Here is a 57671-nt window from a genome sequence, read left to right as displayed (position 1 = left end):
GGCGCCGGATCCGAGCGCGGCGGAGAGCCGCTCCCGGATCTCGAGACCGATTCGTGCCCGCAGATGCTCGACGTCCGGATCCTGGCCGAGCAGCGCACTGGTCACCGCGGCCGCCAGTTCCGGTTCGCCGGCCATCAGCAGCGCGATCCCCCGGAGCACTGCCGATACGCGATCGGCTCGGTTCCCGTCGGCCTGCCCCGGCGTCGGCTCGAGTGCCGCCTCCGTGGCGAGCCGCCGCCAGAACACCTCTGCGACGAGATGCTCTTTCGACGAGAAGTACGTGTAGGCGGTCGCCGGTGCGACACCCGCACGGGAGGCAACCATCCGGACCGTCAATCCTGCGAATCCCTCTTCGCGCAATACCTCGACCGCGGCCTGTGTGAGGCGCTGCACCGTATCGGCCTGCCTCTCGGTCAGACGGCGGCGAGTCGATTCGAGATTCACATTTCTGGACACGTGTCTGGACATTACTACGGCAGGTCGGGTCCGGCAATGCCGATACTCGGCCGTACGCACCGAATTCGTCACCCGCGCGGGTGGATCCGCACGGGCATGGTTTTGACCCCGTTGATGAAGTTGGATCTCAGCCGACGCACCGGCCCAGCGGATTCGACGCGGTCGAGGCGCGCCGCCAGCGTCTCGAACATCACCCGCAGTTCCAGACGCGCGAGATGCGCTCCGACGCAGAAATGGACCCCGCTGCCACCGAAGGCGACGTGCGGGTTGTGTTCCCGGCCGATATCGAAGACCTGCGCGTTCTCGAACACGTCCTCGTCGCGGTTCGCGCTGGGGTAGTACACAACCACCTTGTCGCCGCGCTCGACCGCCTGGCCACCGATCGACGCCGGACAGGTGGGGGTGCGACGGAACGCCACCACGGGACTCACCCAGCGCAGGATCTCCTCCACCGCGCTGTCGATCAACTCGGGCCGATCCTGGAGTCTGCGCCATTGCTCGGGATGGTCGATGAAGGCTTGCATACCGCCGGTGATCGCGTTGCGGGTCGTCTCGTTGCCCGCGATCACGAGCAGCACGAAGAACATGTCGAACTCCACCTCGGACAGCGTGTCCCCGTTCTCGTCGGGACGAACGAGTGCGGAGACGATGTCGTCGCGTGGCGCGGCTCGGCGTTGGGCGGCAATCTCGTTGGCGTACAGGAAGACCTCTGCCGCGGCGAGCTCACCGTCCTGCTGCGTGCTCCCGTATTCGGGGTCGTCCCAGCCGATCATCCGGTTCGACCACTCGTAGAGTTTGCCGACATCCTCGGTGGGTGCACCGAGCAACTCGGCGATCACCTCGAGCGGCAGCGGTGCCGCCACCGTCGGCACGAAGTCGACGACGGCGTCGTCCCGTCCGGCTTCGATGACCTCGTCGACGATCCGGTCGCACACCTCTCGGATATGGGCCTCGAGCGTCTTGACCATCCGCGGCGTGAAACCACGACTGACCAGTTGCCGCAGGCGGGTGTGATCCGGAGGATCGAGATTGAGGAGCATCGCGGCCTGCTTGAGGCGCGTTTCCTCGTCGAAGTCGTCGACCTGGGTGGTTCCCAGCGCCGACGAGAACGTGCTGCTGTCGCGGGAGACGGCGACGACGTCGGCGTGCCGGGTGACGGCCCAGAAACCGGCACCCCCCTCTTCCGGCTGCCGCGGCACCGGGCAGACGCGGCGGAGTTCGGAGAAGTACGCGTGGGGAATCCCGTCGAGGTAGAGATCGGGGTTCTTGAGATCGAAGCGGGAGGTGGTCATGCCCTTACCCTCGTCCGGATATACGAATATGTGTGGCTCTCAAACTACACATCTTCGTTTGATGCGGAAGACCCCTAGAATAACTTCATGGCACGTGACAATTCCCGGCCCGTCCGGCGACGCACCCTCACGCGCGAGAAAGTTGTCGCTACCGCACTCGACATCGTCGAGGAACTCGGCTGGGAGCAACTCACGATGAGCACCCTGTCGGCTCGGCTCGGCATCGTCGCAGCCTCGTTGTACAACCACGTCCGCAATCTCGACGACGTGCGTTCCGCTGTCCAGGTCCGCGCCATGACCGATCTGGGTCTCCACCTGCGCGAGGTGGCGATGGGCCGGAGCGGAATCGACGGCCTGCGTGCTCTGATCGACGCTCACCGGACATGGGCAGTCGAGCACGCCCGCCTGTACCGCGCCTTGACCGCGGCGCCGGTCGATCGCGACGCGCTCGTCGGTGCAGCACTCGACGCGAACGTCGCGCTGCGGACCATGCTGTCCTCGTGCGGTGTCCCGGCGACCGAGTCGCTCGAGGTCGCCATCAGCATGTTCGCAGCGCTGCACGGCTTCGCCACCCTCGAGGGAAGCGGATTCCTCGGCGACGAACTGGACCTCGACCAGATCTACGACACCGTGGTGCGGGGCGTACTGGCAGGAGTTCCCGTCGCGGGCCCGCACACGGGCTGAACGAACCGTAGGCTGAATACGGCCGTCGTCGGATGGAGGGTCCCATGGCAACCATCCGCTCCCTCGGAGATCTGGTGTCGCCGCTCGGCGGCACGATCAACGTGGCGAACGTGATCATGCAGTTGTCCCTGCCGGGTGTGGGGCAAGGTGTCCTCGACAGCACGGTGGACTCCGGTCGAGCCGACCTGCATCCGGTGAAACGCGCCCGGACCACCGGCGCCTATCTGGCGGTCGCGGCCTTCGGCAACGACGACGATCGTGCGTATGTCCGGGAAGCCGTGCGACGCATCCACTCCCAGGTCACGTCCACTCCGGGAGCCCACGTTGCGTACAGCGCCAACTCTCCCGTGCTGCAGTTGTGGGTCGCGGTGTGCCTGCTCGCGTATTTCGTCGACCAACACGAATTGCTGCACGGACCGCTGAGCGAGGACGAATTCCGGCACGTGCTGCGCGACGGCGCGAGTCTCGGCACCACCCTCAACGTTCGCCCGGAGTCCTGGCCCACCACACGGGAGGAGTACGACGAACTCTGGCGCGCAGGCGTGGACAGCATCTCGATGAACGACGACGTCCGCACCTACCTCACCCACCTGGCGGAACTCAGCTTCCTCGAAGTACGGCTCGGACGCGTCGGCGGGTTGATCCACCGCGTGTTCGGTCGTTCCTTCGAATTCGTCACTCGCGGAGCACTCCCTCCTGAGTTCCGGGACGTCATGCACTACGAGTGGACCCTTGCGGACCAGCGCAGATTCGATCGCTATCTGGCGAACCTCCGCACGATGCATCGGTGGACACCGTGGGTGTGGCGACTGCCGTGGCAGGCCTACCTGCTGGATATGCGACTGCGGCGCCGCCTCGGCCTCCGCGTGTTCTGATCACCGCCCCGCGGCGCGGGCAGTACCGGACGAACCCGGACTAGACGAACCCGGCGATCTCCTCCGGCGTCCACGGCGGAGACGTCTCATGGTCGCGCCAGGCGAGCAGGTCCGGCGTTTGCTTGCCGAACCGCCCGACGAAACATCCGGACCCGGCGAAGATCCCGCCCGTGGACGAGGACAGCGCACTCGCGAGAAACACATAGAGGGGTGCCACGTACTCGGGCGGAGCCGGATTGCGAGACGCCTCGTACGCCACGTCGTCGAGCAGACCCCGCTCGTGCAGCCGCGTGAGCTGCCGCGCGTAGTCCTCTCCCGTGGACAAGCGTGTGCGAGCTCCCGGGCACACGACGTTGGCGCGCACGTCGTGCTCGCGTAGTTCGGCTGCGATCGCCATGGTCAAGCTGTTCACCGCGCCTTTTCCCGCGGGGTATCCCGTCCCGCCGTAGTCGCCGAGAAATGCGAACGAACCCGTGTTGACGATCGCACCGCCGCCATGTTCGACGAAGTACGGAGCGAGGACCCGGCAGGTACGGAAGGTGCCCGTGAGATGCGCGTCGATCAGGTCGTGCCACTGCCGGTCGTCGATGTCGAGGATGGACGAGCCGGCGGGTTCCGCGGTACCGGCGCAGTTGACGAGCGCGGCCACCGACCCGAATTCGGCCAGTGCGGTGTCGAGCAGGCGTTCCGCGACCCCCGGTTCGGCGGCAGATCCCGCGACGCCGACCGCCCGTGCCCCGGCTGCCACCATCTCGTCCACGGTCGTCTCCACCGCACCGGGGTCTCGGCCGTTGACCACGACACCCGCACCTTCCGTCGCGAACCGCTGCGCGACGGCACGGCCGATCCCCCGGCTCGACCCGGTCACGATCACGCCCTTGCCGGCCAGGCCGATCGAATTCGGCTCTCCCATAAGTTCTCCCGTTCGGCCATTGCGTCGTACAACTGCCCGAACTATAGTCCAGACACCTGTCCAGAACCGAGGGAACGTCCGATGACACTTCGCCCCACCGACAGCTCCACACTTCTGATCGACGGAAAGCTCGTACCCGGCAGCGGCGGCACCTTCGAGGTGTTCGACCCGAGCACCGAAGAACTGCTCGGAAAGGCCGCCGACGCCACCTCCGCCGACATGGACGCCGCCATCGAGGCCGCACGACGGGCGTTCGACGACACCGACTGGTCGCGCGACCACGCGTTCCGTGCCCGGTGCCTTCGGCAGTTGCGCGACGCGCTGCGTGGACACATCGAGGAACTGCGCGAGATCACCATCGCCGAGGTCGGGGCTCCACGCTTCCTCACCTCGGCCGCGCATCTCGAAGGTCCCGTCGACGATCTGCTCTTTTTCGCCGACCTCGCCGAGAACTATTCGTGGAAACAGGATCTCGGCAACGCAGCGCCCATGGGTATCCCCACGCATCGCTATCTGCTCAAAGAACCCACCGGTGTGGTCGGTGCGATCACACCGTGGAACTTCCCGCACCAGATCAACTTCGCCAAGATCGGGCCGGCGCTCGCCGCGGGAAATACCGTCGTTCTCAAACCCGCCCCCGACACCCCGTGGTGCGCGGCCCTGGTCGGAAAGATCCTCGCCGAGGAAACCGACTTTCCGCCCGGAACGCTCAACATCGTGACCTCGAGCGATCATCGCCTGGGCGCACAACTCACCGAGGACCCGCGCGTGGACCTGATCTCGTTCACAGGTTCCACCGCGACCGGCCGATCCGTGATGCGGGCCGCCGCCGACACCCTCAAGAAGGTGTTCCTCGAACTCGGCGGCAAATCGGCGTTCCTCGTGCTCGACGACGCGGACCTGCGCAGCGCCTGCTCGATGGCCGCATTCACCGTGTCCACGCACGCGGGTCAGGGGTGCGCCATCACCACCCGCCTCGTCGTCCCCCGCGACAAGTACGACGAAGCCGTGGCCGCCACGGCGAAGACGATGCGCAGTCTGCGTCCGGGCGACCCACGCGACCCCGGTACCGTCTGCGGACCGTTGATCTCCGAGCGCCAGCGTGCCCGCGTCGAAAGCTATATCCGGCTCGCTGTCGAAGAAGGCGGCACGATCGTGGTCGGAGGCGGCCGGCCGGCCGAACACGCGCGCGGGTTCTTCGTCGAACCCACTCTGATCTCCGGTCTCGACAACCGATCCCGGACGGCGCAGGAAGAGATCTTCGGTCCCGTGCTCGTCGTGATTCCCCACGACGGGGACGACGACGCGGTGCGCATCGCCAACGACTCCCCCTACGGCCTGTCGGGCGCGGTGTACGGCACGGACCCCGCGCGCATCGCCCGTGTCGTCGCCGGCGTGCGCACCGGAACCCTCGGCGTCAACGGCGGCATCTGGTACGCGGCCGATGCCCCGTTCGGCGGCTACAAGCAGTCCGGAATCGGCCGGGAGATGGGCGTCGCCGGCTTCGAGGAATACCTGGAAACCAAGCTGGTCGCGGAGCCCGCGAGCTGATCGCCGCACCCTCACAGAATCGAAAGGACCGACAGTATGGCCAGATTCACGGACCGCACGGCGATCGTCACCGGCGCAGCACAGGGCATCGGTGAGGCCTACGCCCGCGCGCTCGCGGCCGAAGGCGCGAACGTCGTGGTCGCCGATCTCGAAGCCGAACTCGGCGAACAGGTCGCCAAGCAGATCGTCACCGACGGCGGGAACGCGACGTTCGTGCCGGTCGACGTATCCGACCCGGTATCCACCGAGGCACTCGCGGCCTCGACCGTCGAGAAGTACGGCCGCATCGACCATGTGGTCAACAACGCCGCGATCTACGGCGGCATGAAACTCGACCTACTGCTCACCGTTCCCTGGGACTACTACAAGAAGTTCATGAGCGTGAACCTCGACGGCGCCCTCAACGTCACCCGCGCGGTATGGCCGCACATGACGGCCCACGGCGGGTCGATCGTCAACCAATCCTCCACCGCCGCATGGTTGTACTCCGGCTTCTATGGGCTCGCCAAAGTCGGAATCAACGGACTGACCCAGCAACTCGCGGTGGAACTGGGCGGGTCGAACATCCGTATCAACGCGATCGCACCGGGCCCCATCGATACCGAGGCGACCCGCAGCACCACACCCGCGAAGATGGTCGCGGACATGATCAAGCACCTGCCGCTCAAGAGAATGGGCACCCCCGAGGACCTGGTCGGCATGTGCCTGTTCCTGCTGTCCGACGAGGCGAGCTGGGTGACCGGCCAGATCTTCAACGTGGACGGCGGACAGGTGATCCGTTCGTGAACACACCCGAGAACATCCGGATCGGGTACATCGGCCTCGGCAACATGGGCGCACCGATGGCGCAACGTCTTCTCGGCCGTCCCGGTGGGCTCACCGTGCTCGACACACGTGCCGAGGCCGTCGCACCGTTCGTCGACGCGGGCGCGTCCGCCGCAGCGGACCCTGCTGAACTCGGTGCGTCGTGCGATCTGATCTCGGTGACCGTGCTCGACGACGCACAAGTACGCGAGGTCGTCGCCGGCCCGAACGGTCTTCTGTCCACCGCGCAACCGGGAACCGTGATCGCGGTGCATTCGACGATCTCCGACACCACCGCCACCGAACTCGCCGCCGAGTGCGCCGAGCGCGGGGTGGACCTCGTCGACGCGCCGGTCAGCGGCGGTGCACCCGGCGCCCGCAACGGCACGCTCGCCGTCATGGTTGGCGCGACCGACGAGGCGTTCGCGAAGGTCTCCGAACCGTTCGGGCATTTCGCCGAGGTCGTGATCCACGCCGGTCCGGTGGGAGCCGGCACGCGCATGAAACTGGCACGCAATCTTCTGCATTTCATCTCCTTCACCGCCGCGACCGAGGCTGCGCGGCTCGCGGAGGCAGCCGGGATCGATATCACCGAACTCGGCAAGGTCGTCCGCCACACCGATGCCATCACCGGCGGTGCCGGAGCCATCATGTGGCGCGACAGCACATCCCGGCTCGACACGGATGATTCGTGGTACCCGATCTTCTCGCACGTCCGCGACCTCGGCGAAAAAGACCTGTCGCTCGCTCTCGAACTCGGTGAGCGTCTCGGGGTCGAATTGCCGCTCGCGACACGAGCATTGACCGGGCTCGGGCCCGGACTCGGTGTCGGTACCGGCAGCGCCGCACATTCCTGCGCCAGCGAGGAGCACGCATGACCGACGACACCCGCCGCCGTGGGCTCGAGATGATGACGAAGGTCTACGGCTGGGAGATGCAGGACGGCCCGGGTGACCACTTCGCGGTGACAGCGGACCACCTCTTCGCCGACATCTGGTCCCGGCCCGGACTGAGCATCCGGGATCGCAGACTGTTGCTCCTGGGCGCCCTCACCGCGCAAGGACTCACCGATGTCGCCGAGATCCAGATCGGTGCGGCTCTGCACAACGAGGAACTGGACGAGGAGCAACTCAAGGAGATCGCGCTGTTCCTCTGCCATTACGTGGGGTGGCCCCTGGGCACCAAACTGGATTCGACGATCGGGAGCGTGCTGCACAAGCGGCGCGCATCGAACCGGTCGTGAGCGACACCGGCCGGGCCGCTGCGACCCCCGAGTTCCCGGAACTCGGGTTCTACGGCCTCGCCGGGCACTCCCCCGAACCACGCGACCTGCTCGACGAGGTTCGTCTCGGTGAACAACTCGGGTTCGGGGCGGTGTTTCTGTCCGAGCGGTTCGACACCAAGGACGCCGCGGCGCTCGCCGGTGCGGCCGCCGCGGTGAGCGAGACGATCGGAATCGGCACCGCCGCAACGAATCCTCACACCCGGCATCCCCTCGTCACGGCAACAATGGCGACGACACTGCACCGATTGAGCGGGGGCCGGTACGCCTTCGGCCTGGGACGCGGATTCGATGCGCTCTTCGATCTCATGGGTCTGCCACGCGTCACGTCCGCCGGACTGGAGGATGCAACCGGAATCCTGCGCGCGCTGTGGAACGGAGAAGCGGTCGCGGGGCACGACGGACCCGCCGGATCGTTTCCGTATCTACGGCGGATCTCCGAAGGGTCCGACCGCATTCCGATCCTCATGGTCGCCCTCGGCGACAGGACCCTCGACCTCGCCGGGCGAATCGCCGATGGCGTCGTCCTGCACACCTTCTTCACAGACGCCACCGTCGCTCGTGCCGTGAAGATCATCCGCGACGCCGCTGCGGCGGCCGGACGAGACCCCGCGTCCGTGCGGGTCTGGTCGGTCCTCGCGACGGTCGAGGACTCGATCCCCGAAGACCGGCAGGAACGGATGCTGGTCGGGCGTCTCGCCACCTACCTGCAGGGCTACGGCGACGTCCTGGTGCGAGCCAACGGGTGGGATCCCGACGTGCTCCGGCGGTTCCGCGACGATCCCGTGGTACGCGATCACCGTGGACCGTTCGACGCGGCCGGCAGCCCCGCGGTTCTGCGGCACCTCCGCGCCCTCCTGCCCGAGGAATGGATCGCGGCATCTGCCACCGGAACCGCCGGACACTGCGCCGCGCGCATCGCGGACCAGTTCGACGCGGGCGCCGACAGCGTGATTCTCCACGGTGCAACCCCGGCGGAACTCGCACCCGTGGTGGCAGCATGGCGCACAGTACGCATGCCCGAGAACCACTCGCGGTTGCCCGCCAATCCCGGATGGAGCGTCCGATGACCTCGCCTCCGGCCGAACCGGCCCTGATGCTCGACGTCGACGAGCTGACCCCGGAGCGGTTGGGGGCTGCCCTCGGGAGCGCGGTGCGCTCGGTACGGTCCGAGCCGATCGGTACCGGCCAGATCGGACGGTGCCTGCGGCTCACGCTGACCGGCGACGAGATTCCGGCCTCGATCGTGGCCAAACTTCCCGTGGCCGATCCGGGAACACGAGCCATGCTGGCCGGCGCCTACCGTGGCGAAGTCCGGTTCTACACCGACATCGCAGACTCGGTGTCGGTCCGCGTGCCGGTCTGCTATTACGCCGCACTCGGCGACTGCGGCGATTTCACGCTGCTGCTCGAAGACCTCGCGCCCGCACAGCAGGGCGACCAGGTCGCCGGTTGCACTCCGGCGCAGGCGCACGACGCGGTACGCAACCTCGCAGGTCTGCACGGGCCCCGCTGGTGCGACCCCACTCTCCTGGGATTGTCGTGGGTCGGCCGGACCACCCAGGACGAAGCGCGGGTGCTCGCCGAACTCTACGGCCCGGCGCTGGAGACCTTCGCGCATGATCTGGGTGAACACGTCTCGAGTGGCGATCGCGCCACGCTGCGCGACTGCGTCGAGGTCACGGAGCGGTGGATCTGTGCACGACCGGAGCGGTTCGCACTCGTGCACGGCGATTACAGGCTCGACAACCTCCTGTTTCCCGCGGTGCCGGACACGGGCGTGACCGCAGTGGATTGGCAGACACTCACGATCGGGCTTCCCGCCCGCGACCTCGCCTATTTCGTGAGCACCTCCCTGACCCCCGAATTGCGGCGGGAGCACGAGTGCGACCTCGTGGCGACCTACCACCGGGCACTGCTCGGTCACGGAGTCGAGAAATACAGCCTGACCGACTGCTGGGACGACTACCGTTTCGCGATGCTCCAGGGTCCTCTGGTTGCTGTATTCGGCTGCGCGTACGGCACTCGCACCGACCGTGGTGATCGAATGTTCGCAACGATGGTCGCCAGGGCGTGCACCGCGATCCGCGACCTCGACAGTCTCACCCTGGCGGCCCACACCTCCGGCTGAGGCAGCATCTCGGTAAGGTTGCGCACCGGACACCGCAGTTCGCGAACGGACGGAGAACCCCGATGACCCGCACCAGCTTGCCCCGTGAGGTAGTCGAACTTGCCGAAGCCACTCCGGGTTTCATGCCGGAGGACGAAGGAACTGCGCTGCACGACGTGGCTCTGCGTTACCTCGGCGACGGGGTCGGCGTCGAGATCGGCACCTATTGTGGCCGGTCGACGGTCTACCTCGGCGCGGCGGCGCGATCGACCGGGGGCACCATCGTCACGATCGATCACCACCGTGGTTCCGAGGAACACCAGCCCGGTTGGGAGTACCACGATCCCGCGCTGGTCGACGACCATACCGGCCGCATCGACACCGCCGGAAGATTGCGGCACACACTTGCCGACGCGGACCTCGAATCACACGTCGTGGCCGTGATCGGCAATTCACCTCGGGTGGCGGCATTCTGGCGCACGCCCGCACGCTTCGTCTTCATCGACGGCGGACACAGCAGCGCCGCCGCCCAGGCCGACTACGAGGGATGGTCACCGTGGGTGGAGGTCGGCGGCGCATTGATCATCCACGACGTCTTCCCCGACCCGAAGGACGGCGGCAGGCCGCCGTACGAAATCTACTGTCGCGCACTGGAGAGCGGGGAATTCACCGAGATACCGGCGACGGGAACGCTGCGCGTGCTCGAACGCACAGGAGGAACCGTCGGAATCCTCCCCGGTCACTAGAACACCGCCGCGAGACGGGCGTCAGACCAGGACCGGGCAGTTCTCCGTGCAGCGGTCGGCACCGGCGGCATGCGTGGGTGCCGCCGCGTCCCGGAAGACCCCGTTTCCCCGTGTCGTCCGCGACAGTGCGTCGGCAGCCAGGATCACCGCCGCACTGGTCCACGAACTGACCTCGACCGGCCAGCGTTTACCGTCGGTGTAGACCAGGCCGGTCCAGTACGAGCCGTCGGGGTCACGGAGATGCTGCATGGCAGCGAACAATTCGTGTGCACGCGCACTGTCGCCCAGGCAGTCCAGCGCGAGGACCAGTTCGCAGGTCTCGGCGCCTGTCACCCACGGGCGATGGTCGACGCAGCGAATTCCCAGTCCGTCGACGACGAAGTCCGACCAGCGTTCCCGGATCCGTTCGTGTGCGTCGGGTCCGCGGACGGCACCACCGAGAATCGGGTAGTACCAATCCATCGAGAACTCCGGCTTGGGAGTGAACACCTCGGGATGCCGTCGCACGGTGTGCCCCAACCGGAACGACGCCACTTCCCATTCCGGCTGCGGGTCGCCGACCAACTCGGCGAGACGCATTCCGCATTGCAGGCTCTGGTGGATACTCGAACACCCGGTGAGCAATGCTTCGTCGAACATGCCTCCCGCGCCGCGGGCCCAGGAGATCGAACCGTCCGGGAGTTGCATGTCGACGACGAGATCGAGTGCTCGCCGGACCGTCGGCCACATGTGTTCGACGAAGTTGCGGTCACCGGTGACCAGATGGTGGTGCCACACTCCCACCGCGATGTAGGCGGTGAAGTTGCTGTCGACGTCCTCGCTTTCGGCGACTCCCCGATCGAACCGGACCGGCAACGACCCGTCGGGCCGCTGCATGTCCCGGAGCCAGTGGAACGCGGCATCGGCTTCGTCGCGCAAGCCTGTCACGGTCAGCGCCATCGCCGACTCGACGTGGTCCCACGGATCGGTGTGGCCGCCCGGAAACCACGGAATCGCACCGGAAGGCTCCTGCATCCGGGCGATGGCACGCCCGGTCGCGAGGCACTGTTCCTGGGACAGCACCCCCGGCACGGAGGGAATCACCGGCACACGGGTATCACTGGGCGGCACCGGAAGTACCTGGTTTTTGGAGGTAGAACACGACGCTCTTGCCGATGACCGGGTCGAGCAACTTCTCCGCCGTCCTCGTGATCCACGGACCTTTCATCAGGTCCCACACCAGCATCCGGTGGTACGCCTTCGTCAGCGGGTTGTCGTTGTTGTCGACGCCCACAGCGCATTTGAGCCACCAGTACGGAGCGTGCAGGGCATGGGCGTGCCCGGTTCCCGACACCCTCAGACCGGCGGCAGTGAGCTTCGCCTCGAGTTCGTCTGCCTTGTAGATGCGCACGTGCCCGCCCTCGACTTCGTGGTACGCGTCGGACAGCGCCCAGCACACCTTCTCGGGGAACCAGCGCGGCACCGTCACCGCGGCGACTCCGCCCGGCTTGAGCACCCGCACGAGCTCGGCGATGGCGCGTTCGTCCTCGGGCACGTGCTCGAGGACCTCCGAGATCAGAACGATGTCGAACGACGCGTCCTCGTACGGGAGCGCGAGCGCGTCACCGACCTCCGCGCGGGCGAGAGTTCCCTCGGGGGCCTGGCCCTCGAGTTCCATGGCGACGAACATGTCGGCAACCGCCTTCATGTCGTCGGCACTGCGATCGAACGCCACCACATCCACGCCGCGTCGATACAACTCGAAGGAGTGCCGGCCGGCGCCTGCTCCGATATCGATGGCGCGCTGCCCGGGCTCGATCCCCAGCCGGTCGAAGTCGACGGTCAACATCAGTTGGTCCTTCCTTCACGTGCGGCGATCGCCTGCTCGTACACGCTCGCGGTCTGTGCAGCCACCGCGGCCCAGCTGTACCGGTCGAGCACCCTCGCGCGGGCCTTCGCTCCGAGACGATCCCGTGCGCCGGGATCGTCGAACAGGCCGGCCAGCGCTCCCGCCAGTTGTGCTGCGTCTCCCGGCGCCACGAGGACGCCCGCGTCACCCACCACCTCGGGGATCGCTCCGGCGCGACTCGCCACCAGCGGTGTACCACACGACATCGCTTCCACTGCCGGCAGCGAAAAGCCCTCGTAGAGCGAAGGAACCGCCGCGACCTCCGCAGATGCCAGCAGTGCCGCCAGCTCGGCGTCCTCGATTCCCGAGACCGTGCGCACCACGTCACCGATGGCAAGAGCGTCCATGAGCCGCTCGGTTGCCCCTCCCGGAGCCAGTTTCGAGACGAGGACGAGTTCGACCTCACGCTCGGTTCGCAGTTTCGCGACGGCCTCGAGCAGCGTCGGCACTCCCTTGAGCGGAGCGTCGGCGCTCGCGACACACACGATCCTGCCCGCGACCCGGGGCGTCGACGGCGGTGCGAACAGTTCCGTGTTCACCCCGAGCGGGATCGTGTGGATCCGATCCGCCTCGATCCCGAACGCCGCACGGATGTCGTCGGCCGAGTTCGCCGACACCGTCAGCAGGGAGCCGATCTTCCGGGCCACCCGCTCCTGCATGCGGAGAAAGCCGTACCAGCGGCGCAAGGTGAGCTTCCGGCGCCAACTGCCGGCCGACGCAAGATCGAGTTCGCGGTCACGGGTGATCGGATGGTGGATCGTCGCGACGAGCGGGAAGTCCTCGGCGATCTTCAACAGCCCCGATCCGAGCGACTGGTTGTCGTGTACGACGTCGAAGTCGCCGAGCCGGGTGCGCAGGAGCCGGGCAGCACGCAGGCCGAACGTTCGGGGTTCCGGGAAGCCCGCCGTCCACATCGTCGCGACCTCGAGGACATCGATGAGATCGCGGTACTCACCGGGACGGGGAGTCCGGAACGGATCGTCGTCGCGATAGAGGTCGAGACTGGGGACCTTGGTGAGAGTCACCCCGGGATCGAGTTCCGGATAAGGCTGACCGGAAAACACCTCCACCGTGTGACCCTGCGCGACGAGTTCGCGGCTGAGATGCCGCACGTAGACCCCTTGGCCCCCACAGTGCGGCTTGCTCCGGTACGACAACAGAGCTATGCGCACATTCCACCTCGGGTTGGTTCGAACGGACGTGGACCGGACGGACACCTGGCCGTCGGGCCGCGTAGAGCACCCTAGAACAAGTTCCGTCGTGTCACGATAGCGGCACGAACCGGATCGGACCGTCCGGCGGTATGCGAGTGGGACGGACGACGACAAGGCGAAGGCCCGGTATCCGTAGATACCGGGCCTTCGCCTGATGCGACCCTGACGGGACTCGAACCCGCGACCTCCGCCGTGACAGGGCGGCGCGCTAACCAACTGCGCTACAGGGCCATGCAGAACCCCAGAGGGTTCCCATAGCAGGACCCACCGCACGCGGTGGGTCCTCGATATGTAATTGAGCGGTTGTTTGCCGGACAACCTCTGTGGCCAGGGCCGGGATCGAACCGGCGACCTTCCGCTTTTCAGGCGGACGCTCGTACCAACTGAGCTACCTGGCCGGACGGCACCCGAACCGAATGCCAATCGCTTGCGTTGAGCGACCCTGACGGGACTCGAACCCGCGACCTCCGCCGTGACAGGGCGGCGCGCTAACCAACTGCGCCACAGGGCCATACATATTCAGTTCTTTCACCAAAGTACTGCACACTCCGACAGAATCGAAGCGTACCCCCTACGGGATTCGAACCCGCGCTACCGCCTTGAAAGGGCGGCGTCCTAGGCCGCTAGACGAAGGGGGCCCGATCGGATCTCTCCGAACCGCACCCTCAACGGGTTTGGCGTTTCCGTTGGGAGCTTGGACAGCTTATGCCACGGCATTCGAGAATCACAAATCGCCAGGTCAAGCAACTATTCAGTGTTCGGGCGGGCACTCGGCCAGCCACGCTCGCGCCACCGCGCGAGCCAGTCCTCGGACGCTGTCGCCTCCAGGGGAATCTCGAGGCAGCTCTCGAACCGGGAGCGCACATCCACACCCGGCGCGGTGAGGTCGGCGAGATAACGCTGGCCGGCGAGCGACGTACCGACGGCGCCGACGAACCGCCGCAGATCCACGCCCGGCCGGAACAACCCGAGATCCTCGGCCTCCTCCGCCAGCCGGTAGCCGGCATGTCCCCACACGGAGGTTCCGCGCAACTGCGCCTCGTCGACGAACTCCGGGTCGATGACGAGACGGAACTCAGCCGCGATGATGACATCGTTGTGGAGCGCCTCTCCCAAATCGCAGATCATCCCGTGGAGCCGCTCGAAGGGATCGAGCTCGGAGAAGCCGACCCACCTGTCGACGATGGCGCGGTAATGGTCGAGACCCTCCTCGAGTACCGCGCGCGCAAGGTCTTCCTTCGACTTGAAGTGGAAGTACATCGCGCCCTTGGTGGCGCCCGAGTGCTCGAGGATCAGATTGATCGACGCCGCGGCGAATCCCCTCTTGGCGAATTCGGCGGCTGCCGATTCGACGATCGCGGCCCGAGTACGCCGGGCACGCTCCTGCTGAAGTGGCATGGGGAATACAGCCTTCCGAGTACCGGTCATTCCCCCCTTCAATCAACTTTAGACTGCTCCGGCACGTCAGGGGCGCGGAAGTCGGAGCGAGAGCACCCGTTCGCGCGTGACGGCCGGGAACGGCTTTTCCGACACTGCACCGAGAACACACCGAGTGGTATTCTTTCTCCGGCTCGGGTGCGAAGCAGGGGGTGAGCACCCGAGCCGTTCTGCTTTCACCGGGTTTCGCGCACCACGGGAGGGTGTCGAAACCGGAGCCGACCGTCCGATACCATCGAGACGCTCGATGTGGTTACATTGTGCGCCCACGCCCCTATAGCTCAGTTGGTAGAGCTACGGACTTTTAATCCGCAGGTCGTAGGTTCGAGCCCTACTGGGGGCACCACGCACGACCCGGCGTTCGTTTCCGAACGCCGGGTCGTCTCGTTTTCGTCGCGACCCGGAACCGGAACAGCGCGCCCGTAACAAAAATCACGACGAAACGGATCAACGAGACATGAGACTCCGCGCTCTCGCGCTCGCACCTGCTCTGGTACTCCTTGCCGCATGCGGAGGAGGGGGCGACACAGCAGAGTCCGGGTCCCCCGCCGGGGCCGGATCCGAGGTCGACTGGAACTACATCCGCGCGCAACACAGCGACACGCTGGCCAATATCTCGTGCCTCAGCGATGCGACGTCGTCTGCTGTGGACTGCAACCGAGAGCGCTCCGAGGGCCTCGCCTCGCTACGCGCGGATGTCGAGCGACTCCCCGACGGTGCGTCCAAGAGCGACATGCTCGGCAGCATCGACCACTGGGACGAGAAGTACGCCGAGTACACCGGCAAGGAATGCGTCGGCACGGTCGACACGACCCGGCTCCCGTGCGCGCTCGACGAGAGCCTTCTCAACGTGAACATGCTGAGCATCGCGTCCGCCGCGAAGAATTCGGCAGGCTGATCGAAAGGGCCGATCACGTTCCGGATCGGTGAGCGCCCGGGGGTACGTCGTCCGGGCCGGTCCCCAGTTCCTGGGCAGCCCGGCGCCGCTCTTCCTCACGCTTGTCCTCGAGCCGCTGCCGCTCGAGGTTCTCACGCACGCGGTTGAGGTCGCGCCCCCGCTTGCGGTAGCGGTTGACGGCGACGAAAAAGATCACGCACGCCAGGGCCCCGACGATCGCGCCCACCAGTGATGCGCCCCGAAACCCCGGCGCATCGACATCGAGGATGCGCTCACCGGCGTGTGCGGCGTTGCTGCCACCGAGCACGATGCTCAAGGTCATGAGGTTGGGCAGCGCTATGGCCAGCGCCGCCACGGCGAGCAGGATCTGAAGAGCCCGGTGGTGCTTCCATCGTCGAACCTGCCAGATGCAGGCGAACAGGACGAGCGGGATCGCGGTGGACAGGAGACCGAACGCCAGTCCCCACAGAATGCCGCGGGCGAATCCACCCTCCGCGAGGCCGGCGATCCGTTGCGCCCACCATCTCGGGACGAATGCGGCGAGCACGAAATACGCGATGACGAGCACGGCCAGCGTGACGACGACGACGAGTGTCTTCTTCGCCCACGGAGGCAAACCCTGCCGTGTCTCCTCCGACCGAATACTTGCGTCCGACATCCTGTGGCCCTCCCTGGGTCCTCGATAGACGCGCATCAGCCTACGGACCGCCCGAGTCGTTGACCGTGAATTCGTCCGCCTGCGTTTCTATCCGGTGGCCCAGCACTTCTTTGGATACGGTGAGTCCGCAGAACGAATTGTCTCGGTTCTTTTCGTTTCGGGGGGGAACATGCGCAGTTTCGTGGACCTGGGCCTGTTTCTGGCCGCAGTCGCACTGGGTATCGGGGCGGTGCTGCCCGTCGTCGGAGGCGTACGCCCCACCCAGATCCCGTTGTCGGGATTGCGTGACGGGTTCGCGAGCGGGGATCTCGCCGGCATCGCCTCGCCCGGCTTGCCACTCCACGAATCCCTCGCGGTGCCACTGGCTGTCGCGGCCGTCCTGCTGCTACTCGCGGCCTTGTTCGACTCCGTGATCACCGGATGGGTCGGAACAATTCTGGGGATCGTCACGGCAGTCGCGTTCTGGGCACAGATCTTCTCTGCGCACGGTGACTACGTGCAGGAGAACCGCCGGACTGCGCTCACCAACCAGAACGGCACGGTCCTGTTGCTGAGCGGCATCCTCGTGGCGTTGCTGTGCTGCCTGGTCGCGCTTCGTCGACCCCCTGGCGACGCCGACTCGTTCGATTGACGGGACGCGTGCCGGACCGGCACCACCCGGCCTGCCAGGATCTCCCTTGCGGTGCGGTTCCGAACGGCGGCAGTCGCTAATCTCGGCCGCACGGGCGACCGCGACGGGACGCCCATGACCAGGCAGGTGCTCATGGCAAGTCTCGACGAACTCCTCTCCCAGATCCCCATCGACCGTGTGGCCGAGCGCCTCGGCGTCGACCGGCAGACCGCGGAGACCGCAGTCCGCGCAGCGCTCCCCACCCTTGTCGGTGGACTCGGTGCCAATGCACGCGATCCCGAGGGAGCGGCCTCGCTGATGTCGGCACTCGACGAACACTCCGGCTCGGGTGTTCTCGACGGCGGGGTGAACGTGGACGAGGTCGATGCCGCAGACGGCAGCAAGATCGTCTCCAACGTGTTCGGGGAGAAGAAGGAACAGGTGATCAGCACCCTGGGTTCGGTCAACGGATCCGGCGGGAAAGACCTGATTGCCAAGCTTCTCCCGATCCTCGCCCCCATCGTGCTCTCCTACCTCGCGAAGCAGATCACCGGCAACGGCGCCACCACGGCCGGCGAGGCTCGCCCGAGTGGTGGGATCGGCGACATCCTCGGAAGTCTGCTCGAGGGCGCGGCCGGTCGTTCCGGTGCCGGCGGCGGCATCGGAGATGTTCTCGGCAGCGTGCTGGGCGGCAACTCCGGTGGCGGTCTCGGCGGGATTCTCGGTGGCCTTCTCGGCGGCGGCAAGCGCTGAGCCAGGGAAACGACGACGACGCCGGCGCCCCGTCGGCGTCGTCGCCGGGTTTCGACCGCTGCTCCGCCGTGTCGGCAACAGCCTCCGGCTGTCGACCGGATCAGGCCTGTACGGTGACCTGCGAACGATTGTGATCGGGGACACGGATCAGACCTGATCACGACAGCATGTTGTACCGCATGACAGCGCAGTACGACATTTACCTACGGTTCCGTAGGCTGGCAGAGTTCATGCGACACCACACGGAGGGTACGAAGGTATGACGCGAGTCCTGACACAGATGGAGTTGCTGCGCGAGCTGGAGCCCGTTGCCGAAGCGAACGTCGACCGTCACCTGTCGATGGCGAAGGACTGGCATCCTCACGACTACGTCCCGTGGGACGAAGGACGCAACTTCGCTGCGATGGGCGGAGTCGACTGGGAGCCCGAGCAGTCACAGCTCGGCGAGGTCGCCAAGGCGGCGATGATCACCAACCTCCTCACCGAGGACAACCTGCCCTCTTACCACCGCGAGATCGCTGAGGCGTTCTCCCGGGACGGCGCGTGGGGTACCTGGGTCGGCCGCTGGACCGCCGAGGAGAACCGCCACGGCATCGTCATGCGCGACTACCTCGTCGTCACGCGCGGCGTCGACCCGGTGGCACTCGAGAATGCGCGCATGGAGCACATGACCAACGGCTTCGGTTCCCCGAACGAGACGGGAATGCTCCATTCGGTCGCGTACGTGACGTTCCAGGAACTCGCAACCCGCGTTTCGCACCGCAACACAGGTCTGGCCTGCAACGACTCCGTGGCCGACAAGATGCTGCAGCGGATTGCCGCCGACGAGAACCTGCACATGATCTTCTACCGCAACATCTGCGATGCCGCGCTCGACGTCGCGCCCGTGCAGGCGCTGGAGGCGATCGTTCACGTTCTCCGCACCTTCGAGATGCCCGGAGCGGGGATGCCCAATTTCCGCCGCAACGGAGTGCTCATGGCGAAGCACGGCATCTACGACCTGCGTCAGCACCTCGACGACGTGGTGATGCCGGTGCTGCGCAAGTGGCGGATCTTCGAGCGCGATTTCGGAACCGGTGGCGCTCAGCTCATCGACGAACTGGGGACCTACCTCGAAGACCTCGAGCGCCAGGCCGTGAAGTTCGAGGATATGCGCGACCGGTCGCTCGCACGCGAAGCAGCCAAACTGGAACGCGCGGGCGCCCTGTCCTGACCTCGGGCCGGGGTTCGTCCCGGCAGATTCGGGGCCTACGTCGGTAAACGGTTATCCTGTGCCCGGTGCCGCTCTCGGTACCGGGCACAGTCGTCTCCCCGTCGAGGTACCGCGGGAGTTCGCAGTCTTGTTGAAACACAACGCTTTCAGAGGTTCTTTATGTCACCCCTTCGCATCGGCTCGCTCGAACTGAACAGCCCGGTCGTGCTGGCGCCGATGGCGGGAGTGACGAACGTCGCATTTCGCACTCTGTGCCGCGAACTCGAACTCGAACGAGCCGGAAGCACCTCCGGGCTCTACGTGTGCGAGATGGTCACTGCCCGCGCTCTGGTCGAGCGACATCCCGTCACCATGCACATGACGACGTTCGGCCCCACCGAAACCCCGCGCTCGCTCCAGCTGTACACCGTCGATCCCGACACCACGTACGCGGCAGCGAAGATGATCGTCGACGAGAACATGGCCGATCACATCGACATGAACTTCGGCTGCCCGGTACCCAAGGTCACCCGGAAGGGCGGCGGGTCCGCCCTTCCCTACAAGCGCCGCCTGTTCGGGCAGATCGTGGCCGCCGCGGTGCGGGCCACCGAGGGCACCGATATCCCGGTGACGGTGAAGTTCCGGATCGGCATCGACGACGAGCACCACACACACCTCGATGCCGGGCGCATCGCCGCCGACGAGGGTGCGGCCGCTGTGGCACTCCACGCCCGGACCGCCGCGCAGCGGTACTCGGGCGCTGCTGACTGGAACGAGATCGCCCGGCTCAAAGAGCACGTCACCACCGTTCCGGTCCTCGGCAACGGCGACATCTTCGACGCTGGGGACGCGGAGAAGATGATGACCCAGACCGGGTGCGACGGCGTGGTCGTCGGTCGCGGCTGCCTGGGCCGGCCGTGGTTGTTCGCGGAACTCAGCGCCGCGCTCAACGGCCACGAGATCCCCACTCCCCCCACTTTGGGCGAAGTGACGCAGATCATGCGGCGCCACGCCGAGCTACTCGCGGACCATCACGGCGAAGACCGCGGCACCCGCGAACTCCGCAAGCACATCGCGTGGTACCTGCGCGGCTTCCCCGCCGGGTCCGAAGTCCGCAGCGGTCTCGCGCGGGTGTCCTCGCTCGCCGAACTCGACGATCTGCTCGGAAAACTCGACGCCGACGTGCCGTTTCCCGCCGATGCGGAGGGCCCCCGTGGGCGCCAGGGTTCCCCGAGCAGCGTCGCCTTGCCCGAGGGCTGGCTCGACGATCCGGAGGACACCTGCGTCCCGGTAGGTGCCGACATCATGCACTCGGGCGGGTAGGAGTCCTTCCCTGAACCGCCGTCGGCGCGTCCACATGGTGGAGCCGCCACCGGCCGCGTGTACCGCTTCGGTAACAGACGGTCAGTATCATGACGGGATCATTGCGCACCGCCCCCTGTGCGGGCGGTGCGCGCGAATGCGGTCGACCCGCGGAGAGGCAAGGCACCGGTGGACGAAGAGCACGACTCGGGCCTGCCCGACAATCGCGCTCCGTGGGAACGTCCGATAGCCGACCCCACCTACCGTGAGGCTCCATCCGGGCGTCGTCACCGCAGTCGTGCCCGCCGCTCCGACACCCCGGCCGACGGTGTGCGTCCCGGCGGCGCTCATTCTGAGGATGCTCGTTCCGGAGGCGCGCACTCCGCGGAAGCGCACTCCGAGGGTGACCACGCCGCAAGCCGCCGTGATTCGGGCCGGAACCGCCGCGCCGCGGACGCCGGCGACCCGGAGCGGCTCACCGTCGCGGACCTGGTCGACAAGGTGTCGCGCCGAGACGGGTCATCCCCGCCCACGCCACCGCCCACACCCCCGGTCACACCGCTGGTCACGGCGTCGTCCTTGTTGCCTCCTGCACATCCGCGCAGCGGGCTTCCCGCGAGTCCGCCCGGCCGGCCGGTTCCTCCGCCCCCCGTGGGCCGGCCCATTCCCGCATCGCCTCCCCCCGTACCACCCACCACAGCACCACCTGCCGCACCACCTGCTCCGCCGGCGCGAACACCGCAGCCCGGTCCCCCGCGACCACCCGTCGCCCCGCCACCGCCCGTCGCCCCGCCGCGACCGCCGGTCGCCTCGCCACCGCCCGTCGCCCCGCCGCGACCGCCCGCCGCGCCGCCGCGTGTGGCCGTCCCCCCGCCCGGCCCCCCTCCACCTCGGCGCGCACCCAGGCCCCCGGTCAGGGACAGTCCCACCGAGTTGATCGCGCCGGTCGACGACGACCTCGAGGCCGAGCCTCCAGCCGACGAAGACCTGCACGACGAGCCTGTCCACACCCGGACGGTCCGAGCGCACGCGGCACCGAAAGAAGTGGGAACCGACGGGCTGACCCGCCTCGAGTCGAGTAAGCGACGGAAGGATCGCAGGCTGCGCGTCGCCGCCCGGTCCGCGGTCGCGTTCTTCTCGGTCCTCGCACTTATCGGTACCGGATCGGTGTGGGCATACGTGAAGTCGACGGAAGCGGGTTTCTCACAGATCGCGGCGCTCGACACCGATTCCACCGACATCGTCGACGCGGCCGGGCAGACCGGCGACGAGACCTATCTCATCGTCGGTACCGACACCCGTGCCGGAGCTAGCGGCGCGGTCGGAGCCGGCACCACCGAGGACGCGGAGGGAGCCCGCGCCGACACCGTGATCCTCGTCAACATCCCGGCGGACCGCAGTCGTGTGGTCGCGGTGTCGTTTCCCCGCGACCTCGATGTGGAACGTCCGGTGTGCCGGGGCTGGGACAGCGCGACCGGCGACTACAGCTCGGATACCTTCCCCGCGGCGGACGGCGACAAGCTCAACGCCACGTATGCCCTCGGCGGACCGAAGTGCCTGGTCAAGGTGATCCAGAAGATGTCCGGATTGAAGATCGGTCACTTCGTCGGCATCGACTTCGCCGGGTTCGAAGCCATGGTCGACAAGGTCGGCGGCGTCGAGGTGTGTACCACCACGCCTCTCGAGGACGGGGAACTCGGCACCATTCTGGACTCGCCCGGCACGCACACCCTGAGCGGCCACAAAGCACTCGATTATGTCCGGGCGCGCTACGTCTTCACCGAAGGCAACGGCGACTACGGCCGGATCACCCGGCAGCAGAAGTTCCTGTCGTCGCTGCTGCGGTCGGCGCTCTCGAACAAGGTCCTCCTCGATCCGGGCAAGCTCAACGGGTTCATCAGCGCGTTCACCAGCGCGACGTTCGTGGAGAACGTCAACACCGAATCCTTGGTCAAGCTCGGTCGCTCGCTGCAGAACGTCGACGCCGGAGCAGTCACCTTCCTGACCGTGCCCACCGCGGGAACGAACGACTGGGGGAACGAAATCCCCCGGCTCGACGACATCGAGTCGATCTTCACCGCGATCATCGACGATCTCCCTCTCCCCGGTGAACGGCGCGAGGAGCCTCAGGACGACGCCGGTGCCCCACCACCGGAGGCGGCTCCGACTGCTCCCGCTCAGATCGCGGTCGACCCGGGCACAGTGAGCGTGCAGGTCTCCAACGCGTCCGGAGAGTCCGGTCTGGCAGCCCGGATCGCCGAAACCGTCGGGGCGTACGGCTTCCCCGTCTACGAGGTCGGCAATTACTCGGGTACGAGCGCCAAGACGGTGATCCGCTTCGCGCCGGGTCAAGAAGCCGAAGCGATGACCGTCGCCACGGCGTTCCCGGGCGCGGTGCTGCAGGAGGCTCCCGCCTCCGCGCAGCTCGGTTCGATCGTCGAGATCGTGCTCGGGACCGGATTCGACGGCACGGTCGTCGCCCCCGCTCCTGCGGGAAGCCAGCTCGAGCCGGTGAAGATCGAAGCGCCCTCCAGCAAGGATTCGATCGAACTCCCGCCCGATCTGTCGATCACCAACGCAGGGGACGATCTCTGCGGGTGACACCGCTCCGGCCCTGTCGTTCACCCGGGGTTCACCCGATGCTCGTGACCTGTACTTTTCCACACCGTAGGGTGTGCCATTATGCGCGTCGTCTACAACGTACAAATGAGCGAACTCGGTGACCTCCTCGGAGAGATGGCCGGACTCGCCGGACTTGCAATGGAGCGGTCCACCGAAGCCCTACTCACCGCCGATCTCGGCCTCGCCGAGCAGGTGATCGAAGAGCACGACAAGATCACCGACCTCGCCGTGGTGTGCGAGGAGAAGGCGTTCCAGCTCCTCGCCCTCCAGGGGCCGGTCGCGGGCGATCTCCGAGCGGTGGTCAGCGGTATCCAGATCGTCGCCGACATCGATCGCATGGGCGCGCTCGCCCTGCACATCGCGAAGGCGACCCGCCGACGTCATCCGAACCACGTGCTTCCCGACGAGGTCAAGGGATACTTCGCCGAGATGGGCCGGATTGCGGTGGCCCTCGGTGGGGCCACCCGCGAAATCCTCGAAACCCGCGACCCGGAGCGCGCGTTGCGTCTCCATCACGAAGACGAGGCGATGGACGATCTGCACCGCCATCTCTTCAAGGTCCTCATGGACCCGGAGTGGAAGCACGGCGTCGCCGCGGCCGTCGACGTCACCCTGCTCGGCCGCTTCTACGAGCGCTTCGCGGACCACGCGGTGGAGGTCGGCCGGCGCGTGATCTTCCTGGTCACCGGAAAGCTCCCCACCGAGGAAGACATCCGCGAGCTCGGCAACAAAGTCGACAAACTGACGGTGTACCCCACCGAATCCTGATTCATCCGATGACAAAGCCCCGGCCGGAAATTCCGGCCGGGGCTTTGTGCATTCACACGGTGGTTCGGCTCAGCCGAAACGACCCGAGATGTAGTCCTCGGTGGCCTTCTGGGTCGGGTTCGAGAAGATCTTCTCGGTGTCGTCGATCTCGACGAGCCGACCCGGACGACCGGTCGCCTCGAGGTTGAAGAAGGCGGTCTGATCGCTCACGCGCGCAGCCTGCTGCATGTTGTGGGTGACGATGACGATTGTGAACTCCTGCTTGAGTTCGGCGATCAGGTCCTCGATCGCGAGGGTCGAGATCGGATCGAGCGCGGAGCAGGGCTCGTCCATGAGCAGCACGTCGGGCTGGACCGCGATCGCACGCGCAATACACAGTCGCTGCTGCTGACCGCCGGAGAGACCGCCACCGGGCTTGTCGAGACGGTCCTTGACCTCGTTCCACAGGTTCGCGCCGCGCAGCGACTTCTCCGCGATCTCGTCGAGGACCTTCTTGTCGCGCATGCCCTGCAATTTCAGTCCCGCGACCACGTTGTCCCGGATGGACATGGTGGGGAACGGATTCGGACGCTGGAAGACCATGCCGATCGTCTTGCGCACACCCACCGGATCGACGTCGGCGCCGTAGATGTCCTCGCCGTCGAGGAGTACCGATCCCTCGACGCGGGCACCGGGCGTGACCTCGTGCATGCGGTTGAGCGAGCGCAGCACGGTGGACTTGCCGCAACCCGACGGACCGATGAACGCGGTGACGCTCCGCGGAGGTACGGAAAGCGTCACATCGGCTACGGCGTGGAACTTGCCGTAGTAGATGTTGACGTCCTTGAGATCCAGACGCTTGGCCATTACAGGCTCCCTACTGGTGTATCGATGTCGTGAGAGAAGTTCATGGGTCGCTACTTCCTGGAGCCGACCTGCGAATAATGGCTGATCACCTTGGCCGCGACGTTCAGCACCGCGATCACGAGAATCAGTGTGAGGGCGGCGCCCCAGATTCGCTGCGAACCCGCCGCGGTCGGGTTGTTCATCTCGGCGACCATGACGCCGGGGAGCGAGCCCTGTTCACCGCCGAACAAATCGAAATTGATGAACGGCGCGTACCCGACGAGGATCAGCAGCGGCGCAGTCTCTCCCATGACCCGGGCGAGCGCGAGCATGATGCCCGTGATGATTCCGGCCATCGAGGTGGGAAGAACGATGCGGACGATGGTCTTCCACTTCGGGACACCCAGCGCGTAGGAGGCTTCGCGCAGATCCTGCGGCACGATGCGGAGCATTTCCTCCGTGCTGCGCACGACCACCGGCACCATCAGCAGTACCAGGGCGAGGGACACCGCGAAGCCCGACTTGGGGAATCCGAACGTGGACACCCACAGGGCGTAGATGAACAGTGCCGCGACGATCGACGGCACGCCGCTGAGAATGTCGACCATGAAGGTCGTGATCTTGCCGAGCTTCGACCGCCCCGCGTATTCCACGAGGTAGATCGCGACGAACACGCCGAGCGGAATCGAGATGACCGCGCAGACGAGCCCTTGCAGCAGGGTGCCGACCAGCGCGTGGTAGATGCCACCGCCCGTCGACGAGGCCGTCAGTCCGCTCAGCGAATGGGTGAACCAGGTGGCGGACATCAGGGCCGGGAGACCCTTGGCGACGACCGTGGCCAGAACCCAGACGAGCGGCACCAGCGCGACGAGCACCGACAGGGTCACCAGCACGGTGGCGCCGACGTCGGTGATGCGCCGGCGGGTGCTCACCTTTTGGAAGGTGGGTGCCTTGACGGGCGAGTCGAGAGTTGTCGTCGACATCGGTCAGTCCCTCTTTCCTGCGACCACCATGCGGGCCGCGGCGTTGACCAGGAAGGTCAGCACGAAGAGCACCAGGCCGGCAGCGATGTAGGCGCCGGCCTGGATGTCGTTGTTGAACTCGGCGTAACCGAGAGCGATCTTGGACGCGATCGTGGCACCACCGTCGAACAGCGACCACGAGAACCCGGCCGAGGTTGTGCGGAGAATCAGGTAGAGAGCCATCGTCTCGCCGAGAGCGCGACCGAGACCGAGCATCGAGCCACTGACGTAACCCGACTTGCCGAACGGGATGATGGTCGTTCGGACGACCTCCCAGCGGGTCGCACCGAGCGCGAGGGCGGCTTCGATGTGCGCGACGGGCGTCTGGACGAACACCTCGCGGCTCACCGCCGCGATCGTCGGGAGGATCATCACCGCGAGGACGATCCCGGCGGTGAAGATCGTGCCGCCGCCCGCGATCGACCCACTGCCCGTCGCGAACAACGGGAACCAGCCGAACGTGGTGTTGAGCCACGAGGCGATCGGACGCAGGAAGGGCGCCAGGACGAGCACGCCCCACAGTCCGTACACGATGGACGGGACCGCGGCGAGCAGATCGATCACGTAGGCCAGCGGCTTCTTGATCCGGCCGGGGCAGTACGTCGTCAGGAAGATCGCGATACCGAGCGCGACGGGCATGGCGAGCGCGAGAGCGAAGAGCGACACGAGCACCGTGACCTGGAACAGGTCGAGGACGCCGAAGGCCATCGCCTGCACATCCTGCGTGACCCATTCGCTGCTCGTGAGGAAGTTGACGGTGTTGCGCTGCAGGGCGGGCACGGCACGCCAGACCAGGAACACCGCGATCGCGCCGATGATCACCGAGATCAGGATCGCGGACCCGGTGGCCAGCGAACCGAAGATGCGATCGCCCGGCCGCACGACAGTCTTCTGCGTGCGCTCCGAGGGGGGTGTGGTGCTAGTGCTAATCGTTGCCTCCGTAGTACCGGGGTGACCGCCCGTTCCTGACCGGGTCGGACCGTCCGACTCCGTACCAGCCGATGTGGTGGGCGCGTCACTCATGTGCGCTCATATTCTCTCCGGGCTTGTTCATCAGGAACGGGCGGTCCACCGATTTACTCGGATCCGATGGCGTCGATCGACTGGGTGATGCGCTCCTTGAAGGAGTCCGGCAACGGCACATAGCCCTGCGCTGCAAGTCCGTCCTGGCCCTCGGTCGCCGCCGAGGTGAGGAACGACTTGACCGCGGCAGCGGTGTCGGGACCGTATCCGGCGGAGCAAACGACCTCGTAGGTGGCGAGAACCAGCGGGTACGTGCCCGCTTCGGTGCTTCCGAAGATCGACGACAGGTCGAGCGTCAGATCGCCTTCGCCGGTGGGCGCGAACCCGGCGCCCTCGATCGCCTTGGCAGCGGACTCCTCGGTGAGTTCGACCGGGCCGGAACCGTTGTCGATCCGCGCCATGCTCAGCCCGTTCTGGTCCGCGAACGACTTCTCGACGTAGGTGATCGACCCCGGGGAACCGCTCACTGCCTGTGCGACGCCCGCGGAGCCCTTCGCGCCTTCGCCGGTGCCGCCGGTGAAGTCGGAGCCGGCGCCGGTGGTCCATGCGCCGCCGGACGCGGCCTCGAGGTACTGCTGGAAGTTGTCCGTCGTACCCGACGAGTCGGAGCGCACGATCGGCGTGATGGCGGTGTCGGGCAGGTCCAGGCCCTCGTTGAGCGAGACGATGGCCGGGTCGTTCCAGGTGGTGATCGAACCGTTGAAGATCTTGGCAGTGGTCTCGGCGTCGAGCACCAGGCCCTCGACGCCCTCGAGGTTGTATGCCAACGCAACCGGACCGAAGACCAGCGGGAGGTTCCATGCCGGGTTGCCGGCGCAGCGTGCGAGCGCCTGCTCGGCCTGCTCACCCTTGATCGCGGAGTCGGACCCTGCGAAGTCGACCTGCTTCGCGATGAACTGTGTACGACCGTCACCCGAGCCCGTCGGGTTGTACGCGACGTTCACCGTTGTGCCCTTCTGCGAGCACACGGCGATATAGGTGGCCACGAACTGGTCCATCGCATTCTTCTGTGCCGACGAGCCGGCAGCCGAAAGATTGGGCTTGCCCTCACACGTCGCGGGGGACGCGGACGCGTCGACATCCACGGAACCCGTGTTGTCGTCGGTCCCGCACGCGGTGAGCGTGAGGGCACCGACGGCCAAGGCACCCATCAGGGCACCGCTGCGCTTGAGGTTCACCTATACTCCTCCGGAGTTCACGACCGCTGGCCGAAGGCAGCGGAATCGAGGCGCGGGTGATCCCGGCGCCGGGCCACCAACACGACCCATCAGAAACCTAGGTGTGCCCGGTTGACTGACGGACGACCCTGGGTGAACGGGGGATGAACAGACCGGATACACCTGGCAGCACTGTTGCCGCGGTCACGCCGGCACTGTTGCCGCGGTCACGGCCGTGCGTAGGCGACGTCCACGTGGAAGCGCTCGAATCCCAGCTTGCCGTAGGTGTTGAGCGCGGCAGTGTTGTCGCCTTCGACGTAGAGCAACACGGTGTGAAGCCCTCGGTCGCGGAGGTGATGCAACCCGGCGAGCGTGAGCATGCGCCCCAGGCCGCGACCCTGCGCGGACGGGTCGATGCCGACGACGTACACCTCGCCGAGGGCTTCCTCCGCGTCCGTGGCCGGATGCACCTTCGTCCAGTGGAACCCCAGCAGGACATCGGGATCGGCGGCGTCGAACGCGAGGAACAGCCCTTCGGGGTCGAACCACGACTCCGCGCGGCGCTCCGCGACGTCGACGTCCGTCCAGCGTCCTTGCTCGGGATGCCACTCGAAAGCCGCCGCGTTGACCCGGAGGAGCTCGGAGTCGTCGCTCGGGCCCCGGTAGGTGCGCAGCACGATCGAGTCCGGTACCGCGACGGCGGGAAGTTCGGGAACGTCGAGTGGACGGCGGAGCTGGAGCAGTTCACGAACGCCGGTCAATCCCAGCCGGTGAGCCACAGCGCGCGCCGCCGGCAGGTCACCGTGTGCCCAGACCCGGGCGCCGTCGCCGCCGGCTGTCAGCGCGGCGTCGACGAGTTCACCGCCGAGTCCCTGCCCCCGATGGGCGGGGTCGACGACCACTTCGGCCATGGCGGGATGGTCCTCGTGCGCGGGTACGAGGTTCGCGTAACCGACGACGGTGTCGTCGACCGTCCTGATCAGGTGTCTGGCGTCGCTGTCGCGGGTGAGGGAGTGGATCACCTGCTCCGAGACCGGCGCGGTGCCGTCCGCTCCGCTCGCTCGGGCGATGAGGTCGCGCACCCCCTGCGCCTGTTCGGAGGACGGAAGACCGGTGAACTCGGACGCAATGCTCATTCGGCGAATTCTGCCTCGGACTCCTCGAGTTCCGGGGCGATACCCCCTGCTTTGTTCCGGGAGGACGGCCGGACCGCCTTGTAGCCGACGTTGCGGACGGTCCCGATCAGGGACTCGTATTCGGGGCCGAGCTTCGCTCGCAGGCGCCGGACGTGCACGTCGACCGTGCGGGTGCCGCCGAAGAAGTCGTAACCCCACACCTCTTGCAGAAGCTGTGCACGGGTGAACACCCGGCCGGCGTGCTGGGCGAGGTACTTGAGGAGTTCGAACTCCTTGTACGTCAGGTCGAGGGGACGACCACGCAACCGGGCGGTGTAGGTGCCTTCGTCGATCGACAGCTCACCGAGAGTGATCTTGCCCGAATTCTCCGCGCTGACGAGGCCGCCTGCACGTCCGACGAGAAGGCGCAACCGCGCGTCCAGTTCGGCCGGGCCGGTGGTCGTCAGCAGGATGTCGTCGAGGCCCCACTCGGGGTTCACGGCGACCAGCCCACCTTCGGTGAGCACCGCGATAACCGGAATAGCCGACCCTGTACTGCCGAGCAGACGACACAGTCCTCGCGCTGCCGCGAGGTCGCTGCGCGCATCGACGATCGCTATATCGGCAGAACTCGCCTCGAGCAGCGACGACACTTCCGTCGGAGCCGGCCGAACCGAGTGCGCCAGCAACGCCAGTGACGGCAGGACCGCGTCCGGGTTCGGGTCGGAGGTCAGAAGGAGAAGCTCCACTGGGCCTCCAGTTCCTCGCGCTACCAGCGCGGATCGGGTGCGTAAACGACGTGCTACAGATTAGCGCTCTGTTTGTTACCGGCATGTAAGCACGACGTCGCAGAAGATCGATTCCCACATTTCGGACACGCTGCTCGTATCCGCGGCGCGGTGCCCGCGGATGCGTCGGCCACAATGGGGGCGTGCGCAAACTGATCTTCGGTCTCGTGGTCCTGCTCGGAGTCGCCGTTCTCACCGACTTCGGCGCGGCGGCGTGGTCCGAGTACCGCGTGTCCCGTGCACTGCGCGAGGGCGGCGTACTCCAGTCCGACCCCGCCGTCACCATTCACGGCTTCCCGTTCCTTCTCCAGGCCCGCGACGGGCACTACGAGAACGTGGAAATCGTGGCCGACGGCGTGCACACCGAGATGCTCGGAGACATCACCGTCGAAGCGAACCTCGTCGGTGCCCATGCCGCCGCGGGCGAATTGCTCGACGGGTCGATCCGTACCGTTCCGGTGGACCTGCTGTTCGGCCGCGTCATGATCGACGCCACCGAACTCGGGCAGCTCTACAACATCCCTGACCTGCAGATTTCAGCCCCTCCGGAGAGCAAGTCCGACGGGACCGGTGGGTCGGGAGGATCCGGCCCGACGACTGCCGGCGGAGTCGTGCTCACCGGTACCGTGCCGGTCGGGCCCGAGCCGGCGACGGTGAGCGTGCAGGCCGACCTCGTGCTCGACGGCGACCGCGTGCACATCGTGGCGTCCGACCTGTACTTCGGCCGGGAGGGACGCGCGGACTTCGCGGTGCCCGACGCGCTGAAGCCCGTCGTGCTCGGGCTGTTCACCACGACGATCGAGCCTCAGGATCTTCCGTTCGGCGTGAAGCCGACGTTCGTGGAGGCGCGGGGGTCGCGCATCGTCATCGAGGGCGAGGCGCACAACACCACGATCGATCTCACCGAGGTGCAGGCAGCCCCGTGATCGCACTCGCTGTTCTCGCGATCGTGATCGTCGCCACACTCGGCGTCGGAGTGATCTTGCGCACACGCGCCGGAAAGATCCGCGCGAGCAGCCCGAAAGGCGCCGGACAGGAGCACCCTGTCGACCCTGCGCTCGCAGCAGTGGGGGTGGGCGGCGGCGTGCCCGTGATTCTGCACTTCTCCGCTCCGTGGTGCGGACCGTGCGCATCCGTCCGGCGCGTGATCGCCCGTGTCCTCGGCGACACGTCCGGAGAAGCACTCGATGTGGAACTCGATCTCGACGAGAATCCGCTTCCGGCCAGGCAACTCGGGGTGATGTCACTACCGACGACCTTCGTGTTCGACACCGCCGGACGCGAGCGCTATCGAGTGTCGGGCGTACCCGAGGCCGCAGACCTCCGCGCGGCCCTCGCATCTCTGTAATACGCAGTGGTCCTATTTCCCCGGATCTTCGGTTAAACTCCTCGCGTGCACACACGCCAGGAGCTGATGCTCACCCGACGCCGCGCAGTCGATCTGTGCCGCCTCGGCGCGTGTTGTTGTACCCGCTCCTGACGTACGGCTGCTGAGTAGTCACCGCGGGTTCCTATTCCCGCTTCGCAGTTGCTGACGTCTCCCCCGATGCGTTTCCCCGCGGTCGTTCGCCGTTCGGCGACCGAATTCCGCTCAGCCATCCCGGATCCAGCAGGAGCACTCTCATGTCCGTTCCCGGTCCCACCCGTACCGGTTCGCAGGTCGACGTCCGCGGACCGCGATTCGCAGCGTGGATCACCACCGCCGTCTTGGTCGTCGTGCTGCTCGCCTCGACATTCTCGAACACCGTTGCGGGCGTTGTGCTCGGGGTGCAGGCCCTCGTCTTCGCGATCGGCGCGGTGTTCGGTCCGCGACGCAGCCCCTACGGAGCGCTGTTCGCCGGCCTGATCGCACCGCGATTGGGCGCACCTTCCGAGACCGAACCTGTTGCGCCACTACGCTTTGCGCAGTTCGTCGGCTTCGCATTCGCGACAGTCGGCACCGTCGCCTTCGTGCTCGGCGCCGGAAACGTCGGAATCGTAGCCACCGGTTTCGCGCTGTTCGCCGCTCTCCTGAATGCCGCCTTCGGCTTCTGCCTCGGCTGCCAGATCTACCCGCTGATCGCTCGGTTGCGTCCCGTCGCCGCCTGATCACCGCCCGGCTTCAACACCTTCACGCACCACCACCGAAAGGAATATCCATGGCTCGCTCCGACGTCCTGGTCTCCGCCGATTGGGCAGAGCAGAATCTCGATGCACCCAAGACCGTGTTCATCGAGGTCGACGAGGACACCAGCGCCTACGACGGCGGCCATATCGAAGGCGCCATCCGGCTGGACTGGCGCAAGGACCTGCAGGACGGTGTCCGCCGCGACTTCCTGAATCAGGAGCAGTTCTCGGCGTTGCTCTCCGCCAAGGGAGTCGCCAACGACGACACCGTCGTGCTGTACGGCGGTAACAACAACTGGTTCGCCGCCTACGCCTACTGGTACTTCAAGCTGTACGGCCATCAGGACATCAAGCTCATCGACGGTGGTCGCAAGAAGTGGGAACTCGACGGCCGTCCGCTGTCGAAGGACGAAGTCACCCGGCCCGCAACCGAATACAAGGCGAAGGCACCGGACACGTCGATCCGTGCCTTCCGCGACGAGGTGATCGACGCGATCGGGTCCAAGAATCTCGTCGACGTGCGGTCCCCCGACGAGTTCGCCGGCAAGATCCTCGCCCCGGCCCACCTGCCGCAGGAACAGGCACAGCAGCGTGGCCACGTCCCCGGCGCCGTCAACATCCCCTGGAGCACCACCGCCAACGAAGACGGCACCTTCAAGTCCGACGACGAACTCACCGCGCTGTACGCAGCGAAGGGCTTCGACGACAGCAAGGAAACCATCGCCTACTGCCGTATCGGCGAGCGCTCGAGCCACACCTGGTTCGTGTTGCAGGAGATCCTCGGCAAGAAGAACGTCAAGAACTACGACGGCAGCTGGGTCGAGTACGGCTCGCTCGTCGGCGCACCGATCGAGTTGGGAGCATAAATATGTGCGGAGCACCTGTTCAGAGCCAGAGCCTGCCTGCGGGCGTGGATGTCGAGAAGGAAACGGTCATCACCGGCCGCGTCCTCAATGCCGCCGGTGAGCCGGTCGGTGGCGCGTTCGTGCGTCTGCTCGACGGCACCGGCGAGTTCACCGCCGAGGTCGTCGCCTCCGCCACCGGCGACTTCCGGTTCTTCGCCGCGCCCGGTGAGTGGACGGTGCGCGCACTGTCGAGTGCCGGAAACGGCACCTCGACGGTGAGCCCCAGCGCTCCGGGCATCCACAACGTCGACGTGACGGTCGCGAAGTAGCGCAGGGCAACAGTGGAGCCACCGGCTCCGGAACAAAGGGCCTCGCCCCCGATCATCGGGAGCGAGGCCCTTTGTCGTGAAGCGAAGCCGGTGCAGTCTAGAATGACCCCGTGGTCATCTTCTTCGAACTCTTGCTGATCCTTGCAGCGGTGCTCATCACCTGGTTCGCGCTGTACACCATCTACCGTCTGGTCTCCGACGGGTCATGACGGACCAGTCGGACGGCGGTACTCGGCGTAGCGGCGACGAGGCCATAGCGCAGGCCGCAGAGCGTGCGCGGGTCACCGCGGAGCTGAACATCCCCGTCCTGTCCGGTCTGCCCGGCGTCGACGACACCGCGAACCTGCGGCGAGGCGCCGATCTGAACCCTGCCCTGCTCGCACTCCTTCCACTGGTGGGCGTGTGGCGCGGCGAGGGTGAGGCACACGACCCCGAGACCGCCACCGACTACCCGTTCGGTCAGCAGATCGTCGTCGCGCACAACGGCGGTGACTATCTCGTATGGGAAGCCCGCTCGTGGCGTCTCGACGAGAACGGTGACTACGTCGCCGAGGACCGTCGCGAAAGCGGATTCTGGCGCGTCGCCGGTACGGGCGGCCCCGACAGCGACGACCCCGAAACCCTCGAACTGCTGCTCACCCACAGTTCCGGTGTCGTCGAGTTGTACTACGGCACCGCCCTGACCCAGTCGTCGTGGGAACTCGCCACCGACGTGGTGATCCGGACCCGGTCCGGCGAAGTCGTGGGCGGCGCCAAGCGCCTGTACGGCATCGTCGAGGGCGGCGACCTCGCCTACGTCGAGGAACGTGTCACCCCCGACGGCGACATGCGGCCGCGCATGTCTGCGCGGCTCGCACGCCACGTCGGCTAACGAGCCGACTCCGCTTCCGCGCCCGCGTGGCTTTCCGCCCCGGGCGCCGATCCGTTGCCCGCGTCGGCCGAGGAGCCTTCCCGCTCGTCTCGTCCGCCGTCGTCCCCGTCGATCTCGTCCGGAATCGCCCGCGTCACGACCACGACCTCCGGCGCCGGCCGCCCTTCCGCGGCTTCGAGGTCTTCGGCCGTGTGCACCTCGGTCCACTGGCGGGTGACGGGTTCGGGGAGTTCGCCGAGATCCTCGCGGATGCCGCGCACCAGGCTGTACATCATGATGAAGCCCATCACGAAGAACGGCAGACCGACGACCGTGATGACCTGTTGTAGCGCGACCAGGCCGTCCTTGCCCGTCGCGACGAGCATGGTCGCGGCGACGAGACCCATCAGAACGGCCCAGAACAGCCGCTGGTGAATCGGGGCCTTCCCGTCGTTCCCTCCGGCCATCATGTCCAGAACCATCGCGGTCGAATCCACCGAGGTGACGAAGAAGATCACCACCAGCAGGATCGCGACACCGGAGACCAGGCCCGTCAGCGGGAAGTTGCCGAGGAATTCGAACAGGGCACCGGGGATGTCGCCCGCATCGACGACGCGTTCGACGAGGCCGCCGTCTCCCTGCAGTTCGATGTGGAAGGCGCCCATCCCGAAGATGCTGAACCAGACGATGGAGAAGAGCACCGGAAGTGCCAGCACGCCGGCGACGAACTCCCGGACGGTGCGGCCGCGGGAGATTCGTGCGATGAAGATGCCCACGAACGGGGACCAGGTGATGGTCCAGGCCCAGTAGAAGACCGTCCACGTGTTCTGCCAGCCGGAGTCGGCGAAGGTGTCGTTCCAGAACGCCAGGCGCGGCAGCGCTTCGGCGTAGATGCCCACCGATTCGATCATGCCCTTGAGCAGGAACAGGCTCGGGCCGGTGACGAGCACGAAGGCCAGGAACATCATCGCCAGGCCGATGTTGAAGTTCGACAGCCGCTTGATGCCCTTGTCGAGGCCGAGTGCCACCGAGATCCCCGCCATGATGGTGACGACAGCGATGAGGACGATCTGGATGATGCCGGACTCCTCGACGCCGAAGAGTTGCGCCAGGCCGGCGTTGATCTGGAGTGTGCCGAGGCCGACGGACGTCGCGACGCCGAAAATGGTGCCGATGATCGCGACGACGTCGATCGTCTTGCCGATGGGGCCGTAGATCCGCCCGCCGAGCAAGGGCGCGAAGATCGAGCTGACACGCGGAGGGAGCTTGCGCTTGTAGATGAAGTACCCGAAGCACAGGCCGGGCAGCGCGAAGATCGCCCAGGTGTGCAATCCGAAGTGGTAGAGCGTGAAGCCCATCGCCTCGCGGGCCGCATCTTCGGACTCCGGAGCCACGTCTTGCAGTGGCGGATTCGCGAAATGGGAGATCGGTTCCGCAACGCTCCAGAACATGAGGATCGAGCCGATACCTGCCGCGAAAAGCATCGAGAACCACGTGAGGGTGGAGTGCTCGGGACGCTCGTCGTCACCGCCGAGCCGCACCCGCCCGTAGTGCGTCAGCGCAATGACCACCAAGAAGATCAGGAACGTGGTGACACCGAGGATGTAGAACCATCCGAGGTTCGTCATGATCCAGCCCGACGCCGCGCTGAACACGTCGTCGACCGTGGTCGTGAAGGCAACCGTGAGCACGACGAACACCAGCGACACCAGCGCGGAGGTGAAGAAGACGCCGGGTGAGGTGCGTAGGCGGAGTACGTCGTGGGCTTTTGTCAGGATCGGCACGTCAGGGGGGTTACCCCGTCCAGAGATGTCACTACACATGCGTCTCGTCACATACGGATTTCGTCGCACACGAGTCTCGTCGATACAGATCTCGTGACCTTCGCGCCCCGGCTGGACCGGACAAGGAACGACCCCCGAGTCCTCTCGGCGAGCCGGAGAGATCCGGAACTCGGCGAGCCCGGTGGGACGATCCGGGGACTCGGGGGTCGGGTGACTACCTGGTATTCGCCGGCCGCTCGCGGTCGGGGAACACTGTCGTCGAGAGGCTAGCGGGTAGCCACCTCACATGTCCGAAGATAACTCAATTTCAGACCACCTCCTTCCTCGTGTACCAGCGAAGGTACGCCCGGCTCACGCAGTCGGCAACGTATTTTTCTCGACGTGCATCACGACGTCGGCGGCGGTATCGGAAGGCAGCTGGTGCGTGACCACCACCACGGTGCGGTCGGGGTCGACGAGACCCGCGGCCCGGTCGAGCAGGCGGCGTTGGAGACGTGCCGCGTCGTCGGCGTCGAGATGCTCCCCCGGTTCGTCGAGTAGCAGGATCCGCGCGGGCGACAGCAGTGCCCGGGCCAGCAGCAGTCGCCTGCGCTGTCCACCGGACAGCGCCCTGGCGCCGGATTCGAGCACGGTGTGCACGCCCTCCGGTAGCCCTTCCACCCACGGTCCGAGACCCACAGCGTCGAGCATCGCGCACGCCTCGGCTTCGTCGACGTCACCGCGCGCGACGCGCAGATTCTCGAGGACCGACGTGCCGAAGACGTGCGCGTCCTCGGCGAAGAATCCGACACGGTGGCGCAGCGCGGTGGGCTCGAGTTCCTCCAGGGGCACACCGTCGAGCGTCACGCTGCCCGCCACCGGGCTCAGTAACCCGGCCAGGGTCATCAATGTCGTGGTCTTGCCGCTGCCGCTCGTTCCCACCAGCGCCACGCGGGAACCGGGAGCCAGGTCGAGGGTCACAGGGTTCGTCGCGGAACCGCCGGGCCAGCCGCCACGCAGGTTGTCGGCGCGAAGCCGTCCCGGCCCGTCGACAGGGCGGTCGCCGTGCGGGACCGACCGGTCGGCACGATCGAGCAGGTCGTTGATCCGCCGGGACGCGATCCGCGCCCGGACGAGGGTCTGCGCCGCCGCGGGCAGCACCGAGGTCGATTCGAACGCGGCGAGGGGCAGCAGGACGAGGACGCCCAGCGTCGTGGGGCTCATCGCGGCGGGACCGGAGCCGAACACCGTGATACCGATCAGCAAGGCCCCGAGGACGCTCGCTCCGACCGCGAGGGGTGCAGCCGCGTCGGCGAACGCCGACGGGACGGCCGACCGGTCGGTGGCACGCACGGCCTCGACGCCCGACGCCCGAGCGCGTCGGGACGCGCGGTCGAGTTGGCCCGAGACCCGCAGTTCCGCCGCGTGGTCGAGGACGGTCACGGCGTCGTGGGCGAAGCGGTTACGCGCGTCGTCGCCGTCGGTCTCCGCCTGCGTCGCGGCCCGCGCCGACAGCCACGGGGCCAGCACGCCCGCGACGAGCAGCGCGACGGCGAGCACGGCGCCGGCGGCCGGAGAGATCACTGCGAGAACGATGACGGCGGCGGACGAGAGCACGGCGGAGACGGCGATGGGAACGAGAGCCCGGACGACGACGTCTCCGAGCGCGTCGACGTCGGCGCCGGTGCGTGCGAGGAGATCACCGCGCCGCAGTCCCGCAGATGCTGCGGGGTCACCGTCGGCGAGCCGCTGATAGAGACGGGACCGGGCCGACGTCATGCCGCGCAACGCGGTCTCGTGCGTCGCGAGTCGTTCGAGGTAGCGGAACAGTCCGCGCGCGACGCCGAGTGCGCGCACCGCGACGACGGCGACCGTGAGGTCCAGTACCGGTGGCATCTCCCAGGCTCTGATGATCAGCCAGGCCGACAGCCCCGACAGCATGAGCGCACTACCCAGGGTCGCGACGCCCGCAAGAATCGCGAGCGCGACCCGCCGTGGTTCGAGTTCGAGCAGCGCCATCGCACGGCGCAGATCCGACGATGCGGTCATGACGCACCTCCCGGGCGGACCTCGACGATGCGGTCGGCGATGGCGAGCAGACTCGGGCGGTGCGCCACGATCACGACGGTGCGGCCGTCGCGGGCGAGTGCGGTCAGGGCGTCGAGCACGGTTGTCTCGGTGTCGGAGTCGAGGTGCGCGGTGGGTTCGTCGAGCAACAACACGGGCCGCGACGACGCGAGCGTGCGCGTGAGAGCGAGCCGCTGTCGCTGCCCCAGCGACAGTCCGCTGCCTCCGGCGCCGACGACCGTCTCCCACCCCTGGGGAAGTTCTTCCAGCACCGAGTCGAAACCTGTTGTGGCGCAGACTGTATCGAGGTTCGGATCGGCCGGGTCGACACCGGTGAGCCGGAGGTTGTCGGCGAGCGTTCCCGGGAGCAGCACCGGGTGCTGCGGAAGCCATGCCACCTCGTTCCACCATGCCTCGTCGCCGGGCACAGGCCGCCCGTCGACGGTGATATCTCCCTCTGCAATGTCGGTGAGTCCGAGGAGGGCAAGCAGCGCGGTGGACTTCCCGGAGCCGTTCTCTCCGGTCAGTACGGTGACCTCGCCGGGCCGGCACTCCGCATCGAGCCGGTAGGGAGCGAACCCGTCCCGGCCCGCAACGCTGACGTTCCGGAAAACGATCTCGCGCCCAGCGGCGGAGGCAGGTTCGCCCGGCACCGTGGCGCGGTGCTCCGTGCCCGCCGGCGCCGGTTCGTGCGCGGTGTGTTCGGACGCGGTCCGGTCGGGGGCGACAGCCAGAATCGCAAATGCTCGATCCGCGGCGGCCGTGCCGTTTTCCGCGGCATGGAACTTGGCTCCGACGGTGCGGAGCGGGAAGTACGCCTCCGGCGCGAGGATCAACGCGATGATGCCGGCTTCGAGCGGCATCCCGCCGTAGACCAATCTCATGCCGATGGTCACGGCGACGAGCGCCACCGAGAGTGTGGCGAGGAATTCCAGAACGGTGCCGGACAGGAACGCCACACGCAGCGCCGACATCGTGGTGCGCCGATGGTCCTCGCCGAGTTCGCGCACCCTCGCGGCAGGGCCCTGCTCGCGACCGAGCGCGCGCAGGGTGGGCAGACCCGCGAGCAAGTCGAGCAACTGGGACGAGAGGGTGGTCATCGCGTCGAGCGTGCGGTCGGCTTTGCCCTTGGTGAGCAGTCCGATGAGGATCATGAAGATCGGGATCAGCGGCAGCGTGACGATGATGATGATCGCCGACGTGAGGTCGTGCAGGGCGATGACGACGATCGTGACCGGAGTGAGCGTGACCGCCAGGATCAGAGCCGGCAGGTAGCCGGTGAGGTAGTCGCGCAGGCCGTCGAGCCCTCGGGTCAGGACAGTGGCGATCTCGTCGCGACGCGGATCCAGTTCTCGGGGCGGCAGGGTCGCGGCCGCGTCGAGGACCTCGCTTTCGAGTTCGGCGATGACGCGGCTCGCCGAACGGTGCGCGTATCGGGAGTGCAGCCAGGTGGCGACCACACGCACGGCGACGGCCCCGGCGAGGACGAGCAATTCGGTGCGCCAGTCACCGAGGGTGCGGGCATCGGTGGTGATGACCCCCGCCAGCACCGTGCCGATCATCAGGGCGCTCACCACCACCATCACGACATCGACCAGCGACGTCAGAACCGTGAGGGCGAGGTATCCCCGTGCCGATGCCGAGTATCGCCACAACCGTGGGTCGATCGGTCCCCGCCGGCGCTTCTCGGCGCCGGCTGGGACCGTGGCAGCGGCAACTGTCACTTGGTGCCGATCTTCAGACCGATGGACGGCGGGATGTGCGAGGTCGAGATCCGCTGGCGGAACACCCAGTAGGTCCACCCCTGGTAGAGCAGGACCACGGGCGTGACGGCGACGGCGGCCCACGTCATGATCTTCAGTGTGTAGGCGCTCGACGACGCGTTCTCGATGGTCAGCGACCACGCCGGATCGAGGGTGGACGGCATGACGTTCGGGAACAGTGCCGCGAACAGCAGCACGATCGTCGCTGCGATGGCCACGGTGGTGAACACGAAAGCCCAGCCCTCACGCTCGGCGGCGACCAGCGCGACAACGGCGAGCAGTGCGGCCGCAGCGACGGCGACAAGGATCAGCGTCCAGGTCTTGCCGTAGGCGATCTGGGTCCACACCACGAAGGCCCCCGCGACCAGAACGGTCGGGACGGACAGCCGGCGCGACAGCTTCACCGCGTCGGTGCGGATGTCACCGGAGGTCTTCAGCGCGATGAAGACCGCGCCGTGCAACGCGAAGACCAGGGCCGTGGTGACGCCGCCCAGCAGTGCGTACGGGTTGAGCAGGGCGAAGAATCCACCCACGTACTGCTTGTCGGCGTCGATCGCCACGCCGCGCACGATGTTCGCGAACGCGACGCCCCACAACACGGCCGGAACCCAGGAGCCGAAGATGATGCCCCAGTCGCAGCGTCGCCGCCACACCGGATCGTCGATCTTGCCGCGCCACTCGATCGCGCACACACGGACGATCAGGGCGAGGAGGATCAGCAGCAACGGAAGGTAGAACCCCGAGAACAAGGTTGCGTACCACTCCGGGAACGCGGCGAACAATGCGCCGCCGGCGGTGATCAGCCACACTTCGTTGCCGTCCCACACCGGGCCGATGGTGTTGAGCAGGACCCGGCGACGGGTGTCGGCACTTTCGGTCTTACCGCGGCCGAGCACGGGGAAATGCATACCGACACCGAAGTCGAAGCCTTCGAGGATGAAGTATCCCGTGAACAGAACCGCGATCAGGATGAACCAGACTTCTTGGAGTCCCATCAGAGATCTCTCCTAGTACGCGAAGGACAACTGCTTCGGCTTTGTGTCGTCGTCGGTGTCGTCGTCGGTGCCGGGTGGCTGCGCGTCGTGCGGCTGCGGGCCTTGCTTCGCGTACTTACGGATCAACCAGAACCAGACCACACCCAGAGCCGCGTAGACAACGGTGAACGCGATCAGCGACGTCAGGACGGTCGCGGGGGCGTGATCGGAGACGCCCTGCTCGACCGTCAGCCGGATCATGTCCACACCCGTGGGGTTCGGGTGCACGACCCACGGCTGACGCCCCATCTCGGTGAAGATCCATCCGGCACTGTTGGCCAGGAACGGTGTGGGAATCGCGATGAGCGAGAGTTTCGCGAACCACTTCTGGTCGGGTACGCGTCCACGCCGCGTGACCCACAATCCTGCGAGTGCCAGTGCGGCGGAGCCGGCGGCGAGGCCGATCATCGCGCGGAAGGACCAGTAGGTGACGAACAGGTTGGGGGTGTAGTTGCCCGGGCCGAACTGCTCCTCGTACTGCGCCTGGAGGTCTTCGACACCCTGCAGCGTCACGCCCGAGAATTCGCCCTGGGCGAGGTACGGCAGCACGTAGGGCATCTCGAGCACGTGGACGACGCCGTCACAGTTGTTGTGCGTGCCGAGCGTCAGAATCGAGAAGTTCGGGTCCGTTTCGGTGTCACACAACGACTCTGCCGAGGCCATCTTCATCGGCTGCTGCTCGAACATGAGCTTTGCCTGGATGTCGCCGGTGACGAACAGGGCGACGCCCGCGATGAGCATCACCACCAGACCGAGACGCGTCACCGGGCGGAACAGTCCCCGGGCGTCGTTCTCGAGTTGCTGGGCTTCCTCCGGCTCGGACTCCCGGATCTCCTTGGCACGTCGCATGTTCCGTACCATCCACCAACCGCCGATGCCGGCGATGAACGTGGCGGCAGTGAGGAACCCACCGGCCACGGCGTGCGGATATGCCGCCAGTGCGGTGTTGTTGGTGAGCAGTTCCCAGATACTCGTCAGTTCGGCGCGACCGGTTTCCGGGTTGTAGACGGCACCGACCGGGTGCTGCATGAACGAGTTGGCGACGATGATGAAGTACGCGGACGCGTTGACGCCGATGGCGACGAGCCAGATGGTCGCCAGGTGGACGAGCTTGGGCAGGCGCGACCAGCCGAAGATCCACAGTCCGAGGAAGGTGGATTCCAGGAAGAAGGCGACCAGCCCCTCGAGGGCGAGTGGCGCTCCGAAGACGTCACCGACGAAGCGGGAGTATTCGCTCCAGTTCATGCCGAACTGGAACTCCTGCACGATGCCGGTGGCGACGCCGAGCGCAAAGTTGATCAGGAACATCTTCCCGAAGAACTTGGTCAGCCGATACCAGTGATCCTTCTTGGTGACCACCCACATCGTCTGCATGATCGCGACCAGCGGCGCGAGGCCGATGGTCAGCGGGACGAGGATGAAGTGATACACCGTCGTGATCCCGAACTGCCACCGGGACAGATCCAAGACGTCCATTGCCACTCCGAGGTGAGGCCCGAATACGAGGGAGTCCGAATACAGGGCGCGGGCCGACGCTCCGATACCGGACACATGGCCGCGCAAAAGCACGATTCGGCCTGTTACTACAAAATGTAGTAGAAGTTTCAAGGCCTCGGTACCAGCCGTGTCGTCGAACACACGGGATACACCTCACACCTCCCGCAGAAGGTGGTTTTCTCCACCGAAAACCCGGGTAAAAAGGCCTTTCGGCGCTGGTGAAGGGCCTTTCGGCCTTCACTCAGGACGCGGCGTCCACGGCCTTGTCGACCAGTTCCTCGACCGTGCCGGCGAGCGACCTCACGGACAGCGGGTGCCCGTCGAGCGTGTGCACCCGGGCGGCGCGCGACACACTCGAAACGAGCCACACTCCGTCCGCCACGATCAGATCGGCGGGACGCAACGGCTCGTAGCGCACGGCGAAGTCGTGGTCTCCCGCAAGGTCGAACAGCGCCTGCTGCGTGGTGCCCGGCAGGATGCCCATCTCGGTGGGCGGCGTGAGAAGGGTGCGCCCCCGTGCGATCACGACCGTCGACCGGGGACCTTCGAGCACGTACCCCTCGCTGCTCGTGTAGATCACGTCGTCGACGCCCAGCGCCTCCGCGTGACGCAGCGCCGCCATGTTCGTCGCATACGACAAGGTCTTGGCCCCGATGAGCTGCCACGGAGCGGTCCGCGCGATGTCGACGGAGTACCCGCGCTCGAGAGTCACCACCGACACACCCTCGCGCCGCGTCCGCAGCACCCGTTCCGGAACGGGAGTCAGCAGCAGGAAGGCCGTCGGAGAGTCGGCATCTTCGCGACCGCGGGTGTAAATGAGCCGGAGGATCCCCTCCCGGTCCCCGCCCCACTCCTCCACCGCGAGGTCCACGGCTGCACGCCATTCGGCCCGATCGGGTTCGGGGAGAGCGAGTGCCTCCGCGGACGACGCGAGCCGGGCAAGGTGCAGTTCCACCGCGCAGGCCCGACCGCCGCGGACGAGCAGCGTCTCGAACACCCCGTCGCCGCGCAGCACTCCGATGTCATCGGCGTGCACCAGAGGAGCGTCGAGGTCCCGCACCTCGCCGTCCAGCGTCATCAGCACCCGATCAGCCATGCTTCCAGCCTAGCGAGTGGCGAACACGCGGCCACTTCCCCATAGACTGTTGTCGTGACCGAGATTCCGATCGTGTCCGAGAGCCGTCTCCTCACCGTTCCCGACGCAGTCGCGTCACCCCCCGGCACCCCCGACGAGGGCTTGGCCTGGCATTACGGCGACCCTCTCGGCGAACAACGCGCCGCGACCACCGGCGCAGCGATCGTCGACCGCTCCACGCGGTACGTCATCGCCATCTCCGGCGAGGAACGCCTGTCGTGGTTGCACACCATCACGAGCCAGCACGTCGCCGCACTGCCACCGGGTGCCTCCGCCGAGAACCTCAGCCTCGACGTGAACGGCCGCGTCGAACACCACTTCGTGCAGACCGACCTCGACGGTGTCACGTGGATCGACACCGAACCGAGCCGCGGACCGGACCTTCTCGGATTCCTGACGAAGATGGTGTTCTGGTCGAAGGCCGAACCGCGGGACGGCAACGACATGGCCGTCCTGTCCCTCCTGGGGCCCGAGGCGGGCAGCCCGGGCATCCTCGGCGTCCTCGGTCTCGAGGCCCTTCCGGCGGAGCCCTACGCGGCGCTTCCACTCCCGGGCGGCGGGTTCGTCAGGCGGATGCCCTGGCCCACCGACGATTCCTACGACCTGCTGATCCCCCGTGACCGGCTCGTCGAGACGTTCACCGCCCTCGTGTCCGCCGGCGCACGCCCCGCGGGTACGTGGGCTTACGAGGCGCTGCGCGTGGTCGCCCTGAGGCCCCGCATCGGCATCGACACCGACGACCGCACCATCCCCCACGAAGTCCGGTGGATCGGTGGGCCCGGCGAGCACGGAGCCGTGCACCTCGACAAGGGTTGTTACCGGGGTCAAGAGACCGTGGCGCGCGTCCACAACCTCGGTAAGCCGCCACGGCACCTGGTCCTCCTGCACCTCGACGGCTCGGCGGACGGACGGCCCGAGACCGGCGATGCCGTCACGGCCGGCGGCAGGACGGTCGGGCGGATCGGCACCATCGTCGACCATTTCGAACTCGGCCCTGTCGCGCTGGCGCTCGTCAAACGCACCATCACCCCGGAGACGCCCCTCGTCGTCGGTCCGTGTGCCGCGTCGATCGATCCGGACTCGATACCGCAGGATGACGCCGTGCAGGCCGGAAGGCAGGCCGTCGAGCGGTTGCGCGGCCGGTGACCGCCGGCCGGGTCGAGGCGGTGTGCGTCGTGCACGCGCTCCGCGACACCGGACTGCGGCGCGTCCCGGTGACCGCCATCGACAAGCGACCCGTCGACGGTGAGGTCCACGTCGGCGAGTCCGGTCTCGCCGGCGATCGCCAGTGCGACACCGCCAACCACGGCGGCCTGTACAAAGCGGTCTACGCGTACGGGGACGACGAGGTCCGCCGCTGGGCGACCGAACTCGGCCGCGACCTTCCCATCGGGTGGTTCGGCGAAAACCTCCGGGTGAGCGGCAGCTCGCCGACCGACGCCGTCATCGGGGAACGCTGGCGGATCGGGAACGGAGGCCTGCTGCTCGAGGTCACCGGACCGCGCACGCCGTGCCGCACGTTCGGGAACTGGTCGGGGGAACCGCGATGGGGCTCGCGCTTCACCGCGCGTGCGGACACCGGTGCGTATCTGAAGGTGGTCACCGAGGGATCCGTCCGGGCGGGCGACACGATCACCGTCGAGGACGTACCCGGTCACGGCGTCACCGTGCGGGACCTGTTCACCGGCCGCGACCCGGAACGGCTCGCCCTGATGCTCGACCAACAAGACGATCTCGCGCCGACAGTGGCGGAGAAGGCACGCCGGCGGGTCGCCGGCCGGAAGGCGGAACAGCAGTGAGCGTCGAACTGGTCGAGGTGGTGCGGTCCGGCTTCCGCGAGTGCGTCCACCGCGGATCGCTGATCGTGCTCGATCCGCAGGGCGAGGTGGTGGTCTCCCTCGGCGAGGTGCACACCCCGATCTATCCCCGCTCGTCGAACAAGCCCCTGCAGGCCGTCGCGATGCTGCGGTCGGGCTTCGTGCCTCGCAGTTCTGCCGAACTGGCCATCGCCACAGCGTCACACGAGGGCGAAACCGAGCATGTCGGCCTCGTCGAGAAACTCCTCACCGCCCACGGCTTCGGCGAGCAGGATCTGCAGTGCCCCGAGGATCTGCCGGGCAACGAACTGGCCCGGGCCGAGGTCCTCGCGGCGGGCCGGGCACCCCGCGCCGCGTACATGAACTGTTCCGGCAAGCACGCGGCGATGCTGGCCGTGTGCGCCGCCCGGGGCTGGGACACCGACACCTATCTCGACCCGAACCACCCGCTGCAGGAGAGCGTCGTCGCGACCATCGCCGATCTCACCGGAGACATCGAGGACGCGGATCTCGGCATCGACGGTTGCGGTCTGCCGATCGTGCCGGTACCCCTGATCAATCTGGCCCGTGCGTACGCGCGTCTTGCCACAGCCGAGTCCGGCACACCCGAACGCGCGGTGGCCGACGCGATCCGGGAACACCCCTTCCTCATCTCGGGCACCGGCAAGGACGATCTGAGCCTGATGCGTGCCGTCCCGGGTCTGCTGTGCAAAGCGGGCGCGGACGGGGTCCACGCCGGGGCACTCCCGGACGGAACCTCCTTCGCTTTCAAGATCGACGACGGCCACGAACGCGCGCGGCTACCGCTTTCCTCGGCCCTGCTCCACCGGCTCGGCGTCGGTGACGCGGAGGTTCTCGCGACGCTCGCCTCTCAGCCGGTTTCGGGCGGCGGCGTGCGCGTCGGCACCGTCCGGGCCGTCCCGGGGGTGTTCTGAAGGGCACATTCCACGACGCGAGATCTTCATTGCCGCTGGTCGGGTCCGTTTGAGACGTAAAGGACACCGGCCCCGACAGGTGCGTGGAAGCGGAACCGACTTTTCCACGCTAAAGTGGGCCACAGGAAAATACTCAACTCACCGGGGCCGCCAAATTTCCCCAGGCCGCCCCGTCAAAGCGCGAGGGGGTTAGTCATGGGCCGCGGCCGGGCTAAGGCAAAGCAGACCAAGGTTGCACGGCAACTCAAGTACAGCTCGCCGTCCACCGACTTCGAGAACCTCCAACGAGAGTTGTCTGGCGGTGTAACCAACTCGCAGCGTGACGAGGTCTTCGCAGACCAGCGTTCCGGTTGGGACGACGATTATGACGACGATTTTCGTCGTTGACTCACCTTTCTCTCTGACGGAGGGGGCAGCCGAGAATTCGGCACCCCCTCCGTCAGTGGTGTAGTCGGCTTTTTACCGAGTGGGCCCAGCGGCGGTAACGCCGCGACGGTCCACCTTTCGGCGTAGCTACCGTCCCGCACCGCCGTTCGTTCGGCAGGCGGGAATGCACAGTAGGCCACAAGATTTCACACGACACAGGTCCGGTCCCCCACCCATCGGGTGAGGGACCGGACCTGTGTCGTGGGGGCTCAGAAGCGCGGGTGGTCGCCCGCCAGGATCGCCCGATCGTCGGCGCCGTCCTGCGCCCGGCGGACCGTACCGAGGGTCCAGCAATCGATGTGGCGGGCCGTGAGCACCGCGAGGGCGCGATCGACGTCCTCCGGAGCCACGATCGCCACCATGCCGACGCCCATGTTGAACGTCTTCTCCATCTCGGCGCGCTCGACACGGCCACGCTGGGCGATGAGACCGAACACCGGCGCCGGGCTCCACGTCGTGCGATCGAGTTCTGCGACAAGCCCCTTCGGCATCACGCGCGCGAGGTTCGCGGCGAGACCGCCACCGGTGACATGGCAGAAGGTACGCACCTCGGTCTCGGCGGCGAGCGCGAGGCAGTCCTTGGCGTAGATGCGGGTCGGCTCGAGCAGTTCCTCACCGAGGGTGCGCCCGAACTCGTCGACGTGCGCGGTCAGGCTCATCTTGCCGATCTCGAGCAGCACCTTGCGAGCGAGCGAGTATCCGTTCGAGTGCAGGCCCGACGCGCCCATGGCGATCACGACGTCCCCGGGACGGACCCGCTCGGGACCGAGCAGTTTGTCGGCCTCCACGACGCCCACGCCGGTCGCGGAGATGTCGTAGTCACCGTCGGACATCACGCCGGGGTGTTCCGCGGTCTCGCCACCGAGCAGTGCGCAACCCGCCTGGACGCAACCCTCGGCGATGCCGGCGACGATCTCGGCGACCCGCTCGGGAACGACCCGGCCCACTGCGATGTAGTCCTGCAGGAACAACGGTTCGGCGCCGCACACCACGAGGTCGTCGACGACCATCGCGACGAGGTCGAGGCCGACGGTGTCGTGCTTGTCCATCGCCTGCGCGACCGCGAGCTTGGTCCCCACACCGTCGGTGGACGCCGCGAGCAGCGGTTCCTTGTAGTCGCGCTTGAGCGCGAAGAGGCCCGCGAACCCACCCAGACCGCCGAGCACCTCCGGGCGGGTGGCCTTCTTCGCATGCGGCGCGAACAGTTCGATGGCACGGTCACCGGCCTCGATGTCCACGCCCGCTGCGGCGTAGGAAGCTCCGGGGGTTGTCTCCTCGGTCATGAGTTGTCGGCTCCAGCCTCGAGTTGTGTCGATCTACTGATAAAGGTGGTCGGTATCCGTCACGTGGCATGCAGAACGCACGCCGAACAGTGCCGACCGCGGGACTTACGGTACCCGACCAGGTTCTACGGCCGACTCAGAACGTCTGCGTTGGCGTTCTCGAGGACCGTCGGGGTCGGGGAATCCGTGTCGACGACGCCGTCGAGCGAGTCCTTGACGACCGCATGACCGTTCGGGAGCGGGATCGGGTAATGGCCGTCGAAGCACGCCGCGCACAAGCGCGTTGCGGGCTGCTCGGTAGCGCCGATCATCCCGTCGATCGAGATGTAGCCGAGCGAGTCGGCCCCGATCGAGCGTCGCACCATCTCGACCATCAGGTCGTAATCGTGCTCGTCGTCGTTGTCACGATCGCGGGTACCGCCACCGTTCGCGATGAGTTCGGCCGGCGACGCGAAGTCGATCCCGTAGAAGCACGGCCACTTCACCGGTGGCGACGCGATCCGGACGTGGATCTCGAGGGCCCCCGCCTCGCGGAGCATGCGGATGAGGGCGCGCTGGGTGTTGCCCCGCACGATCGAATCGTCGACGACGACGAGGCGCTTGCCGCGGATGACCTCGCGCAGCGGGTTGAGCTTGAGCCTGATCCCGAGCTGGCGGATCGTCTGGCTCGGCTGGATGAAGGTGCGGCCCACGTAGGCGTTCTTCATCAGGCCCTGGCCGTACGGCAGGCCCGATCCCTGGGCGTACCCGACTGCGGCGGGCGTACCCGACTCGGGAACCGGGATGACGAGGTCACCGTCGACCGGGTGTTCCTTGGCCAGCCGGCGGCCGATCTCGACGCGCGTCGCGTGGACGGAGCGGCCGGCGATGGTGGAGTCCGGGCGGGCGAGATACACGTATTCGAACACGCATCCCTTGGGCTCGGGGGCGGCGAACCGCGACGAGCGCACGCCGTTCGCATCGATTGCGAGGAGCTCACCGGGCTCGATGTCACGGACGAACGATGCGCCCACGATGTCGAGGGCCGCTGTCTCGCTCGCGACCACCCAGCCGCGATCGAGGCGACCCAGGGCCAGTGGCCGGATACCCCACGGATCGCGCGCGGCGTAGAGGGTGTGTTCATCCATGAAGGTCAGGCAGAACGCGCCTTGGAGGGTCGGCAGCAACTGCATGGCCGCTTCTTCGATGGTGCTGTCCCGTGCACCGTGCGCCAGCAGTGCCCCGACGGTGTCGGAGTCCGAGTTCGCTGCGCCGGGACGCTTCGGGTCGAGCACGCCGAGCCGGCGGCCACGCTCGGCCAGAGCCGCGGTGTTCACGAGGTTGCCGTTGTGGCCCAGGGCGACACCGGAACCGGACGCGGTGGTGCGGAAGATGGGCTGCGCATTCTCCCACGTCGCGGAACCGGTGGTCGAGTAGCGGCAGTGGCCGATCGCGATGTGGCCGGGCATCGCGGCGAGCGTCTGCTCGTCGAAGACCTGGCTGACAAGACCGAGGTCCTTGAACACGAGGACCTGCGAGCCGTCGGTGACGGCGATACCCGCCGCCTCCTGGCCACGGTGTTGCAGAGCATAGAGGCCGTAATAAGTGAGCTTGGCCACGTCTTCGCCAGGAGCCCACACTCCGAATACGCCACACTCCTCGCGTGGCTCGTTCTCGGGTTCGTCGGAGGCGAGAAGATTACGTGTGTGAACCGACAGATCGGCACTGGTCACGGAGGTGCTCCCTGAGGCTGGACAAGGGCGGGGCTGTTTCATTCTACGGGCCACGGACCGATATTCGGACCGTGGACTCGGCTTCGGCGGTGTGGACCGCTCAATTCGGACATCACACCCGGATCAGCGGAAGCCAGTGGGCGATTTCCCCGGCGCGGCTTCCCGAGGCGTCAATGGCTCCCGAGGCGATCGCGTCGTCGAACGTGAGCTTGCCCGCCGCCAGACGTAACCAGGTGAGTGCGTCGGTCTCGACGACGTTGGGGGGCGTCCCTCGCGTGTGCCGGGGGCCTTCGACGCATTGCACCGCGACGAACGGCGGCACCCGCACCTCGACGCTGGAGCCGGGTGCGATCTGTTCGAGGGTGCGGGCGCTGAGCCGCACCGCGGCCGCGAGGTCGGCACGGGCCGGCCTGTCGTCGCTGCGTCCCGACACCCACGGCTCGACGCGGCCGAGGGCGGCTCTCAGCTCGGCGGGATCGACAGTTCTACGTGGTGCCATGTTCCCGGAGCCTAATCGCGGTGCTCATGTGTGCCTTTCGCTACCCGGCCTGTAGCCACCCGGACTGCGACAGCCCCGCCCACATTGACGGCCAGATGCGCGAGCGCAGGTGCGAGGATACTGCCGCTGCGTACACGCAACCACGCGAACACCAGGCCCGACAGCCCGGTGACGAGCATCGTGCCGGCAACGCTGTCGCCCTCGATCCGGGCCGGGCGGATGTGCCAGAGGCCGAAGACGAAGGCCTGTGGGACAGGACCGACCAGGGCCGTCAAGGCGCTGCGGAACAGCAACTCTTCCGCAACGACCGTGCCGACCGGAATGTGCAGCCCGATCCATTCGTAGAAGTCCGGACGGTATGCGCGATCCTCGTCGACGAAGTGCGCGCGGAGGCCGGGCACCGCCAGTGCGATGACGTACCCCGCCGCGACCGCCGTCGCCGCGCCTCCACCCCACCGCAATCCGGCGCGCGTGCGGGCGGGGTCGAATCCGAGAGCGGCCGCGTCCACTCCGGACGCACGAGTCGCCAGGACCGCGCTCACTCCCGCCGCGGCGGCGAGCAACCCGCGACCCCGAGGGCCGGACCGGACCGCGGGCAGGGCCGCACCGAGCGCGAGCGTCGCGGCGGACGCGGCCACCCCTCGCCACGACCCGGGCGTCACTTCTCCGGCCCTTGCACTCCCCGCAACTGCTCGAGTGCGGTGCGGGCTCGTTCGGTGTCGTCGGCGGTCCACCCGTCGGGTCGCGCAATCGCCAGCCAGCCGTCGAGCACCGCCGTGCCGTAGTTGTGGCCGTGCCCGTCCGGCACCCCGGCCGCGTTCGTCAGGTCGGCGGACACCTGCCAGAACGTCACGAACGGGAACCACCGCATCTGCGGCAGACGGTCGTGCCCCGGCGGTTCCGCGAGCCAGTCGGGCCGGCTGAATATCAAGTCGGGTGACCACCACACCACCGGATCGGAAGTGTGCTGGATGTAGAGGACGCGCGGCGCCAGCCACGCCGCGTCGGGTTCCGGAACGGATTCGCTTCCGCCGGCGAATCGCACGACGAGTCCGTCGGCGTACACCGGCAGCACCTCCGGTGTGCCGGGATCTCGTCGCTCGACGATCTGCCGCCACAATCGGTTCGAGTTCGGCGGACCGACCCAGAGGATCCCGTCGACGCTCGAGCGGATCTCGCCGATGCTGTCGAACGCTCCCTCCCCGGACTGGGTGCCGAGGCTCTCGCCGTAGATGTACAACTTCGGGCGGTCGTCCTCCGGCAACTGCGTCCAGCGCTCTCGTACGCGGTCGATGAGCATCTCCCCTGCCGCGGCGGCCTTCTCGCGGTCGGCGAGGAACGAGATCCAGCTCGGTAGGTACGAGTACTGCCATGCGACCATCGCGAGGTCGCCGTTGTGGACGAGTTCCATCGCCTGCGCGGCTGTCGGATTGACCCACCCGGTACCGGTGGTCTGGATCAATGCGAGCACCGATCGGTCGAACGCGCCGGTTCGTTCGAGTTCGGCGACAACGAGATCCGCACGCTCTTCGGGGGTGTCGGCGGAGTCGAGCCCGACATACACACGGATCGGGTCCTGCGCGGGTACGCCGCTGATGGCGCTGAGTTCGCCGGCGTCGAGGCCGCGCGAGACGAAATCTCTGCCCTGGAACCCGAGGGATTCCCAGGGGGCATGCGAATCGGGGCTGCCCGACTTCATGGACTCGGTCGGCTGGAGAGTTCCCTCGCGGGTCGTGTCGTCGTGCAGACTGAACGCTTGATTGGTGAAAAAGTATGCGCCGCGCAGCAATACTCCGTCGATGAGCATGAACGTGGCGAGCACGACGACGAGCACACCGAGAGTCCGGGCCAGCCCGAGAGGCACGCGGGCACGCCGGATCAGTTGCCCGGCCACCCAGCGGCCGATGTCGTGCAGGGCGCGCCAGAGTCCGATCAAGCCGGCTGAGACTCCGAGGCTGAGCAGAATAGTGCGCAGATACCCGCTGGTCGTGGTCCGTTCCGCTCCCATCAGCGCGGCGAGCTGGCGCTGATCGTCGGCGGCGAGAACGAGCGCGACGAGAGCCGCGACGACTCCCGCGACCGGTATCGCGACCTTGAACGCCCGGACGACGGGCAGCGGCGGCGGCCACCACCGCCTGCCGGACAGCAGGAACCGGTGGACGGCCCACCCGACCGCGCACCCGACGCCGTAGCCGATGGCGGCGTTGATGCCGCCGACGATGCCCTGAAACAACCAGTCCCGGGGCAGCAGCGACGGCGTCAACGACCAGCAGAAGAACAGTGAAGCGAAGGCGATGCCGGTGAAATCCAGGCTCAGCCGTCCCCACACCCGCGCGGGCAGAGGATAGCGGTCACCGAAGTCGTTGACCGCCGCGACGATTCGGCCCCTCCGGGCCGCGATCGCCGCCAGCCGCTCGACCTGGCTCGCCGGCATGGCCTACCCGAACAGAGCCGGGAGGGTGCCTTCCCACACCTCGCGAAGTTCGTCCATCGGGATCGAGAACTGACCTTGGATCTCGATGGAGTCGGAACCCTCGTCGACGACACCGATACGCACCCACGGCATGTTGCGCGCGGTGCACATCCCGGTGAACCGGGATTCCTCCGTGCGAGGCACCGCGACGAGCACCCGGCCGGCGGATTCGGAGAACAGCGTGACGAACGGGTCGGCGCCCTCGGGCAGCAGGATCCGGCAACCGGTCTCACCTGCGAGCGCCGCCTCGACGACGGCCTGCGCGAGGCCGCCCTCGGACAGGTCGTGCGCAGCCGAGATCAGTCCGTCGCGCGAACCGGCGAGCAGGATCTCCGACAGCAACCGCTCCCGCTCGAGATCGACCTTCGGGGGCACGCCGCCGAGATGGTCGTGCTCGACCTGTGCCCAGATGGACCCGTCGAACTCGTCGCGGGTCTCCCCCAGCAGGATCAGCGTCTCCCCGGGTTCGAGACCGAGCCCGGTGGGAATGCGGCGATGCACGTCGTCGATCACGCCGAGCACAGCCACGACCGGCGTCGGCAGGATGGGCGTCGAGCCCGTCTGGTTGTAGAAGCTGACGTTGCCGCCGGTGACGGGGATTCCGAGTTGCGCGCACCCGTCGGCGAGCCCGCGCACGGCCTGCTGGAACTGCCACATCACGGCCGGGTCCTCCGGCGAACCGAAGTTCAGGCAGTTCGACACGGCCTTCGGGGTCGCGCCGGTGGTGGCGACGTTGCGGTAGGCCTCGGCGAGTGCGAGTTGCGCGCCCGTGTACGGATCGAGCTGGGTGTAGCGGCCCGATGCGTCGGTGGCCAGCGCGATGCCGCGGCCGGTCTCCTCGTCGATTCGGATGACACCGGCGTCGGCGTTCTCGGCGAGCACGGTGTTGCCACGCACGTAGCGGTCGTACTGCTCGGTGATCCACTTGCGGCTGCACAGCGCGGGTGATGCGAGCATCTTGCGCAGCGTGGCCTCGAGTTCGGCGGCCGTCTCCGGACGCTTCAGCCCGGCGGTGGTGTTCGCTACCAGCGCGTCCTGGGTTTCGGGGCGCTGCACAGGACGCTCGTAGACCGGGCCCTCGTGGGCGACGGTGCGCGGGGGCACGTCGACCACGGTTTCACCGTGCCAGTCGATGACGAGGCGATCTCCGTCGGTGACCTCGCCGATCACGGTCGCGAGCACGTCCCACTTCTTGCAGACCGCCATGAAGGCGTCGACGTTCTCGGGAGTGACCACCGCGCACATGCGTTCCTGCGACTCGGACGAGAGCACCTCGGCCGGGGTCATGCCGGTTGCCCGCATCGGGACTCGCTCGAGGGAGATGTGCATTCCACCGTCACCGGCCGCGGCGAGTTCGGATGTCGCGCAGGACAGTCCGGCACCGCCGAGGTCCTGGATGCCGACGACGAGCTTCTCCCGGTACAGGTCGAGGCAGCACTCGATGAGCACCTTCTCGGTGAACGGGTCGCCGACCTGCACGCTCGGCAGCTTCTTGGGCCGGCCGCCCGCGCTGTCGTCGAAGGTCTCGGACGCGAGAACCGAGACGCCGCCGATGCCGTCGAGGCCGGTGCGGGCTCCGAACAGAATGATCTTGTTGCCGGTTCCGGACGCGAACGCCAGGTGGAGGTCTTCGACGCGCATCGCGCCCGCGCACAGCGCGTTGACGAGCGGGTTGCCCTGGTACGAGGCGTCGAACACGGTCTCGCCACCGACATTGGGCAGACCCAGCGAGTTGCCGTATCCGCCGACACCGCGCACGACACCGTCGACGACGCGCCGGGTGTCGGGGTGGCTGGGATCGCCGAAGCGAAGCTGGTCCATGACCGCGATCGGCCGGGCCCCCATCGCCATGATGTCGCGGACGATGCCGCCGACGCCGGTCGCGGCGCCCTGATAGGGCTCGACGTACGACGGGTGGTTGTGGGATTCGACCTTGAAGGTGACGGCCCAGCCGTCGCCGATGTCGACGACGCCGGCGTTCTCGCCGATGCCGGCGAGCATCGAGGCGCGCATCTCGTCGGTGGTGGTCTCGCCGAAGTACTTCAGGTGCACCTTGGACGATTTGTACGAGCAGTGCTCGGACCACATGATCGAGTACATGGCGAGTTCGGCGTCCGTGGGGCGGCGCCCCAGGATTTCCTTGATGCGCGCGTATTCGTCGTCCTTGAGTCCCAGCTCCCGGAAGGGCTGAGCGACATCAGGAGATTCGGCGGCGTGGGTGACGGTATCCACGTGCGGTGACACTGGGCGTCGGGTCCCTTCACTCTGGGATCGAAAAACAGCAGGCCGGGCGGGCACTGCCGGGAGCCAGTCTATCGGGGAGAGGGCTCGGCAGGCTTCACCGGTGCGGGGGCGAGGCCGGGAAGCTCGAGGGTGATGTCGTGACCCGCCGCTTTCAGAGCGGTCGTGCCTGTGTGCTCGCCGTCGTAGCGGTACCAACCGTCGTCGAGGGTGAACACCGCGACCACCGGCGGTCCGTCGAGATCGACGATCCAGTATTGCGGCACGCCTGCCTCGGCGTATTCGGAGAACTTGGTGACCCGGTCGGTGCGGGCGGTGCCCGGCACGGTGATCTCCACGACGAGCCGCACCTCGGCGATCGGAGCGCGATCGGGGTCGGCATCCACCAGCGCCCGGTCCACGACGATCACATCGGGCACCCGCACCGTCAGCGGATTCTCCGACACCAGCACCTCGACGCCGCCGAGCACGCACAGGTCGTCGGGCAACTCGCGGTCCAGTTGCATGGCAAGGACCATCTCGGCGTGATCGTGTGCGGCGCCCGGTGCCGGTGCGACGACGAGCACGCCCTCGCACACCTCGACGTGATGGTTCTCGTGGTCCGGGAGCGCAACCCACTCGTCGAGGGTCAGCAGGTGATCGGGATACGACGGGCTGCTCACGCCAACACTCCCGTTCATTCCGGGCCGGACAGGACCACCCCAGTCTGTCACCGGTGGGCTCAGCGGTCTCGGGAACCGCCGGTCCCGGAGATCCGGCTCAGACCGCGGGCGTCAGGAACGCAGCGAGAGCATCGGCGTAGCTCGCGACGTCGGCGGCTCCCATGAGTTCGCGGGCCGAGTGCATCGCGAGCTGGGGTGCCCCGACATCGACGGTGGTCAATCCCGTGCGCGATGCCGTGATCGGACCGATCGTCGAGCCACACGGCAGATCGGCCCGGTGCACGTACCGCTGCAACGGCACGCCGGCCTGCTCACAGGCGAGCGCGAACGCCGCGGCCCCGGCCGCGTCGGTGGCGTAGCGGAGGTTCTGGTTGACCTTGAGCACCGGGCCGCCGCCGACCAGGATCCGGTGGGCGGGTTCATGACGATCCGCATAGTTGGGATGGGTCGCGTGGGCCATGTCCCCCGACGCGACGACCGACCCCGCCAGCGCCCGGAGGTAATCCTCGCGGCCGCCGCCGCGCACCAGCGCTATGCGTTCGAGGACCGTGGTGAGCAGGTCGGAGAACGCACCCCGGTCGGACATACTGCCGACCTCTTCGTGGTCGAACAGGGCGAGCAGCGGCACCGGGCCGGCGTGCGCCGCGACGTGATCGGCGGCGTGCAGCATCGCCTGCAGCCCGGTGTAGCAGGTGACCTGATTGTCCAGCCGCGGTGCGCTGACCAGTTCCCCGTCGGCGCCGACAAGGGAACTCGGCGCCAGATCGTGGGTCATCAATTCCCATCCGAGCACGTCCCGGGCGTCGACCCCGGCTTGCCCGGCGACGTACGCCAGGAACGAACGGGGTTCGCTGCCGATGCCCCACACGCCGTTGAGATGCCGCTGCGGGTCCAGTTGCACGCCTTTGCGGTCTTCGGACAGATGGATCGCCAGCTGTGGAACACGCAGCACGGGAAGGTCGACGCGCACGAGGACGTCGGTGGAACCGGATCCCGAGCGCACCGTCAGCCGCCCGGACACACCGAGGTCACGGTCGAGCCAGGAATTCAGCCAGGCTCCGCCGTACGGTTCGAGTCCGACGAGTCGCCATCCGGCGGACGCGAGGTCGGGATGCTGTTTCACCCGGAGGTTGGGGCTGTCGGTATGCCCGCCGACGATGCGGAAGGGTCGCGCCGGATCGGTGTCGTCGCCTTCGGTGCTCCACGCGACGAGCGATCCGCCGCGGACCAGGAAGTACCGTCCCGCCTCACTCGGCCAGCGCTGCGACTCGTCGAGTTCGGTGAAGCCCGCGTCGTTCAGCGCGGCCGCGACGGTCGCGCACACGTGGAACGGCGACGGCGACATGTCGACGAAGTTGCACAGGCCCGGGGCATCCGCTTGCGTCATCGAAGGCATGTCTGCATCCTCGCACTTCCGGATACCTCCGACCGGATACCCCTGACACGAGAGACCACGCCGGAGCCCCGATGTCGGCGTCGAAGCCCGTTGCAGGACAAATCGGGGACGAGTTGTCAGGACAAATCGGGGCGAGCCGGGCACACTGGTGGTCGGTGCCCCTATCGAACGAACGGTGGCGCCGGCCCGGGACCCGATCGGGGGGTTGAGCTCCGGGTTTCACGGACGAGGGATCTCGCAGCCGATCGGGACGGCACGCGAGATCCCTCGTTCCGTATGTCGTCAGCCTGTGCGGTGCAGGCAGAACAACCACTGCTCCGCGAGCACGGAGACGAGCCGTTCGAAATTCTCGTCGTGCCCCTGCACCAGCGCGAAGTGGAAGTTGCGGTCGGTCGACATCAGCATGGACGTCACGTGCAGCCGTGCCCGCAGCCGCGCGTCGTCGTCCGACTGCCGCCCCAGCAGGTTGTCCATACCCGACGCGACACGGCGCAACATGGCGAACCATTCGTCGGACACGAGTGGCTCATGGGAGAGCGCCTGCTCCATGCTCGCGAACTCGGCCCGGTGCGCCCGCCAGAACAGCGCGTGCTCGTTCAACCAGGCCGTGACGTCGCCGAGCGACGGGTCCTCGAACGCGTCGAGCCGCCGGTAGGCGTCCCGGATCGGCTGTTCGAGCGCCGACATGTGCCACTGCACGATCTCCGCCTTGGACCGGAAGTGCAGGTAGAACGTCGCGCGGGACACGCCCGCGGCCTTGGCGATCGCCTCTGCCGTGGTGGAGGTGTATCCCGATTCGACGAACAGTGCCCGTGCCGATTCGATGAGTGCCTCACGCGTCGCGCGTTTCTGC

Annotated in this window: 56 protein-coding genes and 5 tRNA genes (2 of these 61 cut by a window edge); 28 read left to right on the top strand and 33 right to left on the bottom strand. The window is 67.2% G+C overall.

Features of this window, described 5'->3' with window-relative positions:
• A protein-coding gene (locus tag ACFWU2_RS04575) for a TetR/AcrR family transcriptional regulator (RefSeq protein WP_378602327.1) crosses the window boundary here: on the bottom strand, positions 1–444 show its 5' portion. The gene continues 129 nt to the left of window position 1, outside the view; only the first 444 of its 573 coding nucleotides appear in the window; the start codon lies at positions 442–444; its stop codon lies beyond the left edge, outside the window.
• A gap of 80 nt (positions 445–524) precedes the next feature.
• Positions 525–1748 carry a cytochrome P450 gene (locus ACFWU2_RS04570; RefSeq protein WP_378601645.1) on the bottom strand — a complete coding sequence of 408 codons (1224 nt, stop codon included), beginning with the start codon at positions 1746–1748 and terminating at the stop codon, positions 525–527.
• 87 nt (positions 1749–1835) lie between these two features.
• On the opposite strand from ACFWU2_RS04570, the gene ACFWU2_RS04565 reads away from it, so the two are divergent.
• The gene (locus ACFWU2_RS04565; protein ID WP_378601642.1) at positions 1836–2432 is read left to right on the top strand and encodes a TetR/AcrR family transcriptional regulator; all 597 of its coding nucleotides are present in this window, start codon (positions 1836–1838) and stop codon (positions 2430–2432) included.
• 44 nt (positions 2433–2476) lie between these two features.
• Positions 2477–3307, top strand: coding sequence for an oxygenase MpaB family protein (locus tag ACFWU2_RS04560; RefSeq protein ID WP_378601639.1), 831 nt, complete (start codon positions 2477–2479; stop codon positions 3305–3307).
• 40 nt (positions 3308–3347) lie between these two features.
• Here ACFWU2_RS04560 and ACFWU2_RS04555 read toward each other — a convergent pair whose 3' ends face one another.
• The gene (locus ACFWU2_RS04555) at positions 3348–4220 is read right to left on the bottom strand and encodes an SDR family NAD(P)-dependent oxidoreductase (protein ID WP_378601636.1); all 873 of its coding nucleotides are present in this window, start codon (positions 4218–4220) and stop codon (positions 3348–3350) included.
• Between the two features lie 81 nt (positions 4221–4301).
• Here ACFWU2_RS04555 and ACFWU2_RS04550 point away from each other — a divergent pair, with 81 nt between their 5' ends.
• The 7 genes from ACFWU2_RS04550 to ACFWU2_RS04520 all read left to right on the top strand — a co-directional run bounded on the left by ACFWU2_RS04550 (position 4302) and on the right by ACFWU2_RS04520 (position 10713).
• Positions 4302–5771, top strand: a complete 1470-nt coding sequence (locus ACFWU2_RS04550; protein ID WP_378601633.1) for an aldehyde dehydrogenase — start codon at positions 4302–4304, stop codon at positions 5769–5771.
• Between the two features lie 36 nt (positions 5772–5807).
• Positions 5808–6557: an SDR family oxidoreductase gene (locus ACFWU2_RS04545; RefSeq protein ID WP_378601630.1), complete on the top strand. Its 750-nt coding sequence runs from the start codon at positions 5808–5810 to the stop codon at positions 6555–6557.
• Entirely contained in the window at positions 6554–7453 is a 900-nt protein-coding gene (locus tag ACFWU2_RS04540; protein ID WP_378601627.1) for an NAD(P)-dependent oxidoreductase, read from the top strand. Before ACFWU2_RS04545 ends, ACFWU2_RS04540 begins: the two co-directional genes overlap by 4 nt.
• On the top strand, positions 7450–7818 hold the full coding sequence (locus ACFWU2_RS04535) for a carboxymuconolactone decarboxylase family protein (RefSeq protein ID WP_169621254.1): 369 nt from the start codon (positions 7450–7452) through the stop codon (positions 7816–7818). Before ACFWU2_RS04540 ends, ACFWU2_RS04535 begins: the two co-directional genes overlap by 4 nt.
• A complete protein-coding gene (locus ACFWU2_RS04530; protein ID WP_378601624.1) occupies positions 7815–8927 on the top strand; it encodes a TIGR03857 family LLM class F420-dependent oxidoreductase in 1113 nt (370 codons plus the stop codon). Before ACFWU2_RS04535 ends, ACFWU2_RS04530 begins: the two co-directional genes overlap by 4 nt.
• Complete coding sequence (locus ACFWU2_RS04525; protein WP_378601621.1) at positions 8924–9988, top strand: phosphotransferase; 1065 nt, start codon at positions 8924–8926, stop codon at positions 9986–9988. Before ACFWU2_RS04530 ends, ACFWU2_RS04525 begins: the two co-directional genes overlap by 4 nt.
• A gap of 62 nt (positions 9989–10050) precedes the next feature.
• Positions 10051–10713 carry a class I SAM-dependent methyltransferase gene (locus tag ACFWU2_RS04520; RefSeq protein WP_378601618.1) on the top strand — a complete coding sequence of 221 codons (663 nt, stop codon included), beginning with the start codon at positions 10051–10053 and terminating at the stop codon, positions 10711–10713.
• 21 nt (positions 10714–10734) lie between these two features.
• Here the strand turns inward: ACFWU2_RS04520 and ACFWU2_RS04515 are convergent, their stop codons facing one another.
• From ACFWU2_RS04515 to ACFWU2_RS04480, 8 genes are all read right to left on the bottom strand, one after another.
• Complete coding sequence (locus ACFWU2_RS04515; protein WP_378602324.1) at positions 10735–11802, bottom strand: prenyltransferase; 1068 nt, start codon at positions 11800–11802, stop codon at positions 10735–10737.
• A 7-nt stretch (positions 11803–11809) separates the two neighbouring features.
• On the bottom strand, positions 11810–12541 hold the full coding sequence (locus tag ACFWU2_RS04510; protein WP_378601616.1) for a class I SAM-dependent methyltransferase: 732 nt from the start codon (positions 12539–12541) through the stop codon (positions 11810–11812).
• Complete coding sequence (locus tag ACFWU2_RS04505; RefSeq protein WP_378601613.1) at positions 12541–13773, bottom strand: glycosyltransferase family 4 protein; 1233 nt, start codon at positions 13771–13773, stop codon at positions 12541–12543. Before ACFWU2_RS04505 ends, ACFWU2_RS04510 begins: the two co-directional genes overlap by 1 nt.
• Positions 13774–13972: 199 nt before the next feature.
• Positions 13973–14046, bottom strand: a tRNA-Asp gene (locus ACFWU2_RS04500).
• A gap of 93 nt (positions 14047–14139) precedes the next feature.
• A tRNA-Phe gene (locus tag ACFWU2_RS04495) sits at positions 14140–14213 on the bottom strand.
• Between the two features lie 39 nt (positions 14214–14252).
• A tRNA-Asp gene (locus ACFWU2_RS04490) sits at positions 14253–14326 on the bottom strand.
• Positions 14327–14380: 54 nt separating this feature from the next.
• A tRNA-Glu gene (locus ACFWU2_RS04485) sits at positions 14381–14453 on the bottom strand.
• Positions 14454–14562: 109 nt separating this feature from the next.
• Positions 14563–15213 carry a TetR family transcriptional regulator gene (locus ACFWU2_RS04480; RefSeq protein WP_378601610.1) on the bottom strand — a complete coding sequence of 217 codons (651 nt, stop codon included), beginning with the start codon at positions 15211–15213 and terminating at the stop codon, positions 14563–14565.
• 309 nt (positions 15214–15522) lie between these two features.
• Between ACFWU2_RS04480 and ACFWU2_RS04475 the strand changes: the two genes are divergently transcribed.
• Positions 15523–15598 (top strand) — tRNA-Lys (locus tag ACFWU2_RS04475).
• 111 nt (positions 15599–15709) lie between these two features.
• Positions 15710–16150 (top strand): hypothetical protein, encoded by a 441-nt coding sequence (locus ACFWU2_RS04470; protein WP_378601607.1) that lies wholly within the window; start codon positions 15710–15712, stop codon positions 16148–16150.
• Positions 16151–16163: 13 nt separating this feature from the next.
• On the opposite strand, the gene ACFWU2_RS04465 is transcribed toward ACFWU2_RS04470, so the two are convergent.
• A complete protein-coding gene (locus ACFWU2_RS04465) occupies positions 16164–16808 on the bottom strand; it encodes a hypothetical protein (protein ID WP_378601604.1) in 645 nt (214 codons plus the stop codon).
• Between the two features lie 169 nt (positions 16809–16977).
• On the opposite strand from ACFWU2_RS04465, the gene ACFWU2_RS04460 reads away from it, so the two are divergent.
• The 6 genes from ACFWU2_RS04460 to phoU all read left to right on the top strand — a co-directional run bounded on the left by ACFWU2_RS04460 (position 16978) and on the right by phoU (position 24055).
• Positions 16978–17439, top strand: a complete 462-nt coding sequence (locus tag ACFWU2_RS04460) for a hypothetical protein (protein ID WP_378601601.1) — start codon at positions 16978–16980, stop codon at positions 17437–17439.
• Between the two features lie 132 nt (positions 17440–17571).
• Complete coding sequence (locus tag ACFWU2_RS04455; RefSeq protein WP_378602321.1) at positions 17572–18171, top strand: DUF937 domain-containing protein; 600 nt, start codon at positions 17572–17574, stop codon at positions 18169–18171.
• A gap of 259 nt (positions 18172–18430) precedes the next feature.
• The gene (locus tag ACFWU2_RS04450) at positions 18431–19384 is read left to right on the top strand and encodes an acyl-ACP desaturase (protein ID WP_378601598.1); all 954 of its coding nucleotides are present in this window, start codon (positions 18431–18433) and stop codon (positions 19382–19384) included.
• A 159-nt stretch (positions 19385–19543) separates the two neighbouring features.
• Positions 19544–20686: a tRNA dihydrouridine synthase DusB gene (gene dusB, locus ACFWU2_RS04445; RefSeq protein ID WP_378601595.1), complete on the top strand. Its 1143-nt coding sequence runs from the start codon at positions 19544–19546 to the stop codon at positions 20684–20686.
• A gap of 630 nt (positions 20687–21316) precedes the next feature.
• Positions 21317–23266, top strand: a complete 1950-nt coding sequence (locus ACFWU2_RS04440; protein ID WP_378602318.1) for an LCP family protein — start codon at positions 21317–21319, stop codon at positions 23264–23266.
• Between the two features lie 81 nt (positions 23267–23347).
• A complete protein-coding gene (gene phoU, locus ACFWU2_RS04435) occupies positions 23348–24055 on the top strand; it encodes a phosphate signaling complex protein PhoU (protein WP_169621267.1) in 708 nt (235 codons plus the stop codon).
• A 69-nt stretch (positions 24056–24124) separates the two neighbouring features.
• Here the strand turns inward: phoU and pstB are convergent, their stop codons facing one another.
• The 6 genes from pstB to ACFWU2_RS04405 all read right to left on the bottom strand — a co-directional run bounded on the left by pstB (position 24125) and on the right by ACFWU2_RS04405 (position 29946).
• Entirely contained in the window at positions 24125–24901 is a 777-nt protein-coding gene (gene pstB, locus ACFWU2_RS04430) for a phosphate ABC transporter ATP-binding protein PstB (RefSeq protein ID WP_378601580.1), read from the bottom strand.
• Positions 24902–24951: 50 nt separating this feature from the next.
• Positions 24952–25863: a phosphate ABC transporter permease PstA gene (gene pstA / locus ACFWU2_RS04425; RefSeq protein WP_378601577.1), complete on the bottom strand. Its 912-nt coding sequence runs from the start codon at positions 25861–25863 to the stop codon at positions 24952–24954.
• Positions 25864–25866: 3 nt separating this feature from the next.
• Positions 25867–26925 (bottom strand): phosphate ABC transporter permease subunit PstC, encoded by a 1059-nt coding sequence (gene pstC / locus ACFWU2_RS04420; protein WP_378601574.1) that lies wholly within the window; start codon positions 26923–26925, stop codon positions 25867–25869.
• Positions 26926–26978: 53 nt separating this feature from the next.
• Positions 26979–28103: a phosphate ABC transporter substrate-binding protein PstS gene (gene pstS, locus ACFWU2_RS04415; protein ID WP_378601571.1), complete on the bottom strand. Its 1125-nt coding sequence runs from the start codon at positions 28101–28103 to the stop codon at positions 26979–26981.
• 206 nt (positions 28104–28309) lie between these two features.
• Positions 28310–29218, bottom strand: coding sequence for a mycothiol synthase (gene mshD / locus ACFWU2_RS04410; protein WP_378601568.1), 909 nt, complete (start codon positions 29216–29218; stop codon positions 28310–28312).
• Positions 29215–29946 (bottom strand): winged-helix domain-containing protein, encoded by a 732-nt coding sequence (locus ACFWU2_RS04405; protein WP_378601565.1) that lies wholly within the window; start codon positions 29944–29946, stop codon positions 29215–29217. Before ACFWU2_RS04405 ends, mshD begins: the two co-directional genes overlap by 4 nt.
• A gap of 182 nt (positions 29947–30128) precedes the next feature.
• On the opposite strand from ACFWU2_RS04405, the gene ACFWU2_RS04400 reads away from it, so the two are divergent.
• From ACFWU2_RS04400 to ACFWU2_RS04370, 7 genes are all read left to right on the top strand, one after another.
• Positions 30129–30911: an LmeA family phospholipid-binding protein gene (locus ACFWU2_RS04400; protein WP_378601524.1), complete on the top strand. Its 783-nt coding sequence runs from the start codon at positions 30129–30131 to the stop codon at positions 30909–30911.
• Positions 30908–31333 (top strand): thioredoxin family protein, encoded by a 426-nt coding sequence (locus ACFWU2_RS04395; protein ID WP_378601522.1) that lies wholly within the window; start codon positions 30908–30910, stop codon positions 31331–31333. Before ACFWU2_RS04400 ends, ACFWU2_RS04395 begins: the two co-directional genes overlap by 4 nt.
• Before the next feature lie 45 nt (positions 31334–31378).
• The gene (locus ACFWU2_RS04390) at positions 31379–31465 is read left to right on the top strand and encodes a putative leader peptide (RefSeq protein WP_378602315.1); all 87 of its coding nucleotides are present in this window, start codon (positions 31379–31381) and stop codon (positions 31463–31465) included.
• Between the two features lie 143 nt (positions 31466–31608).
• On the top strand, positions 31609–32073 hold the full coding sequence (locus ACFWU2_RS04385) for a DUF4395 domain-containing protein (RefSeq protein WP_378601519.1): 465 nt from the start codon (positions 31609–31611) through the stop codon (positions 32071–32073).
• A gap of 50 nt (positions 32074–32123) precedes the next feature.
• Positions 32124–32957, top strand: a complete 834-nt coding sequence (locus ACFWU2_RS04380) for a sulfurtransferase (protein WP_378601516.1) — start codon at positions 32124–32126, stop codon at positions 32955–32957.
• A gap of 2 nt (positions 32958–32959) precedes the next feature.
• On the top strand, positions 32960–33265 hold the full coding sequence (locus tag ACFWU2_RS04375) for a DUF1416 domain-containing protein (RefSeq protein ID WP_378601510.1): 306 nt from the start codon (positions 32960–32962) through the stop codon (positions 33263–33265).
• 205 nt (positions 33266–33470) lie between these two features.
• Positions 33471–34136, top strand: a complete 666-nt coding sequence (locus tag ACFWU2_RS04370; RefSeq protein WP_169621279.1) for an FABP family protein — start codon at positions 33471–33473, stop codon at positions 34134–34136.
• Here the strand turns inward: ACFWU2_RS04370 and ACFWU2_RS04365 are convergent.
• From ACFWU2_RS04365 to ACFWU2_RS04340, 6 genes are all read right to left on the bottom strand, one after another.
• A complete protein-coding gene (locus tag ACFWU2_RS04365; RefSeq protein WP_378602312.1) occupies positions 34133–35893 on the bottom strand; it encodes a BCCT family transporter in 1761 nt (586 codons plus the stop codon). The two genes, ACFWU2_RS04370 and ACFWU2_RS04365, sit on opposite strands and share 4 nt — an antisense overlap.
• 357 nt (positions 35894–36250) lie before the next feature.
• Complete coding sequence (cydC, locus tag ACFWU2_RS04360; RefSeq protein WP_378601507.1) at positions 36251–37927, bottom strand: thiol reductant ABC exporter subunit CydC; 1677 nt, start codon at positions 37925–37927, stop codon at positions 36251–36253.
• Positions 37924–39669: a thiol reductant ABC exporter subunit CydD gene (gene cydD / locus ACFWU2_RS04355; RefSeq protein WP_378601504.1), complete on the bottom strand. Its 1746-nt coding sequence runs from the start codon at positions 39667–39669 to the stop codon at positions 37924–37926. The genes cydC and cydD overlap by 4 nt, the downstream gene beginning before the upstream one ends.
• Positions 39666–40703 (bottom strand): cytochrome d ubiquinol oxidase subunit II, encoded by a 1038-nt coding sequence (gene cydB, locus ACFWU2_RS04350; RefSeq protein WP_378601456.1) that lies wholly within the window; start codon positions 40701–40703, stop codon positions 39666–39668. The genes cydD and cydB overlap by 4 nt, the downstream gene beginning before the upstream one ends.
• A gap of 12 nt (positions 40704–40715) precedes the next feature.
• Positions 40716–42218 (bottom strand): cytochrome ubiquinol oxidase subunit I, encoded by a 1503-nt coding sequence (locus ACFWU2_RS04345; RefSeq protein ID WP_378601453.1) that lies wholly within the window; start codon positions 42216–42218, stop codon positions 40716–40718.
• Between the two features lie 262 nt (positions 42219–42480).
• On the bottom strand, positions 42481–43335 hold the full coding sequence (locus tag ACFWU2_RS04340) for an aminodeoxychorismate lyase (protein WP_378601450.1): 855 nt from the start codon (positions 43333–43335) through the stop codon (positions 42481–42483).
• Between the two features lie 54 nt (positions 43336–43389).
• Here ACFWU2_RS04340 and ACFWU2_RS04335 point away from each other — a divergent pair, with 54 nt between their 5' ends.
• The 4 genes from ACFWU2_RS04335 to ACFWU2_RS04320 all read left to right on the top strand — a co-directional run bounded on the left by ACFWU2_RS04335 (position 43390) and on the right by ACFWU2_RS04320 (position 46513).
• Positions 43390–44520 (top strand): YgfZ/GcvT domain-containing protein, encoded by a 1131-nt coding sequence (locus tag ACFWU2_RS04335; protein WP_378601447.1) that lies wholly within the window; start codon positions 43390–43392, stop codon positions 44518–44520.
• Positions 44517–45173, top strand: a complete 657-nt coding sequence (locus ACFWU2_RS04330) for an MOSC domain-containing protein (RefSeq protein ID WP_378601444.1) — start codon at positions 44517–44519, stop codon at positions 45171–45173. Before ACFWU2_RS04335 ends, ACFWU2_RS04330 begins: the two co-directional genes overlap by 4 nt.
• Positions 45170–46126: an asparaginase gene (locus ACFWU2_RS04325; protein ID WP_378601441.1), complete on the top strand. Its 957-nt coding sequence runs from the start codon at positions 45170–45172 to the stop codon at positions 46124–46126. The genes ACFWU2_RS04330 and ACFWU2_RS04325 overlap by 4 nt, the downstream gene beginning before the upstream one ends.
• A 195-nt stretch (positions 46127–46321) precedes the next feature.
• Positions 46322–46513, top strand: a complete 192-nt coding sequence (locus ACFWU2_RS04320) for a DUF3073 domain-containing protein (RefSeq protein WP_072701946.1) — start codon at positions 46322–46324, stop codon at positions 46511–46513.
• A gap of 248 nt (positions 46514–46761) precedes the next feature.
• Here the strand turns inward: ACFWU2_RS04320 and purM are convergent, their stop codons facing one another.
• The 9 genes from purM to ACFWU2_RS04275 all read right to left on the bottom strand — a co-directional run.
• Positions 46762–47835 carry a phosphoribosylformylglycinamidine cyclo-ligase gene (gene purM / locus ACFWU2_RS04315; RefSeq protein WP_378601438.1) on the bottom strand — a complete coding sequence of 358 codons (1074 nt, stop codon included), beginning with the start codon at positions 47833–47835 and terminating at the stop codon, positions 46762–46764.
• Between the two features lie 125 nt (positions 47836–47960).
• Complete coding sequence (gene purF / locus ACFWU2_RS04310; RefSeq protein ID WP_378601435.1) at positions 47961–49547, bottom strand: amidophosphoribosyltransferase; 1587 nt, start codon at positions 49545–49547, stop codon at positions 47961–47963.
• A gap of 112 nt (positions 49548–49659) precedes the next feature.
• On the bottom strand, positions 49660–50046 hold the full coding sequence (locus ACFWU2_RS04305) for a sterol carrier family protein (RefSeq protein WP_378601432.1): 387 nt from the start codon (positions 50044–50046) through the stop codon (positions 49660–49662).
• Positions 50047–50057: 11 nt separating this feature from the next.
• Positions 50058–50708 carry a CPBP family intramembrane glutamic endopeptidase gene (locus ACFWU2_RS04300; RefSeq protein WP_378601430.1) on the bottom strand — a complete coding sequence of 217 codons (651 nt, stop codon included), beginning with the start codon at positions 50706–50708 and terminating at the stop codon, positions 50058–50060.
• On the bottom strand, positions 50705–52480 hold the full coding sequence (locus tag ACFWU2_RS04295; RefSeq protein ID WP_378601427.1) for an alpha/beta hydrolase: 1776 nt from the start codon (positions 52478–52480) through the stop codon (positions 50705–50707). Before ACFWU2_RS04295 ends, ACFWU2_RS04300 begins: the two co-directional genes overlap by 4 nt.
• Positions 52481–52483: 3 nt before the next feature.
• Positions 52484–54763 carry a phosphoribosylformylglycinamidine synthase subunit PurL gene (gene purL, locus ACFWU2_RS04290; RefSeq protein WP_378601424.1) on the bottom strand — a complete coding sequence of 760 codons (2280 nt, stop codon included), beginning with the start codon at positions 54761–54763 and terminating at the stop codon, positions 52484–52486.
• Between the two features lie 68 nt (positions 54764–54831).
• Entirely contained in the window at positions 54832–55422 is a 591-nt protein-coding gene (locus tag ACFWU2_RS04285; RefSeq protein ID WP_378601421.1) for a Uma2 family endonuclease, read from the bottom strand.
• 97 nt (positions 55423–55519) lie between these two features.
• Complete coding sequence (locus tag ACFWU2_RS04280) at positions 55520–56818, bottom strand: M18 family aminopeptidase (RefSeq protein ID WP_378601418.1); 1299 nt, start codon at positions 56816–56818, stop codon at positions 55520–55522.
• A 282-nt stretch (positions 56819–57100) separates the two neighbouring features.
• Positions 57101–57671, bottom strand: partial view of a TetR/AcrR family transcriptional regulator gene (locus ACFWU2_RS04275; protein ID WP_378601415.1) — the 3' portion only. Its footprint extends 44 nt past the window's final position; the window shows 571 of its 615 coding nt (coding positions 45–615); its start codon lies beyond the right edge, outside the window — the gene reads right to left on this strand; its stop codon occupies positions 57101–57103.

The organism is Rhodococcus sp. NPDC058639, assembly GCF_042717545.1.
Taxonomy (GTDB): Bacteria; Actinomycetota; Actinomycetes; order Mycobacteriales; family Mycobacteriaceae; genus Rhodococcus.
This window is presented reverse-complemented; position numbering and strand designations above follow the sequence as displayed.

Bases quoted from the DNA above. Each gene is read 5' to 3' on its own strand.
- ACFWU2_RS04570 (WP_378601645.1), bottom strand. From the start codon at position 1,748: ATGACCACCTCCCGCTTCGATCTCAAGAACCCCGATCTCTACCTCGAC.
- ACFWU2_RS04565 (WP_378601642.1), top strand. From the start codon at position 1,836: ATGGCACGTGACAATTCCCGGCCCGTCCGGCGACGCACCCTCACGCGC.
- ACFWU2_RS04560 (WP_378601639.1), top strand. From the start codon at position 2,477: ATGGCAACCATCCGCTCCCTCGGAGATCTGGTGTCGCCGCTCGGCGGC.
- ACFWU2_RS04555 (WP_378601636.1), bottom strand. From the start codon at position 4,220: ATGGGAGAGCCGAATTCGATCGGCCTGGCCGGCAAGGGCGTGATCGTG.
- ACFWU2_RS04550 (WP_378601633.1), top strand. From the start codon at position 4,302: ATGACACTTCGCCCCACCGACAGCTCCACACTTCTGATCGACGGAAAG.
- ACFWU2_RS04545 (WP_378601630.1), top strand. From the start codon at position 5,808: ATGGCCAGATTCACGGACCGCACGGCGATCGTCACCGGCGCAGCACAG.
- ACFWU2_RS04535 (WP_169621254.1), top strand. From the start codon at position 7,450: ATGACCGACGACACCCGCCGCCGTGGGCTCGAGATGATGACGAAGGTC.
- ACFWU2_RS04525 (WP_378601621.1), top strand. From the start codon at position 8,924: ATGACCTCGCCTCCGGCCGAACCGGCCCTGATGCTCGACGTCGACGAG.
- ACFWU2_RS04520 (WP_378601618.1), top strand. From the start codon at position 10,051: ATGACCCGCACCAGCTTGCCCCGTGAGGTAGTCGAACTTGCCGAAGCC.
- ACFWU2_RS04510 (WP_378601616.1), bottom strand. From the start codon at position 12,541: ATGTTGACCGTCGACTTCGACCGGCTGGGGATCGAGCCCGGGCAGCGC.
- ACFWU2_RS04480 (WP_378601610.1), bottom strand. From the start codon at position 15,213: ATGCCACTTCAGCAGGAGCGTGCCCGGCGTACTCGGGCCGCGATCGTC.
- ACFWU2_RS04470 (WP_378601607.1), top strand. From the start codon at position 15,710: ATGAGACTCCGCGCTCTCGCGCTCGCACCTGCTCTGGTACTCCTTGCC.
- ACFWU2_RS04465 (WP_378601604.1), bottom strand. From the start codon at position 16,808: ATGTCGGACGCAAGTATTCGGTCGGAGGAGACACGGCAGGGTTTGCCT.
- ACFWU2_RS04460 (WP_378601601.1), top strand. From the start codon at position 16,978: ATGCGCAGTTTCGTGGACCTGGGCCTGTTTCTGGCCGCAGTCGCACTG.
- ACFWU2_RS04455 (WP_378602321.1), top strand. From the start codon at position 17,572: ATGGCAAGTCTCGACGAACTCCTCTCCCAGATCCCCATCGACCGTGTG.
- ACFWU2_RS04450 (WP_378601598.1), top strand. From the start codon at position 18,431: ATGACGCGAGTCCTGACACAGATGGAGTTGCTGCGCGAGCTGGAGCCC.
- dusB (WP_378601595.1), top strand. From the start codon at position 19,544: ATGTCACCCCTTCGCATCGGCTCGCTCGAACTGAACAGCCCGGTCGTG.
- phoU (WP_169621267.1), top strand. From the start codon at position 23,348: ATGCGCGTCGTCTACAACGTACAAATGAGCGAACTCGGTGACCTCCTC.
- pstB (WP_378601580.1), bottom strand. From the start codon at position 24,901: ATGGCCAAGCGTCTGGATCTCAAGGACGTCAACATCTACTACGGCAAG.
- pstA (WP_378601577.1), bottom strand. From the start codon at position 25,863: ATGTCGACGACAACTCTCGACTCGCCCGTCAAGGCACCCACCTTCCAA.
- pstC (WP_378601574.1), bottom strand. From the start codon at position 26,925: ATGAGTGACGCGCCCACCACATCGGCTGGTACGGAGTCGGACGGTCCG.
- mshD (WP_378601568.1), bottom strand. From the start codon at position 29,218: ATGAGCATTGCGTCCGAGTTCACCGGTCTTCCGTCCTCCGAACAGGCG.
- ACFWU2_RS04385 (WP_378601519.1), top strand. From the start codon at position 31,609: ATGTCCGTTCCCGGTCCCACCCGTACCGGTTCGCAGGTCGACGTCCGC.
- ACFWU2_RS04380 (WP_378601516.1), top strand. From the start codon at position 32,124: ATGGCTCGCTCCGACGTCCTGGTCTCCGCCGATTGGGCAGAGCAGAAT.
- ACFWU2_RS04375 (WP_378601510.1), top strand. From the start codon at position 32,960: ATGTGCGGAGCACCTGTTCAGAGCCAGAGCCTGCCTGCGGGCGTGGAT.
- ACFWU2_RS04370 (WP_169621279.1), top strand. From the start codon at position 33,471: ATGACGGACCAGTCGGACGGCGGTACTCGGCGTAGCGGCGACGAGGCC.
- cydC (WP_378601507.1), bottom strand. From the start codon at position 37,927: ATGACCGCATCGTCGGATCTGCGCCGTGCGATGGCGCTGCTCGAACTC.
- cydB (WP_378601456.1), bottom strand. From the start codon at position 40,703: ATGGGACTCCAAGAAGTCTGGTTCATCCTGATCGCGGTTCTGTTCACG.
- ACFWU2_RS04345 (WP_378601453.1), bottom strand. From the start codon at position 42,218: ATGGACGTCTTGGATCTGTCCCGGTGGCAGTTCGGGATCACGACGGTG.
- ACFWU2_RS04340 (WP_378601450.1), bottom strand. From the start codon at position 43,335: ATGGCTGATCGGGTGCTGATGACGCTGGACGGCGAGGTGCGGGACCTC.
- ACFWU2_RS04320 (WP_072701946.1), top strand. From the start codon at position 46,322: ATGGGCCGCGGCCGGGCTAAGGCAAAGCAGACCAAGGTTGCACGGCAA.
- purM (WP_378601438.1), bottom strand. From the start codon at position 47,835: ATGACCGAGGAGACAACCCCCGGAGCTTCCTACGCCGCAGCGGGCGTG.
- ACFWU2_RS04305 (WP_378601432.1), bottom strand. From the start codon at position 50,046: ATGGCACCACGTAGAACTGTCGATCCCGCCGAGCTGAGAGCCGCCCTC.
- ACFWU2_RS04295 (WP_378601427.1), bottom strand. From the start codon at position 52,480: ATGCCGGCGAGCCAGGTCGAGCGGCTGGCGGCGATCGCGGCCCGGAGG.
- ACFWU2_RS04280 (WP_378601418.1), bottom strand. From the start codon at position 56,818: ATGCCTTCGATGACGCAAGCGGATGCCCCGGGCCTGTGCAACTTCGTC.